Below are 57,511 nucleotides of genomic sequence, written 5' to 3'. Positions count from 1 at the left end.
GGTACTGCTGCTGGGCGCGCTGGGCCTGGACACCCCCCGCCTCACCGCCGACCACGACACCCTCACCGGCTGGTACGCCGGGGCCGGGGCCGACTGGTTCGCGGCGTACGGCCCCGAGGCGGAGGTGTTCCAGGCCTACGCGGCCGCGCTCGAGGCCCGCTTCGGCGGCGTCCAGCGCCGCGCCGGCAACGTCTGGTGCAGCTGGTACGCGTACTACGAGAACGTGACCGAGGCCCAGATCACCAAGGACATCGCGGACCTTTCGGGCCTACCGTTCGACGTCGTGCAGATCGACGACGGCTGGGAGGAGCGGGTCGGCGACTGGACCCCGAACGCGAAGTTCCCCAGCGGCATGGGGTCCCTGGCGGCTCGCATCTCGGACGCGGGTTTCCGTCCCGGCCTGTGGCTGGCTCCGTTCATCGCCCTGCCTTCCTCACGGGTCGCGGTGGAGCACCCGGAGATGCTGCTACGCGACGCCTCCGGCCGCCCGGTCGTGGCCGGCTCCAACTGGGGCGGCCCGTACTACGCTCTCGACCTGGCCCGGGCGGACGCTCGTTCGCACCTGGCTTCGCTGATCGAGACCGTCGTGCACGAGTGGGGCTTCAAGTACCTGAAACTCGACTTCATCAACGCCGCCGCCGCGTATCTCCCGGACCGCCCCCGCGAACAGATCTACCGCGACGCTCTTCGCCTTGTGCGCGACACTGCGGGCGACGACGTGTACCTGCTCGGCTCCGGTGCCATCCTGCTGCCCTCCCTGGGTTTGCTGGACGGCTTGCGCAGCGGCCCCGACGTGGCCCCGATGTGGGACAATTACGCCACCGTCGACCCGTCCGACGCCACCGCCCGCAATGCCGTCGTCAACAGCGTCCACCGCCTGTGGCAGTCCCCGCTCGTGGAGGTCGACCCGGACGTCATCTACTTCCGCAGCAAGCTGAACCTGCTGACCCCCCAGCAACTCCAGTGGCTGCGCGACCTGGCCGACGTGTGCGGCTTCCGAGCCATCTCCGACCCGCCGTCCTGGCTGACTCCCGCCGAACTCGAGGAGCTACGCGTCTACCTGGAGCGCACCCCTCGCGTGGAGCAGCTCTCCCGCTACCGCTTCACACTGGACGGCCGCGAGGTCGACTTCGCCCCGGCGGTGGCAACCGACGGCCAGCTGTACCCCATCTCGTAGCCGGCCGTTGCCCGATGTCCGCGTCCCTGCTGCCGGCGGTCAGACGCCAGCGAATCGTCGAGCTGCTGGTCCAGCACGAGTTCATCACCATCGACGAGATCCGCGGCGCCACGGGCGCCTCACTGGCCACCACCCACCGCGACTTGGACCAGCTGGCGGTGGCGGGCGCTCTGACCCGCATCCGCGGCGGCGCCACCAGACCCCCGACCCCACGCGGCGAGGAACGCCTCCTCGCCGCGTGCCTGACCCGGGTCCGTCAGGCTTTGGACCGCAACGACCTGACCACCGTGGAGACCGCGTTGCACCAGGCCCTGGACGCCTGCACCCGACTACGCCGCGCCTCCTGAACCGGGCCCCTACAAGGTCGTCTCAGCTCGCCGACGGAGGCAGAAGAATCGACGCTCTGGGAACCAACGCGTCGAACTGCGCCCGCGAAGCGCCGGTGTCGGCCTGCACGGCCCCGTCAATCAATTCGCGTACGAACGCGAGCGCCGAGGCCATCGCCGGCTCCCGCACGACGGCGATCCGCCAGGCCTCCGGACCATGCTGGTCGATAAAATCTTCGTCACGGCCCTCAAAATCGTTCAGCAGCGGTTCCAAAGCGTGGTAAATCCAGCTCGAATCCGTCTGGTCATCGACCGACGCTGAAGCCAACCCAGCATCCGCGCAGATCGCGGCATCCTGGATGCATGTACTCCACGGACCATCCAACTCATGGCCGTTGGGGGCGGCTGCGATCAGCAGCGCCCACGCCGGCCCATGATCGGCGCGACCGTCTGACCGATCGCAGAATTTCGTACCGACTCCAATGCAGAAGGTATGGCGGAAAAGTTCCACCGTCCGGGATATCTGCGCACAACAGTGCCAACGACCGGCAGGAAGGCATAGCCGCAGGCATAGTTGCCGGTCACGTCCGCGGGCCCGATCAGCCCCACCCGGCGCCCACGGCACCACCCACGTCGAGCAAGTGATGACTGCTGAATCCCCCTATCCTGTTGAAACCTCAATCCCTTTTCGCGTGCGGACATGTCCCGGATCGCGTTCGGCATCATCAATGTCCGCTTGATTCGTTCAAGGCGAACTTTCGACGCCGAGCCCTTACCTCTCGATGCCCGGCGTTGCCGTAACGGACCTCGCCGCCCGAGTCCAATTTGCTTGTTGTCATGACAAGGGCGTCGCCCAGCCCAGCCGATCTCGAAGTCGACTCAAGAACGGTGCATCCGCGGGCTCGCTTGCCTCCAAACGATCCAGCGCCGCCAGGACCGCCGCCCGCCCGGCGACGGGCAACTGGTCGAGTTCGTCGAGGAGCAGCGATGCCGCTCGCGCCTGAGCCAGCCCGTCGATCAGCGGCGGCTCAAGGTCCAGCAGAACCCGACATGGCGCAAGCAGAACCGACACCAACCGGTCGCTTACATCGCCGTGGACATACTCGGTCGAGCCGAACGGAGGTCCAGCAACCTGCTCCGACAGGAGCCGGAGGGATTCAACAACGTCGGAACCGTCGGCTCTCACTGCCTCCAGCCCGTGTTGGAACTGCCGAATCTCGTTATCGTTCATTTGTCCAATCTCAAACTCAACGCCTTCGAGCGCATTGAGTCGCAGATCCGGATCTATCTGCGAAGCGTTGAGCTCGAACAACGCACGCAGTGCGAGAACCGTGGCGCGCACAAGACGATCTTCCAAGTCCATTCGATCAGCCCTTACCACATCGCGTTTCGACGAAGTTCAGTTCCGTTGTCGCACGGTGATGAGGCTGTCCATACCCCATTCCTTCAGTTTAGCTCGTGCAAAATCAGCAGCAGTCTGGGAAGGAAGCTCATACACCGGCGTCAGGCCATTGTAGATCGCCGTGGCGGCTTGCCGACGAGCCTGGTCGAGCTTCTCGTTGTCCATGGAGCTGCCGACTTGAGTATCCATCATCGCGGTCTTGCGGTCGATGACCTCGTCACCTTCGAGCCCGTCGAACTTGGCAGTGACATAGGTGCCATCGAGCCCCGGCATGGAGAGTTGAGGCGCCTGCGAATGGCCGTCGACACTTGACCTCGCACCCGCCGCACCAGATTGGTACCGGTACGCGCCGGGCGACATGCCGAGTCGGCCTTCCTTGGCATTCCCCTCGTTGACCCACTCGGCCTTGCGCGCAGCACGGCTGCCGCAAGGTGGCTCGATATGATTCTGGTTATGTACGAGGACCGGGTCCTCGCCGGCAATCACGAAGTAGGTGTGGACGTCGGCGACGGTGAGGTCGCGCATGTCGGCTGAGCCGACGGAATTGCGGACGCCCTTGACCTCGAGCATCGCGCCGTCTTCGGTGCGTAGTGCGTCGCCCGTCTTCAGGTTCTGGGCGTCGACCCAGGCGAGCTGCGTGTCATCCCAGAACGGATGGAACCAAGTCGTCTGTAGGACCGCGTCCGAGCCATCCTTCGTCCGGACAGAGACCTCCGTGAGGTCGGTGTCCTGATTGCGGTGCAGGCCCTCGACCGTCTTGCTCTGCGTTGAACCGGTCGCCGGGTCCGCCGTCCGGACCTGTTCACCGACCTGGACATCCTTGATGGGTTTGGTCGAGCCGTCGGCGAGCAGCACCAGCGTGTCCGGTGCAAAGCTGTGCGGCTCCGGACTGGGCACCGGGCAGCTCGCACCGCCTCCGTCGCCGCCGTTGTCGGAGTCGTCGGACTTGCGTTGGCGGTTGCCGCCGGGGTGCTCGCCCTCGCCGCCGGCGGCAGTGTGTTTCGGGGGTGCGGTTGCCTTAGGGCTGCCCCCGCCGCTCGCCATCTTCTTCATGCCGCCCGCGGCTGCGGCCTTGAACGGCTTGGTCATGAACTTCGTGGCGCCGCCGGTGAACTTCGAGACGCCCGCGCTCAGGGCGCCGTCCAGGCCGCCCTCGATCATGGTGTCGGCCAGGCCGGACCAGGAGAATTCGGCATCGCCCCGGGCTACGTCGACCATGTAGCCCGCCCCGGCCTGCATCGCGCCGGCTACCGCGCCGGCGACGATCAGGCAGCCGACGCCGGTTGCGCACAGGGCGCCCACCGCCACCGTCGCGGCGATGCCGACAGCGGCGGTGATGACGAACTTCCACGGGTCCTGTTTGAACGCCTCCACGGTGTTCTTCACCGTGTCCACCACGTGCTGGGCGGCGGCCTTCGCGGTGTCCTTCACGCATTTCGACACGCCGGCGTCCAGGCAGGCCTTCGCCTGGTTGAAGGAATCCACAACCGCGGCGGCCTTCTTCTTGGCCCACTTGACTGTCGAGTTGACGACGACGTTCTTCGCCGCCTTCGCCTTGTCCCACAGGTAGTTGCCGAAGTCCCGGAGCTGGTCGACCTTCTGCTCGACGTAGTGAATGGCGTTCTGGATCGTCTCCATCGGGTGGGTGACGACGTTCACGACCGTGTTCGTCGCGTTCTTGATCCTGCTCCAGAACGAGTTGCCGGACGGGTCGACGTTGGTCAGGGGGTTGTTGCCCGCGTACTGGTAGCGGTTCGCGGCGATCGAGTCCGGGACGCCGCTGTTCGCTTTCGTGTCGCGGGTGTCGAACTGGCCCGTGTCGGCGTTGTACCAGCGGGCCAGCATGTTGACCCGACCCGTACCCGCGTCCGTCCACTCCGACTGGTAGCCCAGACTGCCCACGACACCGGTCGTGGCCAGGACCTTGCCAAGCGGGTCATAGCTTGTCGAGCCGGCCAGGCTCGTCCCCGTCGCCTGGAACTGGCCGACCACGTCGTTGTGCTGATCGGTCCACACGTACTTCGAGTTCGCGCCCGTTCCTGTACCGGTGCCGATCAGGTCGCCGGCGGGGCCGCGGGTGTACGTCGCCGTGCTGTCCTTCGCCAGGGTGTTGCCCAGGCCGCTGTACTGGAAGCCCGTACGCAGGACCCGGCCGGCGGCGTCGTAAGTGTTGGTGCTCGTGCCGCCCGCGCCCTGCTGGGTGATGACCTGGCCGTAGGCGTCGGCGGTGGTGCTGTAGACGCCGGTGGTACCGCTGGTCAGCAGCAACGTCCCGCGCGGGGTGTACGAATACGCAGTACCGTCGGACGAGCTCTGCAGGCGGTTGCGTTGGTCGTAGGTGAACGTCTTCGCGCCGTTGCGGGTGCGGTTGCCCGAGTCGTCGTAGTCGTAGTTCGTGACCGTCGAACCCGCCGTCCACGTCTTCAGGCGGTCGACCAGGTCGTACGTGTACACGTTCGTCGACGACCCGGCGAAACCGGTCGTCGTCTTCTTCGTCTCGTTGCCGTTGTTGTCGTACTCGTACGCGATGTTTCCCAGGATCGTGGCGCCGGATGTCTGCTTCACCTGGTCGTTCGTCAACCGGTGCAGGTCGTCGTACGTGAACGTGCGGGTCTGGTTGTTCGCGCCGTACACGACCGTTGACGGCAGGGACAGGGTGTTGTAGTTGACGGTGAGGTCGATGTTCGTCGTGCTGTTCGAGGCGGTCTTGAAGCGTCCGGCGGTGTCGTAGCCGAACGTCGTCGTGCCGGCCGCGTCGGCTCGCGTGGTCATCAGGCCGTCGTTGTTGTACGTGTACATCGTGTTGTCGGACGGGCCGGTGATGGTCAGCGGTAGGCCGCGGTCGTCGTACGTCACCGTGTCCGTCTCGCCCGGCACGGACAGCGACGTGAGCCGGCCGGCGTCGTCGTAGCCAAACGTCCGCGACGCCGTGGCCGCCTCGGCTCCGGTGCCGCTCTGGCCGGTGAGCCGGCTCAGATCGTCGTAGGCGTAGTCGGTGCGCACGCCGCCCGGCTGCAGCTGGGCCGTCATCCGGCCGGCCGCGTCGTACACCGACGTGAACGTGCGGTCGCCCGCGTTCGGGTGCGCAATCGTCGCCGGCTCGATCTGCGACTCCGGCAGGCCCCACGCGTTGTAGGTGTTCCAGAACTGGTTGGTGCGGCCGTCGGTGAACCGCGTCTGGTGTCCGGCCGGGTCGTAGCCGTACGAGGTGTGGATTGACGTGGTCGTGGTGACCGGCTCGGTGACGTCGGTGACCTGGCCGAGCGCGTCGTAGCCGAGCACTGTCGTCGTGCCGCGAGCATCGGTCGAGGTGGTCAGGTTGCCGTTGTTGTCGTAGCCGGCGCTGACCGTCGTGAGCACGGTACCCGCCGAATTGAGCTCCTGTTTCTTGACGGTGCGGCTAGCGGCGTCATAGAAGGCCAGTGATTTGGTGCTGTCCGGCCGGGTGACCTTGGTCGGCCGGCCGAGCCCGTCGTAGTCGGTGGTCGTGACGTTGAGGGCACCGTCCTTGGTGGACACCACTTCGCCGGCGTTGTTGTACGAGGACTCTGCCGTCACACCGTTGGGTGAGGTCACCTTGCGCAGCCATGGGCCGGAGGCGGCGGAGCTGCCGTAGACGCCGGTGCCGTAGTCGTACGTCGTGGTGTACAGGGCCGTCGGCTGCGGGGCCGGCTGGCGCACCCACTGCGTGCTGGTCAGCTTGCGGCCCAGGTAGTCGTAGGTGGCGCTGGTCTTCGCCCCGGTCGGGTCGGTGACGTCGAGCAGGTTGCCGGTGGTGTCGTAGTGGGCGGTGGAGATCTTGCCCAGCGGGTCTGTGGTCTTCACGACGTTGCCGAGGGTGTCGTACTCGTACGACGTCGTCTTGTTCCGCGCGTCGGTCGTCGACGTGACATTGCCGAGCTTGTCGTACACGGTCGTGGTGCTGGCGTCCGTGATCGTCTGGCCGCCTGTACCCGGCTGCGTGTACGACGGCAGGATCGTCTTCCACGGGCGCCCGGCCGCGTCCATCCGCGTCGTGAACACGTTGCCGCGCGGGTCCTGGACCTCGACCGTCTCCCCGAACGTGTTGTAGCCGCGCATCGTCGTCGGCCGGATCGACACCCCCGGGGAGCCGGACTGCTCAACCAGGACCGACGGTGCGATGACCTTGGTCTGGTTGCCGTCCTCGTCGTAGGTGTACGACGTCGTGTTGCCGTTGGGGTCCTGGACGTCGGTGGTGAGTCCGCGCTGGTCGACCGTGTAGTTGGTGGTGAGCTGGGTGCCGGTCAGTGCCGCCTGATTGGTGCGGCCGTTGCCGCTGTTCCACAAGGCGGTCACGTCGTCGCCGGTCAGTGCCCGCTGGAACACCTGCACGTTGTCGATGGAGCCGTTGAAGTGTTCCGTGCCGATCGGGCCGGACGGCTGGTTGCCGCCGATGTAGGAGGCGTGCTGTGACGTGAACGGCGTCGGATTCGTGCCGTCGGTGCCGCGGACGTTGTTGACGTACAGCGACATCCGTTTCGTGTTCGCGTCGAACACGGCGACGAGGTGGACCCATTGGTTCGCCGCCAGGGCGTTGCCGTTAGTGGCGTAGTTGTAGCTGGTCGGCGAGGTGGTGTCGGCGTTCGCGGACAGGAACGCCCACTTGCCGAGGTCCTGGTGGTACTGCAGGTAGAACGACCCGACGCTGTTGCCGCCCTGGCCGAACACGGTCGGGTGGCCGGTGAGGGAGCTGACCTTCGCCCAGGCCGACACGGAATACGACTGGGTGGTGTTGAGTACCGGGCTGTCGGTGCTGATCGGCTGGCTGTTGGTGAAGGTGGCGTAGCCGCCGCCGAGTGATGTGCCGGTGCCGAGGTCGGCGTGGGCGTTGCGGTGCGATCCGGAGGAGTCCGCAATCATGGTGTAGCCGCTGCCGGCGGTCTCGTCGAGTTTCCACCAGGCGGCGGGCCCGGAGGACCCGTCGATGCCGGTGGAGCGTGACGTGAGCCGGCCCGCCGCGTCGTAGGTGTTGCGGACATCGCGCAGCGTCTGGCCGTCGGTGATGTTCCGCACGTTGATGACGTGGGAGTCGGCGTCGTAGACGTAGTTGGTGGTACGACCGCCGCTCGTCGTCCCCGCCGTGTAGGTGGTCGTCGACTGGACCCGGCCGTCCTCGTCGAACTGCTGACCGATGGACGTGGCCCCGTTGTTCTGGGTCACGTTGGCGATGTTGCCGTTGAGGTCGTACTGGTTCTCCTGCACGACGGTGGTTTTGGTGCCGTCGGTCCGGCTGACCTTCTTGACCTTGCCGTCGTCGTAGTACTCGTACCTTGTTGTCCACCCCATCGCGTCGGTTGTCGAGGCGAGGCCGCCGTTGGGGTAGTAGACGTTGTATGCCTGCTGCACCGCCATGCCGTCCTTGCCGGTCAGGGTGCTGGTCAGCATGCGCCCTTCGGCGTCGAAGACCTGGTCGAGCGTCTGCAGGCGATCGGCGGCCGGGCACAGACTCCCGGGCGCCGGGCTGCTGTCGCAGTTGACCCGCTGGTTCTGCCGTCCGTAGGCGTCATAGCCGTACACCATCACCGCACCCGTAGGGTCGGTGCTCTTCACGATCTGTCCGTACGCGTTGTAGACGCTCACCACCGTCCGCGCGGCGTCGCCGCCGGTGACGTCGCTCGCCGTGCGCGACAGCAGGTTGCCGTCGGCGTCCTGGACATCGGTGGTGCGGGCCTGGTGCTGCGCGCCGGTGATCGCGTCGGTGACGACCGGGTCGGTCGTCTCGACCATCGACTCCTGCTCGTAGCGGTAGGTCGTCACCAGCCCGTTGGTGTAGCCGGGGGCGTTGACCTTCTGCTTGATGACCCGGCCGATGCCGTCGTAGGTGTACTCGGTGACGAGTCCGGCCGCGTCGGTCACCCGGACCGCGTCGCCGTTGGCGTTGTACTCCGTCTTCTGCACGGCCCCGCCGGGTGACGTGACGGTGAACGGCAGACCCGGCGGGGTCGTCCCACCCCCGACCGCGGCCGTGGTCGCCGTCGTGTACGTCATGGTGGTGACGCGGCCGTTCGGGAACCCGGGCGACTGCGGCGACGTGACACTGGTGCGGTTGCCGGCCGCACCATCATAGGTGAACCGGGCGACGTCGTTGGTCAGCTCATCGCTGTACGTGTCCTCGCCGGTGGTGCCCACGTCGATGAGCACGATCTGGTCGTTGCGCCCGTCCGGGGTCAGTACGGCGGTCGTGGCGTCGGGCCAGTACTTGTACATGGTGCTCTGGCACGGCAGCAGCGGGTCGGCATTGCTGCACGTGGTGGTGCGTACGGTGTTGCCGCGGATGTCCTTGGCGGTCTCGGTCTTCTGCCCGAGCGGGTCATAGACGTCGGTCACGAAGCCGCCCACGTCGTAGGCGTACGTGGTGGTGTTGCCCAACGTGTCCGTCGCCGCGATGAGCCGGCTGCCGTTGAGCAGGTCGAACATGCGCTTCGAGACCTTGGCGCCGGGGTCGGTCACGGACACCGTGCTGACCGGCGTCAGCTTCGGCGCGGCACCGGCGTCCGACGTGAGCGCCCCGGTCGCCGACTTGAAGTGCGAGTCGACCTGCGCGGTGCTCAGGCTGTTGACCTCGTAGAAGGCGAACTCCGCGATGTCACCCTTGAAGTAGCTGATGTCGCCGGTCGCGCCCGGCCAGCCGCGCGTCGCCCCGGCACCGATGTAGCTGTACTGCAGACCGAGCCCCACCATCAGACCCGTCTTCTTCCCGACAAGCTTGTTGTCCAGGTACAGGCTCTGCTCGGTCGCGTTGAACACACTGCCGTCGCCGGACAGCACGACATGGTGCCAGTTGCCGTCGTTGACCTTCACCGTCGAGGTGATCGGCGCCACGGTGTCGTCCCAGAACTGGCCCCGCAGGTAGCCGTCACCGCCGACGTACAGGGCGGGTATGTGTTCGTGGTTCGGGGAGTCGGCCGAGGTGACCGGCATGGCCTGGTAGCTGTACAGCACACCGCTCTGGGACCAGTTCGCCGGCGTCTTGAACCACATCTCGACGGCGTTCGGGCCAACCTCCGGGGTGACGTCCGCCCCCGGGTCGTAGCCGAGGTAAGAGGTCGTGCCGTTGAAGATCGCCCCGGAGGTGTCGCTGAACGGGCTGGTACCCGGCTGCGAGGTGTCGTAGGTGACATTGTTGTACGTCGCGTTGTGCACGCCGCGGACCTGACTGTAGGCCCGGCTCGGCAGGCTCAGATCGCCGAGGCGGAAATACTCGCGCGGCCGCGACCCCAGCACGCTGGAGACGTAACCCTGGCTCGAGCCGGACACAACCGGCGCGCCGACCTGCCAGACGCCGCCGGACTCATCGGTGACCGTGGTGACCCGGCCGGTGACCTTGCTGTAGTCGACCACGGCCCGGGTCCGCTGGGCATTGCTGATGCTCTTCGTCATCGCCGGCGCCGGGCTCCGGCCCGTGCTGTTCAGGGCGATCATGGCCTCAGCGGTCAGCGGCTTGTTGTAGTAGGCCGCGTCGGCGATCGAGCCGTTGAAGAACGTCGCGGTGGCCGTGCTGTTCGACTGGCCGGCCCAGCCGCCGCCGAGGAAGCCGGCGCCGAGGTACATGTTCGTCTGGCCGGTGTTGTGCAGCAGCATCGGGGCGTTGGTGATCGTGCCGACCAGGTTGCCGTCCAGGTACATCGTCTGCGTGCCGCCGTTGCCGGAGAGCGCGACGTGGTGCCACTGGTTGTTGGTGACGGTCCCGGTCGTCGTGATCGGGGTGCTCGCCCGGTCGGCCCAGAACTCGCCGCGCAGCTTGCCGTCGGTGCCGATGTACAGCACCGGGTTGTAGTTCGACGGCGTGGTGGCGCCCGGGCTGACCACGTCGCGCTGGTTGGAGAACAGCACGCCGGGCGTGGTGGCCGCGGTCTTGAACCACAATGAGACCGACTGGTATGAACTTTCGATGGCCAGCTTCGCCGGCAGCTTGACCGACGCGCTAGTGCCGTTGAACCCGGCCGACGTTGAATCCGACTCGCTCAGGGCCGCAGCGCCACCGAGGGTGACGTTGCTGTAGATACCGTTGTCGACGCCGTCGTTGGACAGCACGCCGCTTTGCGCCTGGGTGCCCGTCGTCTCGTTCAGGCGCCAGTACGAGTACGGGCCAGAGTTGAGTACGGAGTTCGGCGACGGGTTGACCAGCTTGTCGTACTCGTACTTCGCACAGTCGGTCGTCGTTCCCGGCGGGCAGACCTTGGTGAGCTTGTCCCCCGAGTACGTATAGTTCCAGGTCAGCGTGCTTGACGGTACCGCTGGATCGGTTTGGTCGGTTGTCACTGAGGCCACGTGGGCGGCGCTCGCGCCGGACGGTGTGCTCCACGTCAGGTGCAGGGCGCGCTGCGAGGTCAGGGACGTGATCAGGTCGGCACGGCCGCTGCCGTCATAGTGGACGGTGACCGAGCGGGCCGACGGATCGGTGATCTTCGTCAGGCCGTAGACGCCGGTGGTGAGGCTCCGCGTGAACTCGTAGGTGGTCGAGTCCTTGTCCGTGAGCGAGTAGCCGCCGGTGATCGGTTTGAACACCGAGTATCGGCCGGACGGCGGAGTCCACGAGCCGTCGTTGTTACGACCAAAAGCAACTTCCTGGCCGCTCGGGTACCGTACGGTCGCCGTCTGCAGCACACCGGAGGCATCCTTGCCCTCACGTACCTGCATGTCCGTCACCGACGACCAGCCGAGCCCGAACGAACTCGCCGCCCGGGTGTCGAGGCTGTTGTAGTCGCGATTGATCGCCAGCGCCGGGCCGACCGTGGTGACCTGGGCGTCGACAGCCGACGTGGTGTAATTGCCGACCGAGCCCTCGAAGCCCTTCCCGCCGTTCTGAGCCAGCGAAGACGTGACAAGCGGCTGCGGTACTGCCGTCGAGAACGCGTAGGTGACCGGGTTGGGTGGTCCCCAGACCTGACCGTCGAAGATCCTAGCCTGGTAAAGGTAGGTCTTGCCCCACTTCAGGACGCCCGCGCCGGGCCTCCAGACGTTGTTGGTGCTCAGGCCCGAGTCGGTGACCGGGGCGCCCTGGTCGTCGAGGATCACGAACTTGTACTGCAACCCGTAGCCCGGCCAGTTGTCCGGGTCGGAGCCCTGTGCGGAGAACTCCGGCGTCAGCGTGCTCACCGGGGTGTTGTTCGCCGGATACTGCGCGCTGATGTCCGGCTGGACGTTCGTGCCGTAGTTGACCTCGATGAACGGGTCACATTTGATGTTGCCGAAGACCGCGTCGGGGCACGTGAGATTGGTACCCGAGGCGGTGAACCGCTTCCACGTCGTGGCATCGTTCTCGTTGGCCTTGGCCACGATGCCATACGTGTTGTTATGGATCGCCCAGTCCTTGACCTCGTCGTTGTCGAGCCACGGGGCGATCCAGGTGCCGGAGTTACGCACACCGCCGGTGTTGTTGCAGGCGGTGCCGTTCGCCGTGCTGTCCTTCGCCATCGGCTGCAGGTTGAGTGCCTCCCGGGCGGCCTGGTTGTCGCCCGGCTGGTTGTTCCACGTCAGCGTGCCCTCGGACCAGTCGTTCGTGATCCGGTAGAAGTTCGTCTGCTTCGACGGGCAGGCGGTGCCGTCCTTGATCTGGAACGTCTGGAACAAGTGCAGCCGCGCCGAGTCGAGCTTCAAGTTGCTGTCGGCCGGGCTGAACAGCGTCGGGATGTCGCCGAACCGCAGGAAACCGCGGGCCTTGTTCGCCTGCGTGTCGTCGTACCGCCCCGCGGCGACGGTGTTGTTGGCCCCGTGCGTGGTCGTGGCCTCGGACGACAGCGAGTAGGTATCGCCGCTGTAGCTGTAGATGATCGTTTGCGGATCGATCCGGACCGGGTACTTGCGCTTTGGATCCTTGAGCCAGGCCTGGTCCACCGTCATCCGGATCGCCGGGCGCCGGCGACCGTGACGATCTCATACCGCATCGCGTATGACGTCGCGCCCTCGCCGCTGCGGCCGACGGCGGAGTCCTCCAGATACCCCAGCGGCATCGCCAGTACGAGCGTGCCGTTGCCGTCGGTGAACTCGACGCCGCCGTCCGCGCCGATCCGCGGGGTCAAGCCCTTGAGCCGGAGAGGGTATACGTAGCTGGCCGGCGCATCGGCCGAGCGCAGGGTCAGCGTCTCCTTCGTACCCGTCGCCAGCGCCATGAGCTCGAGGTCGACGCCGGGGAAGACGTTCGGGTAGGTCGCCACCGCCCCGTTGACGGCCGCCCGGCGGGTCGCCGCTCCGGCGAGGGAGTACGCCAGCTCGGTGCCCTTCGTCGGGTTGAGCCGCACCAGATCCTCAGCGGCCGACGCCGCCTGGTCCGCCGCCGACGCCGACAGCTGCCCGTCGGCGTCGAGCTTCCGGGGCAAGCCGGCCGCGAAGCTCAACTGGAACGCGTTCGCGCCGATCTGCGGCCGGCCCTGGGCATCGGCGCGCAGCTCGCTGTCGATCGGCTTCCACGAACCGTCGGCGACCTTGAAGTTGACCGGCTCGGCATACACCCGCTGCGTGTATGTGCCGTCAGCGTTGTGGAACACGTCCGTGCGGTCCGTCGACTTCGCGGCGTCCCGCTTGCTGGTACCGGGGTCGAAGCCCTTCTTCGCCGGGCCGGTGCCGGCATTCTGGACCTTCGGCTGGTTGGCCTGGTACTGCTGCAGCTCGCCCGGCGCGTGCACCGTGGACTCGCTGTCCCGGGCCCGGTTCGCCTGCTGGTAGTGCCCGTCCGGGCCCTTGCCCAGCAGCTGCTGCGGGCCCTTCGGATCCTTGGCCCAGCTCGCCGGCTGGCCCAGCCAGTCCCACAGCCACGACACCGGCAGACCGGCGCCCGGACCCGTCGGCAGCACACCCGCGGGCACACCGACCGCGAGCAGCAGCACCGCCACCAGGACCACCCCGATGCGTCGGGCCAGACGGCCGGATCGCCGTTTGCCCGGCAGCGATACAGGCGACACCGAACAACCGCGCATCGCAGCCTCCCCCATGGGACATCGACAGCGAACGCAGTCTTCCGGTCGATGATCACCTCCGGCAAGACGATCACGGATGGAGCGAATTCCGACCATCAATGGCTTCCGCCGTTGGCCGGAGACCGCTACTGTGCGAGCCGCGTGCCGTGATCACATGGGGAGGACGGCGATGCTGCGTACCCTGAACCGCCGTCGGCTCCTCATCGGTGGCGGTGCCGCCGTTGTCGTGCTCGGCCTGCTCATCACCTGGCTCGCCTGGCCCGACCCGCCGACACCGCCGCGCGAACGGCAGTACAAGGCGACCACCGCCTGTCTGCTCACCGACGACAAGGACCTCACCGGCGACCTGGCCAAGGCCGCCTGGGCCGGCATGCAGGAAGCCTCCGTCGCCAGCCTCATCAAGGTGCAGCACCTGGCCATCACCGGCCCGCAGACCACCGCGAACGGCGTCACCTACTACAACACCCTCGGCGTCCAGCACTGCACCGTCATCGTCGCGGCCGGAGGCGTGCCCGTCGCGGCCATGGCGGAGGGATTGACGAGCTTCCCGGGCATCACGCACGTGGCCGTCGGCGGCGACCCCAAGGGCACGGTGGTCAGCGTCGTCGACGCGACCACGCCCGACTCGATCCGGGCCGGGGTCAAGGGCATCGTCGCCGCGGCCGCCTGACGGCTATTTCGGCGGGGCCGCCGTGTGCAGGAAGTCGGTGACGGCCCTGGTCGCGTCGGCCGCGCCCGGGGCGGCGACGGTGAGCAGGCCCGTGCCGTGCAGTGAACCCTCGACCACGGCCAGGCGGCGGGCCGGGGGCGGGGTGGCGTCGTACATCGCCTGGGCCGCGGCGGCGAACTCGCTGTCGTCCTTGGCCGCGACGTAGAGGACGGGCGCGGTCAGCTTGGGCACGGCCTGGCGGGCGTCCTCGCCGCCGTAGGTGCCGGGGGCGGACAGGCTGATCACGGCGACCGGCGGCTCGGTCAGGGCGGCCGCCGCGACCAGGGTCGCCGTGGCGCCGCGGGAGGCGCCGATGAGCACCACCCGGCCGGAGCCGCCGGTGCGGGCGTAGGCCGTCGCCGCGGCGACGTCGCCGGAGTTGCGGCCGGTCTCGGCGCGCCGGGAGCGGCCCTCGCTGTTGAAGTCGAAGGCCAGCACCCGGTAGCCGGCCGCCGCCTGCTCCTTCGCCCATGCCAGCCACGAACAGCCGGTCGCGCCGGCCTGCGGGGCGAGCACGAGCGTCACCTCGCCCGTGCCGAGGACGTAGCCGGCGAGGAACGCCCCGGTCGGCCCGGGGAACGTCACCTGCTTGTCGTCGAGCGCCGCGTCGCCGCACAGTCCGTGGGTCGGGCTCGGCGCGGCTGCCCGTGTCGTCCTGGCCGGCGCCGGGCTCGGGCCGGCCTCGCCGGTCGTCGACGCGCAGCCGGCCAGCAGCAGCAGCACGCATGAGATCCCCGTCAGCATTCGCATACCGGCACGAGTCTCGAACCGCCCCGGGAGTTGCATCGCAGGACGAGCACGACCCACCGGGTCGCCCGCATTGCCCGATTTCGATACGCTGGTCGCATGTTCCAGCGCCGAACCGTCGTCTACATCCTGGCGGGACTGCTCGGCCTGGTCCTGGCCGGCGCCGGCCTGACCGCGTTCCTCCTCTCCCGCCGTTCCCCGCCGACGCCGACCACCGCGCCGGGCGTCGTCGACGCCTACCTCCACGCGCTCCAGGACGGTGACGTGGACCGCGCCGTCGCCTACTGGCACGACAGCGGCGGCATCACGGACGGCCAGGCTCCCTTGCGGCAGCGGGTCAGGACGTACCTCGACCAGCACCGGGACGACTACCGGCGGGCACTGCGCGGCCGGACGTGGGCGCTGCGGGAGTTCCCGGCCGCGGGCACGGGCATCGGCGTCGACGTGACGATCGGTGCGGCCAAGGAAACCTATGTCGTGACCCACAAGAGCAAGGACTTCGGCACACTGCTCATCTTCGCCGGCCCGGAGGACTACCTCGGGCCGGTCGACGAGGACAACACCCTGCTCCGCGGGGCCTGAGCCGCCGCCCGGCCCGGTCCGTCAGGGGCGCTGGGCGGCGGTCTCATCGCCGAGGGCCAGCAGCTCCGACACCGTCACGAAGCGGTAGCCGCGGGCGCGCAGGCCGGAGAACATCTCGCCGAGGTGGCGCAGCGCGACGAGGCGGCGCTGGTCGCCGACGTCGTGGGCCAGCACGATCGAGCCCGGGCGGACGGAGTCGACGATGTCGCTCACCTGGGCCTGTGGGTTCTTCTCGTACTGCGCCTCGCGCATCTGCTGCGACCACAGCACGAGCCGGTAGCCGAGCTTGTCCGCGGCGAGGATGGTCGAGCCGCCCAGGTGGCCGTACGGCGGGCGGAGCAGGGTCGGGGTGCGGCCGGTGACGTTGTGGATGGTCTCGGCGCTGCGGTTGATCTCCTCGACGGCGTGGTTGAGGTCGAGGGTGGCGAGGTCGGCGTGGGACCAGGTGTGGTTGCCGATCTCGTGGCGGTCGAGGCGGCCACGCACGACGGCGGCGTGCTGGCTGAGGTTGCGCCCGACCATGAAGAACGTCGCCGGCACGTCCCACGCGTCGAGGGCGTCGAGCACCATCGGCGTCCAGTTCGGCGCCGGGCCGTCGTCGAAGGTGAACGCGACGACCGAGGCTTCGGTGCGCACGTGGTAGGTGATGGTCGTGCTCGGCGAGTTCGCGTCGGTCAGCACGTCGGCGGCCGACGCGTAGCCCCCGGCCAGCGGCGGCTGGTCCAGGCCGAAGGCGTGCCGCGCGTATGGTGCGCCGACCGCCCCGACGGCCATCCCGGCCACCGTCAGCCCCGCTCCCCCGAGTATTTGTCGCCGCGACAGCCCCATTCGTCGTTCCCCCCGTCGATGTCGTTGCGGCATCGTGTCACGGCACGGGGGTGCCAATCATCATCCGAGCAGCCGGTCCCGCACCGGGGTTTTCCCCGAGCCACCGCCCCTGAACCGCCGCCGATCGCGACCTTTCGTCGCCGCCGGTGCACACACCGTGACGGCGGCGCGGCGCCGGCTACGGTCCTACGTGGATGTACGGCGCCCACAGGCCCGGGTCGGGGTGGCGGCGGCGGAGCTGGGTGACGGCGTGGTGCAACGCCACGGGCGCGTCGTGCGGGCGTGGGACGCCGTGCCGGGTCAGATACGCGTAGAAGGCGTCGGCGAGTTCGGGCGCGAGATCGTCGCGGACCGGCCACAGCGTCGCGACGATCTGTCGGAAGCCCGCCACCTGCAGCGCGGCCGACATGTGGATCGCCTCGTCCGGAAGCCGCGACGTGCCGGTGGCGGTGGCACACGCCGACAGGAACGCGAGCTGCGCGCCGGGCAGCGTGAGACTCGCCAGTTCCAGCGCGGTCACCGCCCCGTCGGCGACGTGCACGGCACTCGCGGCCGGTCGGGTGTGGTCCTGGACGCCGTGGCAGGCCAGATGGACGGAGCCGTGGTTCCCGAGGGCGTCGAGCAGCGCCTGACGGGTGGCCGGCGCGCCACCTGCGGGCGCGAGCGGTGGCGACAGCAGCGTGGTGGATTCCCAGTGCGACGCGATACGCGCCAATTCCAGTGGTACTGCCGGCAGCGCTGGCAGCATCGGCCGGTCGGCGGTCGCGGGGGTGGTGGCCATGCCGACGCTCAGCAGCCGGCCGTGCCCCGGACCCGGCGTCCGGCGCGGCGCCCGGGCGCGCAGCAGCGCGTCCAGCGTGGGCGTGTAGGACGAGATCACCCGGTCGGGCACGGCGCCCGGGGCGGCGTCCGAAGCCGATGCCGGGTAGCTGCCGGCGGCGTGCAGCGGCAGGGCCGACAGCGGCCCCGTGGGGCACCACCAGACCCGCGGCCACCGGTGCAGGTCGGCGGGTGGCGCGCCGTAGCCGAGCGCGTCGAGCACCGGCCGGGCCACCGCGTGCCACAGCCACGACAACACCGACGGCGTCGACGGCCCCGGCGGGCGGTCGTGGGGTGCGAGGTCCCGCGGCGCTCTGGCCGTCCCGAGCGTGGGGTGCAGGAACGCGGCGGCCATGCGCTCGGCCTCGGCCACCGTCAGGTCCGGCAGCGGCACGACGCGTACCCCGTCGATGGTCACGATCAGCGCGTCACATCGCCGTGGTGCGACGTTGACGACGATGACCGGCCCGCCCCGTGCGGCCTCCCGCAGCCGGGCGAACGGCGCCGGTACGAGGAGGTCCGCGAAGCCTTCGATGGAGCGCGCCCGGTCCAGCAGGTCCTCCCACTCCTCGGCCAGCCGCCGGTAGCGCTGTCCCGCGGCCTCGCGGTCGGCCGCCCCGGCATCGCCCGCCGGCCGGTTGTCGAGATCGGCGAGCAGCGCCCGGACCTCCCGCATCCGGCCGGCGAGGCCCGGTGCGACCTCGTGCAGGGCGGTCAGGTCCGACCGGATGTGCAGGCTCTGCCCCCAGATCAGCGCCCGGCCCCGCTCCAGCAGTTCGACGGCGAGTTCGAGCCGGCCCGCGGTGATCGCCGACGCGGCCGCCTCCCGGGCCACGGCGGCGTGGCGCACGAGATTCTCCTCGCGGACCACGCGGTCCAGCCCGCGCCACGCGAGCACCGGCAGCAGGTCGTTCACGGCGGTGAACGCCTCCGCCGCGGCACTCGGGTGGCCCGTGAGACGTTCCATGCCGCCCGTGACAACGCGGCGCGCATCCGGGTCGTGGGCTTGGCACCGCGAAAGTCGGCGGCGGCTCGCAGTACCCCCGCAGCTTCTGGCAGGTCCGCCTGATCGCCGGCGACCTCGGCCCGCACCATCAGCGCGTGGCCGAGGTTCAGCAACACCGACGCATGGTCCGGGTGGCCGGGCGGGACGGACCGCACCGCTTCCCGGGCCACGCCGACCGCCTCGTCCGCCAGCGCGATGTCGGCCTCCGGCCCGGACACCATCGTCAGGGAGTTGGACAGCGCCGACAGTCTGGCGCCCCGTTCCGGCGCGCCGACGGGCGTGGCGGCGGCGGCCTCGCGCGCGTATGCCAGCGCCTGCCATAGCAGGTCGACGTCGCCGACGAGGTCGAACCGTGCGTGGGTGAAGGCCGCCAGACAGGCCAGCAGCGAGCCGTGCGACGAACCGCGGCCACTCGAACGGCCCAGTGCCCCGCGCACGGTGGTGACGGCGTCGTCCAGGTCGGCCACGGCGCCGGTGTGCTTGTACCTGGCGTAGAGGGCGGTCGCCAGGTTGTGCGCGTTGGCGGTGTCGTCGCTCGTCTCCGCTTCGACCATCCGCCGCCGGCGGTCGATGGCCTCCGAGACGTCGGCGAGGTCGCCGGTGCGGTCGAACCGGTCGGCCAGGGCGGTCGCCAGCCGATCGACGTAGGTGTCGAGGTCGGGGTCGCCGGGTTCGGCGCCGGCGAGCGCGCCGCGCTGATCCCGGACCGCGTCGTCGAGGTCGGCCAGCCGGCCGTCGCGCCGATACCTGACCCGCAGCGCCAGGCCGCGCCGCGACAACGCCATGGCCCGCCGGGGATCGCCGTCGGGGCAGGCCTCGACGACCTCGTCGGCCGCCGAAAGGGCCGCCGCGATGTCCGCGTCCGCGTGCGTCCACCGGGCGAGGTCACGCAGGTCGTCGCCGAGATCCGCCAGGTGCCGCAGCCGCAGCGCCGGATCGTCGATGCCGGCGACCACGTGCCGGCCCGCCTCGACCGCGCCGCGCAGATCGCCGAGGGCGCGGCTCCGATCGTGCCGCTGCCGCAGCGCTTTCCACAGCAGGAAGTGGCGGTAGACCGGAGCCACCGCACCGGGCGGGGTCGCCGCCAGGGACTGCCGGAACGCCTCGATCTGGTCGTCGAGGTCCTGCGGATCGCCGGTGCGGCCGTGCCGGGCGAACAGGCAGCGCCCGAGGTTGGACCACAGGGCGTCCCGGTGTTCATACGCCTCGGGCGCCACGGCCAGCGCGCTCTTGGCGCACCTGACGGCTTCGTCGATGTCTTTGATGGCGGCGTTCGGGCCGGTGAAGCGGGTCCGGAGCGCGATCGACAGGTTGTGCAGGTAGGTGGGATCGTCCGGCGCCGGCGTGGGGTTCGGAGGCCGCGACATACCCGTATTCTGACGGACCGGCGGTCGGGCGGCGGGCTTTAAACGGGCGCACCCGCCGGCGGTGACGCCACCGGCTCGTCGCCGTCGCGCTGGGCCGGGACGGTGGGCTGGGCCGGGACGGTGGGCTGAGCCGGGACGGTGGGCCGGTGGCGGGGGGTCCAGTCCTTGAGGCGCAGCATCGGCTTCTCGACCAGGTGCCAGGAGCCGGCGGCGACCGCGAGGACCGCCGCTACGGACGTCAGCAGGTAGAGGGTCCAGCCGTAGCGGGGCAGGCGGAAGATGGCCAGGGCCTGCTGGATCGGGAACGCGTAGATGTAGACGCCGTAGGAGTAGTCGTTGCGGCGGCCGATGCGGCGCAGCGCCTTGGGCAGTCGGATGCCGGCCCACAGGAGCAGGTAGACGAACGCCACCAGGAACGGGCCGAACAGCGGCCAGCCCAGCCACAGCGACAGCGCCACCAGCAGCAGCGCGGCCACGCCGAGCGCGTCGTTGAGCGGGATGGCCGCGCGGTACAGGTCGGCGGCCATGCCCAGCACGAACGCGAGGCCGAACGCGACCAGGTAGAACAGCAGGTACCAGCCGAGCACCGGCAGGTGGATCGAGTGGACGTCGGCGAGCGGGCCGGGCTCCACCGGGCCCCGCACGGTGTCGGCGACGATGACGGCCAGCAGGACCGCGCCGAGGACGAGCACGGTCCAGCGGGCCCGGCGCAGCAGGGTGGTGATCGCCAGGCCCAGGACGAGCAGGTAGCAGGTCAGCTCCGTCTTCAACGTCCACAGTGAGCCGTTGATGGCGCCCGCGAACGCCGCGTCGTGCGTCACCCGGGCCACGTCGGGCTGGCGCTGGTCGGTCAGGAAGTTGTGGAACACGTAGCCGAGCGGGCCGGAGCCGGTGTCGAGGAAGTCGTTGAGGGTGTCGTGCTCGTACCAGTACAACAGCGGGGCGAGAAGAAACGCGGTCAGGACCAGGCAGACCCAGTATCCGGGGAAGATGCGCAGGGCCCGGTGCCAGATGAAGCGGACAGCGCCGGTCCGCCGGCCGCTGCGGGAGATCAGGAAGCCCGACAGGCCGAAGAATCCGGTGACGGCCACGCCGCCGGTGTCGATGAGCATGCGCACCGGTTCGTGGCCGGGGCCCCAGCCGATGACCCCGGCGTGACCGACCATGACCAGCAGCGCGAAGCACAGCCGCAGGAAGTTGAAGGCGTTGTCGCGCTGCTGCTCGTACGCCTGCTCCAGCGTCACACTGCGCCCGAACCGCGGCAGCGGCATTGTCGTCCTCCCGTTGCGGGCCCAGGCGGTGACCGGGGCCGGCGTGGACGACACGATACATATCGGCGGGTGCCGGGCACCAGACGTCGTCGTCAACCGATGGGGGCCTGGCCGTCCGCGGCCCGCAGTACGCCGCCGGTCCAGGGTGGGAAGCCGGCCGCGAGGACGGAGGCGACGTCGGCGCCGGGCGGGTCGACCCGCAGGCCGGCGGCGAGGGCGCGGCGGGCGGCGGTGACCATGGCGGCCGGGTCGGGGCCGGCGTCGAGCAGGGTCTGCACGAACGAGCCGTGGCCGCCGTTGAGCAGGACGGGGATGCCGCCCTTGGCGCGGACCTGGTGGACGAGGGCGGCGTCGGTGACCTCGACGATCGGGGCGTCGGGGGCGAAGAACACCGCGGCCAGTGGGTTGGCGACGAGCTGCGGGAACTCGCGCCAGGTGGCTTCGGTGCGAGTGGCCGGGTGCTCGGCCAGCGGCTCGGCCGGCTTCGTGGCGACCGTGCGTAACGCGTAGAAGAGGTGGGCCAGGTCCGGGAACTCGGGGGCGCTCAGCAACGCCCGGCAGGCCGCCGTCTCGATCTCGAAGGCCTCGTCGAGGGGCGCGGTGGCGCTGCGTACCGCCACGTCGTGCACGGCGGCGAGGGCGCGCACGGGCGACCCGGCGGTGCGGCGGCGGACTTCTTGGGCCAGGTCCGGCGATCCGGCAGTACCCCCGGGAATGGCATATCCGGGTCGTTCCCAACGTTGCTGGAAATGTCCGGGCGGCTGGGCCAGGACCCAGGATCGGGCCGCGGCTACGACGTCGTCGGCCAGTTCGTCGACCAGGCCGGCCGCGAGGGCCTGGGCCGGGTGGTAGGCGGTGCCGGGGCCGACGATGTGCAGTACCGTCGCCGCGATCCCGAACATGCGCGTCGCCCGGACCGTGCCGCCGCCCGCGGGCAGGATGCCCATCCCGGTCTCGGCCAGGGCCCAGACGACCGCCGGGTCGTGCGGGCCGACCCGGTAGTGGCAGGCGAGGGCCAGCTCGAACCCGCCGCCGAGCGCGGAGCCGTTGAGGGCGGCGGCGACCGGCCGGCCCAGCGTTTCGAGCCGGCGGGCCTGGTCGCGCAGCGGCGTGAGCAGGTCGTAGGTGCCGGCCGCCTCGTCCGGGGTGATCTCGCTCGGCTCGAAGTCGGGGCCGGCGATGAACGAGCGCTTGGCCGAGGTGAGGACCACACCGCGCAGCCGGTCGCGCTGCCGGGTGAGGTCGTCGAGGCACGCTTCGAGACCGTCGTAGTGGCGCCGGTTGAGCATGTTGGCGGTACGGCCGGGGTCGTCGAGGGTCACGGTGACGACCCCGTCGGCATCCCAGGACCAGCGAACCGACCCTGACTGTTGGACATCCGTCATACGGTCAACATAGGCATTGGTATGACGGATGTCCAACAGTAGTCTGGAGGCATGGCCCGGGACGACGACGCGATGCCGGACATCGCCGACGTGACGATGGTCGACGTGCTGCGCGCCGTCGCCGACCCGATCCGCCTGCGCATCGTGCAGACCCTCGCTGACGGCCACCCGCACGGCAAATGCGGCACCCACTGGGACTTCGGCGTGCACAAGTCGACGATGACGCACCACTTCCGCACGCTGCGTGAGGCCGGCCTGACCCGCACTGTCGTCACCGGGCGTACGCACACGATCGAGCTGCGGCGGGAGGAGTTGGACGATCGCTTCCCCGGGCTGATCGACGCCCTCACCGCGGGTGCGGCCGCTCGTGATCCGTCAGAGACGATCGGCGCGGGGGTACAGGCGGTCGGCCGGACCGGCTGACGTTGTCCGCGGTGAGCGGGCGGCGACGACGCTTACCCCCGCCGCTGGAAGCTTTTGTGCGAACTCGGGCCGGCCTGAACGCTGTTTGGCACCCGCTGATCGCTCTGCCGCCGGCGTGACCGGCGCCCCGCCCGGCGCGAGCTGGAACGTGCGGCGCGAGCTGGAACGTGCGGCGCGGAGCGTGCGGCCGCGCCGCTGCGGGGAGATGGTCGTGCCGGTCACCGGGAGCCAGAACGGTTCCGCGCGCGCGACTTCCGCCGGGCCCGGCGGCGCCCGTGTCACTCTAGTTGCGAAATCGCCGGGACCCGGTGCTGCCGATGGCCTGGCGAACCGTCCTATGATGCGTGGTTGTGGACGGCGACGAGAACGCTGCCAGCTCGGTGGACGGTGGGCGACACATGGCGGATCGGGAGCGAGTCGTCGGCGAGCGGGAGACGATGGCCGACGAACGCGACGCGGCGGCCGACGAACGCGATCGCAACTTCGAGGACCGCAGCAGCGCCGCTGACCGGCGCGACCAGCGGACGGAGCATCGCACGGCGGAGCTCACGGCCTGGTCCCGGGAACTGAGCCAGCGCGAGACCCGGGCCGACCGCCGCGACGAGCGAGCCGATACCCGCGCGTCCGCGGCCGACGAACGGGACCGCATCGCCGACGAACGGGAACGCCTCACGGAAGTCCGGGAACGCGCCGCCGACGACCGGGAACGGGCCGCGGATCAACGCGAGATCGACGCCGAGCTGTACCACGGCGACCAGCACAACCGCTGACGACTCCGGCGGCCGCCGGCTGCTGCACGTTTCGCGGCCGGCTTGCTTGCGCGTTTCTCGGCCGGCTTGCACGTTTGACCGCCAGCTGGCTTGCGCGTTCGCGGCCGGCCTTGCGCGGTTCGCGGCTGCTTGCACATTTCGCCGCCGGCTTGCGCGCTTCGCGGCCGGCTTGCGCTTCGCGGCCGGCTGGCACGTTTCGCGGCCGGCTTGCGCTTCGCAGCCGGCTTGCGCGTTCCGTGGAACCTTTGCACGTTCCGTGGAACCTTTGCGCGTTTCGCCGCTGGCTATTGCGCGTTGAGGACCGTGTACATCTGCTCCGGCATGTTCATGACCTGCGTGCCGGTCGGGGCTGTCGCGTCGACCGGGCTGCCGAAGCCCAGCAATGTGACACTGCTTTCCGACGCCGCTTCGGTACCGTACGCCGGCACGCTGATGCGCACGCCGCTCACATAGCCATCCGGGTTGACCGACGCCGAGAACGGCACCGATTTCGCTTTGTCACCCAGCTGCTTCGCCGCGTCGGTGTCGAACAGCAGGCCGTCGGTCGTCGTCGTGCTCAGGTCCAAGGTGCCCGTGTACAGCGCGCCGTCGTCACTCTTCACGTTGGAGGCCTGGTTGAGGATGGCCTTCACGTCGATCGGGTCCTTGGCGTCCAGCAGGCCCAGCGAGCCGGTGATCTTCGCGGGGTCGGCCTTCAGCCAGTACTTCGACAGGTCGGTGCCGCCGGTCGACGGGAGACCGCTGATCTTCAGGTAGAAGGCGCCGCCGGCGGCGATGCTCTGGAACGTCAGTTTGTTCTCGGCGTCCAGATCGATGGTCATCGTCGCCGTGGACGCGGGGGCCTTCGGGTCGGTGTCGCCTTCGATGGTGCCGCCCGCCGACGGGTCCGCGGCCCGGTAGCGAAACGTCGTCGTGGCGGTCTTCTCGGCCGCCGCCGTGAGCTTCTTCGCCGCGTCCTGCACCACGGTCGGCGCGGCGCTCACCGTCGGGACGCTCGCATTGTTGTCCATCGTGTCGGACTCGTCGCCGCAACCGGCGATCGCGGTCGCCGTGATCATGGCCGTTACCAGCAGTTTTACGGTCCGCATACTCCGCACGGTAGGTGATCTACGGCGTTTTCGGCGTGGTTTCCGGAAGGAGCGCGGCCACGAGCGCGGTCAGCGGGGCGTGCAGGTCGTCGGCGGTCGCCTCGGAGAGCGGCTGCAGGCCGACGGCCGAGCGCAGGACGGCGACACCCACACCTAGCGCGACCACCAGCTGCGCGTGCAGCAACTCGCCGCCGCCGGCCGCAGTTTCGTGGTCAGCATTCGCAGTTTTGTGGTCGGCATTCGCGGATTCGTGGTCGGTATTCGCAGTTTCGTGGTCGGCATCCGCGGATTCGTTGCCGCGGGGCGCGGATTCGTCGTTGGTGCGGGGCGCGGATTCGTTGCTGCGGGTCGCGGCCAGGACCTTCCGGCTGAAGTCCTCGAGGGCTTTGCGGCGCAGGCTGTCGACCTGGGCGTCGCCGGACACCCGCAGCAGCATGAGCACCGGGTGCTCCTCGAACTCGGGCCAGGCCGCGGCCGACAGATGCCGGCTGAGCGCGTCCACCAGCGCCGCCCGGTCCCAGGCGGCCGAGCCGTCCCCGCCGAACCGAGGCGACGCGGCGAGGGCGGCCTTGAGCAGGCCCTCCTTCGACCCGAAGTACCGCTTGATCAGCGCGAGGTTGACCCCGACATCCCCGGCGATATCACGCAGCGTGGTCCGCTCGTAACCGAGCCGGGTGAAGCGCTTGCCGGCTGCGTCCAGCAGCGCCTGCCGGGTTGCCTGCGCATCGCGCCGCCGGGGTGTGTTCATCGCCATGTCCTCCCTGACCCCAGCGTGGGCTACGGTCGCAAGTAATCACATGATGACTTACCTCTCCGACGCGATCAAGGAGCTCCGGTGACCACTGCCCTGCTGGTGATGGACGTGCAGCGCGCCGTCGTGCAGCGCTACCCCGACCCCGACTACCTGCCCCGGCTCGGCCGGGCGATCACCGCCGCCCGTGCCGCCGGCCGGCCGGTGATCTACGTGACGGTCGGGTTCCGGCCGGGCGGCCCGAGGTCAGCCCGCGCAACAAGATGTTCGGCGCCATGGCCGGCGTGCCCGTGTCCGCGGCCGAGACGGCGGCCATGCAGATCCAGCCCGAGGTCGCCCCCACGGACGGTGACATCCCGATCACCAAGCGACGGGTGAGCGCGTTCGCCGGCAGCGACCTCGAGATGGTGCTGCGCTCCAGCGGCATCGAGCATCTGGTGCTCACCGGGATCGCGACCAGCGGCGTAGTGCTGTCGACCCTGCGGCAGGCCGCCGACCTGGACTTCCAGCTGACCGTGCTGGCCGACGGGTGCCTCGACAACGACGAGGAGGTGCACCGGGTGCTGGTCGAGAAGATCTTCCCGCGGCAGGCGGAGGTCACGACGGTGGAATCTTTCACGGCTCCACTGGGCTGATTGAGACAGTTTCCGGAAACTCTTTGAAACTTCCGAAACCCACCGTACGTTGATGCGCGTCAATCGATGGACGGTTGGGGGCGCGAATGAAACCTGGGATCCGGGCCGCGATCGCCGGCGGGGCCGCGGCAGTGTGTGCGGCGGCGGCCTTCGCGGCGGCACCCGCGAGGGCCGCAGATGATCCACAATGGACCATGGGTGGCCAGAACATCTCCAACTCCCGGTCCAACCCGAACGAGACGATCCTGAGCACCGCGTCCGTCGGGCGGCTCGGGGTCGCGTGGCAGTACACCACGAGGGGTGACGTGTCGGCGACCCCCGCGGTGACCGGCGGTGCGGTGTATTTCCCGGACTGGGGCGGCTACCTGCACAAAGTCGACGCGGCTACCGGCGCGGTGATCTGGTCGCGGGCCGTCTCGTCGTACGTCGGCGGCACCGGCACCGTCGTGTCCCGCACCAGCCCGGTCGTCGCCGGCGACACTGTCTACATTGGAACCCAGACCGGCGCGCGGGTGCTCGCGATCGACACCGCGACCGGCAACCTGCGCTGGAACGTGGCCGCCGACCCGCACCCGCGGGCCGTGCTCACCGGCGGCGCCGTCTTCTACAACGGCGTGCTCTACCAGGGCGTCTCCTCCGACGAGTTCTCCCTGGCGACCAACACGAGCTATGACTGCTGCACGTTCCGCGGCAGCGTCGTCGCGCTCGACGCGGCCACCGGAGCCCAGCGCTGGAAGTCCTACACCCTGCCCGACCAGGGCCCGGGCGGCGACATCTTCAGCGGCGCCTCCGTGTGGGGCACAACGCCGAGCATCGATCCGGCCAGCAACACCATCTTCGTCGGCACCGGACAGAACTATTCAATACCCCTGAGTGCGACAAACTGCCAAAGCGGCGGGGGTACTCCACAGTCGTGCCTGCCACCGTGGAACGCCAAGGACTCCATCATCGCCATGGACCTGTCCACAGGGGCCATCAAGTGGAACACCGGCCCGCCCCGCTTCGACGAATGGAATTTCGCGTGCCTGCCCGGCAACCCGCCCAACAACTGCCCCAATCCCGGCCCGGACCACGACACCGGTGACGGCACCCACCTCTACACCATCACGAACCCGGACGGCACGACCCGTCGCGCGGTCGGCGCCGGTCAGAAGAGCGGCGAGTTCTGGATGCTCGACGCGGCCACCGGCGCGATCATCTGGTCCGCGGCCGTCGGCCCCGGCTCGACCCAGGGCGGCATCCAGTGGGGCACCGCGACCGACGGCCGGCGCGTCTTCTTCACCGAGAGCGACGCTGACGGGGTGCAGTACCAGCTCCCGAACGGCCAGCAGATCAATTACAGCTCGTACGGCGCGCTGGACGTCAACACCGGCCAGGTGCTGTGGCAGGTGCCGGAGCCACACGCGGGCCGCTCGATCGGCCCGGTGACATTCGCGAATGGTGTCGTCTACGTGGGCGCCATGAACAACTGGATGTACGCCCTCGACGCGAACAACGGCACGGTGCTCTGGCAGTACCAGGGTGCCGGCTCCTCCAACGCGGGCCCGGCGATCGTGGGCGGCCGCCTCTACTAGGGCAACGGCTATTCCCGCGGGGGTACCGCCAGCACCCGCTTCTACGCCTTCGCGCTCCCGGGCGGCTCTCCGTCGGCGTCGGTGTCCTCGTCGCCCTCCCGTTCGCCGTCGGCGTCAGCGTCCGCCTCGCCCTCGTCTTCCCCTTCATCCTCGTCGGCGCCCCCGCCGGCCGGTGCGTGCACGGCCGCGTACAAGCTGATCAGCCAGTGGCCGGGCGGCTTCCAGGGCGAGGTGACCGTGCGGGCCGGCACCGCGGCGGTCAACGGCTGGTCGGTGCGGTGGACATTCGCGAACGGCCAAACCATCACGCAGCTGTGGAACGGCACCCAGAGCACCAGCGGCGCCAACGTGACCGTCCGCAACGTCTCCTACAACGCGACCATCCCCGCGAACGGCACGACGACGTTCGGGTTCCTCGCGAACTGGACGGGGAGCAACACGGTACCCACGCCGATTTCTTGCAGTAGTCCTTAATTGCCGCAGCGCTGAGCCAGCAGCGCCTCGAAGGCGTCGATGGGTGACGCGTGCTGACCGGGAGCACTCCGGGCGGCACGCGTCCGATCGGCGGCCTTCGGCGGCCGGGCCGGATCGACCTCGGTCACGGCCTTGGTCAGGGCGGCGATCGCGGTCAGCAGGGCGGCCAGCTCGAATATGAATTCCGAAAGCGATTCGCGCTGCGCATCCCGGGTCAGGGTCCGCCGGTCGAACCGCATGAGGTACGGGCCGGTCGCCACGTGCTGCGAACGAATCTCGACGGCGGTCTCGTGGCGGGCCCGGAACTGCGCGGTCGGAAACGCCCAGTACGGCAGGCTCAACTCCTCGTTGCCGAACCGTATGTAGCGCATGGTCGCGTTGGTGAACTTGATCAGGCCCATCCCGCTGCGCCACGAGTTGCGCTCCGGCTCTTCGTGGCGGTGCAGCATCGGCAGTGTGTCCAGGAGCTCGCGATCCTCCAGCACGGCATCGACCGCCAGCGCGACCGGATCGCCGAAACCCGCCAGCCGCGCTTGGATGTGGAAGCGACCGGGCCGGAAATCGGGCGCTCGGTTCTGGAACAGCTGGCGGTGATCCGGACGCATGTGTCCGGCGAGCGCGACGATGTCGTCGATGGACGCGACCTCGGTCAGCGCCTGCGTGAAGGCGGCGGCGAGGGAGAGCGTGCTGGCCGACGCAACGAATTCGTAGGCGGCGAGCAGCTGTTCGGACCGCCGTTTCGCCGCGTGCTGCACCAGGCTCAGCCGCAGCGGCCGTTCGATGGTGTGGAGCACGGCCGGGTCGGCCCGATCGATCAGCAGCTCGGCCAGGTCCGGCCAGTTGACCCGGGCGAGCGCGGCCAGCCACGCGTCCAGCCGGGCCGGGGCGACGTCGAGGAGCAGGACGCCCAGGGCTCGGAACAGGCGCGAGTCCCGGTCGAGCCGTTCGGCAGCTGGATCATCCGAATACATTCGTTCGGCCGGTTGCGCCTGGACCTCGATCCTCAGCTTCGGCGGCTCCTCCGGCGACGGTTCGGCCGGCTTCGGTGGTTTCGGTGGTTCGGCGGCGTAGGCCAGCGTCGGAGGAAAGTAATTCGGGAATGGATTCGGTGGTGCGGGCGCGGGGAACAGCTCCGGGAGGGCGTCCTGCAGCCTGGGTAGCGCCTCGGTCAGCAGTTGCCGCGCCGCGTCGGTGCCGAGCAGGTCGAGGATCGCGCCGAGGAGGCGTTCGGGCGGTGCCTGGGCGATCCGGTCCAGCGCGATCGTGCGCAGTGCCGCCTCGGCCGGGACGGCGGTGGTGAGCTCGGCGGCGAGCTCGGCCGCCAGGGTCGGGCGGCGCTCGGCGGCCGCGGCCACCAGCCGAGCGGCGAACGCTGGGGGCGCGATGGTCGATGCGTCCCGGGCCAGGCGGGCCAGGTCGGCGCCGTCGTACCAGCGGATCGTGTCCTGCAGCAGGGCCTCGGCGTCGCGGGGACGGCCGGCGGTGAAGAGCGCGGCGAAGTAGCGGGCTGGGCGGTCCGCGGGGCCGCCGGCGGCGGCGCGCTGCATGAGGATGATGGCGCTGTCGGGGTGGCCGTCGCGGCGCAGGGCCGCGGCCGTTGCGATGATCTGCTCGTCGTCGAGGTGGGTGGCGAGGGCCGTGAGGTAGTCGTCGGCCAGGTCGAGTTTCCGTAACGGCGCGAATGCTTTCGTAGCGCGGGTCGCGTCCGTGCAATTGGCGACGATCTTCTGCAGCAGCCCGTTGGCCTGGTCGAGGTGGCCGGCCCCGGCGAGGTCGGACGCCAGGGCGATGCCCTCGGCGGCCGGGCGTTGCAGGACGGCGTCGGTGGCCGCCAGGTACAGCTTGAACGCCGGCTCATCGTGCCCGGCCCGGCGCAGCGCATCGGCCAGGGCCATGGCTTCCTGGCCGGCCATCGCGGTGCTGATCCGGGCCAGGGCCCGCTCGATCGCGGGCGCGTCGACCGTCCACAGTGCGCCGATGAGCCTGATCATCGCCGGTGGGTCGCCGGCCCGGCGGGTCAGGGCGGCGTCGATGAGCAGCTGGCGGCGGCGGTCGTCGAGCTGGCGGCCGAGGGCGGCGATGCGGCGTTCGTCGTCGACGCGGGTCGCCAGCCGGTCGGCGGTCTCGGTGAGGTCGAGCAGGTCGAGGCAGTCGGCCAGGGCGGCGATCTCGTCGGCCGGGCGGCGGGCGCCGCCGGTCAGCAGGTGGGTGAGGGCGTCGGCTTCACCGGCGCAGTCGAGGGCGTGCGCGATCCCGGCGACCTCCTGGGTGTCGCGGTCCCGGCCGGTGCGTTCCAGCAGCCGGTCGCGGGTCCGTGTGCGGCCGAACTTTCTGAGCTCCTGCATGAGATTCGCGAACGTATTCGGCTCGAGCTCGAGTGCGTCCTCGAAGCCGTCGAGGGGCTCGTCCTCCGGGTCCTCCGGCGGCACGGGCTCGGCGCCCGGCTCGGCGGACGTGGCCGGCTTCATGGGGGTGGCGGCCGGGGCGAGCACGGCGGCGCGGTTGCGGGCCAGGACGATCGCGTGGCCGGCGTCGTCGGCGCGGGCTTTCGGCAGCGGCCGGTTCTTGGCCGCCAGGGCGGCGTTGACGTGGCCGTAGATGCTGGCCATCGTGAGCTCGTCGGAGCCGTCGGGCAGGCCGTGGTCCAGGACGTCGAGGAGTTCGGCGGTGAACGCGGTGTGCGGCTCACCCTCCGGCGCGAGGGCGCGGCGGGTCGCGGACGAGGCCGTCAGGATGTAGCTGCCTTTGGCCCACAGCCGCTCCCCCACCGCCAGGGTGTCGGCGCTCATGGCACCGGGCAGCGCGCGCCCGCTCCAGCAGCAGTCGAGGATCACCACGCGGGACAGGCGGCCGCCACCGCTCTGGATGACCCGGCGGACGTCGGCCATCGCCAGGGCGCCGTGCACCGGGTCGGGGTTGGTGCGCGGGATGGTCAGGAACAGCTCGTCGGTGTCGGGTCCGGGGATGCCGTGCCCGGCGTAGTAGAAGACGAAACCTTCCTTCGCCGCCCGCACACCCCGGCCGATCGCCTCGAGGACGTCATCGGTGGAGGCAGGGTCGGCCAGCACGTGACAGCGCTCCAACGGCAGACCCCACACGCCCGGGTCGGTCAGCAGCCGGCGGAGCCGCTCGAGGTTGCTCGCCACCGCGGGCAGGGCGTCGAGGTGGGCATACGTGGCCGTACCGACCAGAACGGCGCTGGAGCGCTCAGGACTCGGCAGCATCGGGCAGGGCCCGTTCCAGGGCCGCCCGCACGATCGCCAGGTGCTCGGGCGAGTCGTCGTCGGCGGTGATCGTGACCCCGCCGATCTTGAACACGAGCGCTGGGGGCTTTTGGCGGGAGTCGCGCCAATTGCGGTACACCATGATGAAATTGGCGATGGCGACGCCCTGGGTCAGCACCACGTTGATCACGTCGAGGGCGCCCAGGTAGCCGGTCTCCTGGCTGGACCGCGACACCTCGGCCGTCGCGGTGAGCTCCTCGTCCCGCTGCAGCCAGCCGAACAGGGAGTTGAGCTCGTCCGCCGCGTCCGCATCGGCGGTGGTGATGTCGACCCGCATGTCCAGATTGAAACACGTCGGTGCGAGACGACCGGCCCTCTTCCGCCGTCTCCGGCCAGGTGTCGGCCGTCTTCAGCCGGACGTCGGCCGGTTTCACCCGAGTGTCGGCCGTCGCCGGCCGAGTGCGGACCGTCTTCAGTCGCGGGCCGGCCATCTTCAGCCGGGTGTCGGCCGGGTGTGTCGCCGGACTTAGGCGGCGGCGAACTCGTAGAACTCGCGATGTTCCGGTTTGCGCAGGACCACGATCAGGCGCAGGGCGAGGATGCCCAGCAGGACGACGAGCAGGGCGTGGCCGCCGGTGAACCAGGTCGGGAAGAGCCGGTCGAACGCGTCGGCGGCGCGGGCGTGGGCGTCGGCGGACTCGCCGACGGAGTTGGCGGCCACGTTGCCCGGGCTGTAGACGACCGTGAACAGGTCGACCACGACGCCGGCCGGAAGCGCGTACATGACGGCCAGACGGCTGTTCGGATTTGCCCGATGCAGCAGGGGTACCGTCGCCACGCCGACCAGCGCCACGAGCACCGCCACCGCGATGCAGAACACGAACCGCTGCTTCGTCCCGTCGTAGGGCGGGTCCTCGCTGATCGCCCAGCCCCACGCCGCCGCATTGGCCCCGAACCGTAGCCGGGCGAGAATGTTGATCACCGCGTCGGCTACGGTCACGACGGCGACGAAAATTGCCAACCGCATGACATTCGCACTGGGCCGAGGCATGTTCAGGGCTCCTCTGTCGCAACCGGTTCGGCGGCTCATCGTAGGGCATCGCCGGCCTCAGGAGGCATCGTGATCACAACGCCGCGGTTCCGGTCCGACATGGACGGGGACCTGCACCTGGTCCTGCCGCCCGGCGGCGCCGGCGACGGCTGGAACGCGCCTCGTCGGTGCTCTCAGTCGTCGAACTCGAAGCCACGCTCCGCGGCGACGGCCATGATCTCGCGGAGGCGGGCCGGGCTGTTGGCCACCACGGCCAGCAGGGTGCCGAGCTGCTCCAGGGCGGCGACGTCCGTGCCGTAGGCGACGAACATGCCGCCCTCGGGGTCGTACTTGAAGCGGCCGTCGAGGTCAGGGGCCTCGGTGGCGACGAGCAGCTGGGCGATGCCCTCCCAGAAGTAGCCGTTGGCCTCGTGCCCGAACTCCTCGACGACCCCGTCCACGGCGGTCGTGCCGGCGTTCAGCAGCAGCGAATGGTTTCCAGGGCGGGTTTCGACGATTTTCAGTGGGGTCACGCCGCCATTTTAGGATCACGGGTATGGGGCGCCGTTTTCGGTTGGACGCTTTCGCCGCGCTGGTCGTGGTCGGCGGATTCTGGATACCGCTCGCAGTGGGTGCCAGCGGCTTGCGGATGGTGGCCGGACTCTTCCTCGGCGCGGTCGCGGGAGCGGCGATGCTGCTGCGCCATTTCGCGCCCGTGCCGGCCGTGGTGGTCGCGGCGCTGGCCACGGGGGCCGGTGCCGTGCTCGGAGTGACACAGGACCCGATGCTGGCCGCGGCCTGGTGCCTCTACCCGGTGGCGGCCGCGCGCGCCGACCGGGCCCGCGGTTTGGCGGTCGGGGCCGTGTGCGGGCTCGGGGTGCTCAGCGCGACCGTCGCTGTGCCCGAGGAGGACGCGCGGGCGCTCGGGCAGCGGGTACTCGTCGCGGCCATCGTGCTCGGCGGGGCCTGGCTGCTCGGGACCGCGGCGGGGCGGCAGGCCCGGGCGGCCGAGACCGAGGAGCGGGCCCGGGTGCAGGCGGTCGTCGCCCGGGACGTGCATGATGTGGTCGGGCATGCGCTCGCGGTGATCGCCGCCGAGGCCGGGGTGGCCCGGATGGTGTCCGGGTCCGACCCGGACGAGCTGCGGCGGAGCCTGGCCGATGTCGAGACGCACGCTCGGGACGCGCTGGGGGAGGTACAGACGCTGGTGCGGACGCTCAGAGACCTGCCCGTGGCCGTCGCACCCGCGCGGGAACGACTCCTCGCCGTCGTCGCCGCCAGCCGCGCCGCTGGGATCACGGTGCGGGCGACGATCGACGGAGACCTCCCGGAGCCGGGCGGGACGGTGGTGGTACGGGTCGTGCAGGAGTCGCTGAGCAACGCCCTGCGGCACATGCCCGGCGCCGAGTGCACCGTGGACGTCCGGTCCGGCACGGTGGTCGTGCACAGCGTCGGCGTCACGCGACCCGACCCAGCCGTCGATCCCGGGGCTGGAATGGAGCTGAGCGTTGGACTCGAGGCTGGGATGGACCTCGGCGTTGGACTCGGAGTTGGGCTCGAAGGGCTGCGCGAGCGGGTCGAACTGGTCGGCGGGGAGCTGCGGTGGGAGGCGCCCCGAGCCGGGGAGTTCCTGGTCACGGCCCGGGTGCCGGCGTGATAAGCGTCTTCCTCGCCGACGACGATGCAGCGTTTCGGCGGGTGTACCGGCGCCTCTTCGACCGCACCGAAGGTTTCCGAGTCGCGGGCGAGGCCGCCGACGGAGTCGACGCCGTACGCCTGATCCGGGCCCTGCACCCCGCGGTCGCGCTGTTCGACGTGCAGATGCCGGGCGGGGACGGGCTCACCGCCGCCGAGAAAGTCATTCGCGAAACGCATACCCGAGTCATCGTCCTCACCACGTTCGACCTCGACGAGTACGTCTACCGGGCGCTCTCCCTCGGCGCGTCCGGCTTCCTGCTCAAGAACGCCGCCCCGGCCGAGGTCCTGCAGGCGGTCCGGGCCGTTCACGCCGGGCACGCGACCCTCGCGCCGGAGGTCACCGCGCGGCTCGTCCGGCAGTTCGCGCCGCCCGCGCAGCCGCACCCGTTCGCGGCCGGGGTGCTGTCCGCGCGCGAGCTGCAGGTGGTCCGGCTCGTCGCCCGCGGGATGTCGAACCAGCAGATCGCGGACGAGCTACGCCTGAGCCTGGAAACAGTGCGAACGTATCTGCGAAGGCTGTTCGCGAAACTCGGCGTCAACGACCGCACCCACCTCGCGGTCCTCGCCCACACCGCTGGCCTCCTGCACGAACCGCGCTGAACCTCCGCCCGGTCCCACGCCCTCTCCGCCCGGACTGCGGCTCACATATTCGGCGGAACTCCTGCTCGAGCCGGCGCCCGGACTGCGGGTCGGATCGACGCCCGGACTGCGGTTCGGCCGGCGGCCGGAGTGCTGATCGGGTCTCCTTTCGGGGGACGCGGGCGCGAGCCGAGTCAAGCGATGCTGCGCCCGTGATCGAAGTCAACGGATTGCGAAAGTTCGTCGTGGACGGCATCAGTTTCGTCGCGCGGCCGGGGCGGGTGACGGGGCTGCTCGGGCCGAACGGGGCCGGCAAGTCAACGACGCTGCGGGTACTGCTCGGGCTGGCTCGGCCTTCCAGCGGGACGGCGCTGGTTTCCGGTCGGCGGTACTGCGAGCTGCGCCATCCCCTGCGAACGGTCGGCGCGCTGCTGGACGGTGTGGGGCCGCTACCCGAGCAGCGGGCGGTCGACCATCTGCGGTGGCTGGCCCTGTCCAACGGCATCCCCCGGCGCCGGGTGTCCGAGGTCCTCGAGGTCGCCGGGCTGGCCGCGCACGGCCGGCGGCGCACGGGGCGGTTCAGCCTGGGCATGCGGCAGCGGCTCGGGATCGCGGGTGCGCTGCTGGGTGACCCCGGGGTGCTGGTGCTCGACGAGCCCGCGAACGGTTTGGACCCGGACGGTATTCGCTGGGTCCGCGGGCTGGCCCGGGAGTCGGCCGCGGCCGGGCGCACGGTGCTGTTGTCCAGTCACGTCATGGCGGATGTGGCCGCGACCGCCGACGACGTGGTGATCATCCATCATGGACGGATCGTGGCGGACGGTCCACTCTCGACGGTGACGGCCGGGCACGGGTCGCTGGAGTCGGCGTTCTTCGCGCTCACGGGTGATGTGCGGTGAGCGTTCTGCGGGCCGAGGTGTTCAAGCTGCGCACGTCGCGGGCCGCGTGGATCGGGTTCGCGTCGCTGCTCGCGCTGCACGTTCTGGTGTTGTGGCAGGGGCTCGACATGACCCGCGCGGCCGTGGACGCGATCGCGCCGAACGGGACGATCGAGATTTTCGTCGGTGAGCGTCGTCCGGCCGGTCCGGCGCTGATCGAGCTGACGGCGGGCGGCTCACTGCAGATGTGCATCTTCCTGCCGGGCCTGGGTGCGCTGCTCGGCGGCCGTGATGCGCGGCGGCTGGGGGCGGGCCTGCTGGCAGTACCGCAGCGACATCGTTTGTTCGCGTCTATGACGGCGGCGGCCGCGCTGTGGCTGTTGGTGCTCGCCACGGCCGTCGCGTTGTGCTCGATGCTGTTCACCTTTCTGGCCATTCGCGAATGGAATTCCGGGCTGGTGCTGTCCGCGGACACCCTGCGCACCCAAGCACTGTTCGTGATGTACGCGGTTGTCTATTCGCTCATCGGGTACGCGTTCGCGCTCGCCGGCCGCGGCGTGCTGGTCGGACTGCTCGGCGTGGTCGCGTTGACGGCGCTGACGATGACGCAGGTGGCTGTGCCGTCGCTCGACACACTGCTACCGCTGAGCGCCGGAATTCATCTCGTCCTCGAAGGCCGCGTGTCCGGTGCGCTCGTCATCGCGGGCTGGGGCGCGGTGGCACTCGGCGGCGCATGGCTGGTGGTGCGGCGCCGTGATCAGTGACATGCCCGAAGACGTGACCCGAGATGTCGTCAGGGATGTCGTCAGGGATGTGGTCAGCGAGCTGTACCGCTTGACGACACTGCCGGTCGTCTGGCTGATCGTCGGCGGATGGCTGATCGTCGGCGGATGGATGCTGCTGGCCGGATGGCATTCCGGGCTCGTGGTGTACGTCGTGGTCGCGCTGGCCGTCGTGCTCGGTGGGCGAGACGTGCCGGCCATGGCGTTGTGCGCGGTGCCCATACGGTCGCGAATATTCGTGTCGCGGATGGTCGTCGCGCTGATGCTCGGCGCGGCGGGAACGCTCACGGTTCGCGGCGTGTTGCTGTGCCTGTTCGGGCTGGGGCTTGCGCTGCTGACCCGCGGAGTCGTGTGGCCGGCGGTGGTGCTGGCCGGGGTGCCGATCCTGCTCACGCCGGTCCTGCGGGCGGTGGTGCCGCGGATCGTGCCGTACCTGCCGCACGAGGCGACGCTGCCCGTCCTGACTGCGTGGGCGGCGGTGGCCCTGGTCGGCGGATGGACAGTGCTGGCCCGGTGTGACGCCTGAACACGCGGTCGACCGACGCGACGCACGAGCGCGTTCGTGCATCAGCGGGCGACCACAGCGAAGACGGTGACGACAGCGGCTGCGGCGGGGGCGACGGCGGCGACGGTGACGACAGCGGCTACGGCGGGGCGACGGCGAGAGGCGCCGGGGTGACGGCGAGAGGCGCTGGGGCGACGGCGAGAGGCGCTGGGCGCGCCGTGGCCGCTCGGCGCGAAACCTCGAAAGCGCTCAGTCGACCAAGGTCTGCGTGCCCAAAACGATGGCGAGCGCCAGGCGGTCCGCGTCCTCGGTGGCCGGCTCGGCCGTGTAGACCATGATGCGCAGATCGTCGACGACGACCATGAGTGTGTCGCAGTCCAGGGTGATGCGGCCGACCGCCGGATGGTCGATGACCTTGTGCTTGGCCATGTCGCCGACCGCCGGCGGTGGTGTGTCGGTGTCCCAGAGCTCCGTGAAGCGCGGGCACGCCTCGGCCAGGTCGCCGATGAGGCGGCGAAGGGAACGGTCGGCCGGGTAGCGCGAGGCGGTCAGGCGCAGGTCGGCGACGAGCCGGGCCTCGTGCTCGGCCTGCTCCTGCTCGGTGTGCACGACGCGGTTGCCGGTCCGGGTCAGGTTGCGCCAGATGGCGTTGCGTTCGAGGCCGTGCCAGGTCGTCGTCGGGCCCATGAGCGCGTCATAGGGAGCGTTGGCGAGCACGATCGTCCAGCTCGCGTCGTAGACGACGACGGGCGTGTAGGACAGCCGGTCCAGCAGCCGCTGCACGCTCGGGGTGACCCGCGACGACACCACGTCGAGGCCGGGTGCGGCGTGCCCGGCCAGCTGGAACAGCAGGTCCCGCTCCGGGTCGGCCAGGCGCAGGGCCCGGGCCAGGGCCTCGACGACCTGGGCCGACGGTGCGGTCGCCCGGCCCTGCTCGAGCCGCGTCAGGTAGTCGGTCGAGATCCCGGCCAGGGTGGCCACCTCCTCCCGGCGCAGCCCGCTGGCCCGGCGCCGGCGTCCGACCGGCATCCCGACGGCGTCGGGCGCGACCCGGTCCCGCCAGCGGCGCACCATCCGGCCGAACTCCCACGTCTCCACGATCACAGTCTGCGCCCGCACAGCCACCGTTGTCCTGGCCCCGCCAGTCCTACGACAACCGGACTACTGCCTGGCACCGCCAAACCCGGTCACGCTGAGTGCATGACAGTCCTCATCACCGGCCCCACCCGCGGCCTGGGCCGCGCCGCCACCCTGGCCATGGCCGGCCGCACCGACCTGATCCTGGTCGGCCGCGAAGGTCCGGCCCTGACCGAGGTCGCCGACGCGGCCCGGGCCCGCGGCTCCAACGTGCACACGGTCGGCGCCGATCTGGCCCGCCTCGCCGACGTGCGGTCCGCCGCGAAACACATTCGCGAAAGCTCGTTCGGTCCGCTGCGTGCCCTGGTCGCCAACGCCGGTGCGATGTCCACGGACACGCGGCGGGCGTCGGCCGACGGTTACGAGATGACGTTCGCGGTGAACTATCTCGCGCACGCGCAGCTGATCGGCGACCTGCTCGACGTGTTCGCCGCGCCGGCCCGGATCGTGCTGCTCGGCTCCAACACATACAGTGCCAACGTCTGGCGCCGGCTCCTGAACGTGCCGGAGGCGCAGTGGCGCGACCCGGTCGACCTGGCCCGCCCCGCCACCGGCCCGGCGAACCCCGGCCTGCGGGCCGGTGGCGTCGCCTATTCAAACGCCAAACTCGCGCTGTTGTACTACGCGCACGAGCTCCAGCGCCACGCCGCCCCCGGCATCGGGGTCTCGGTGTTCGAGCCCGGCTGGATGCCGGGGACGGCCCTCGGCCGCGGCGCACCCGCGGCGTTCCAGGCGATGGCGCGGGGCCTGGGCCGCCTGCCCGGCGTCTCGAAGCCGGAGCGGTCCGGCCCCGCGCTGGCGTCCGTGGCGCTGGACGACAGGTGGGCACACCTGCGCGACGGCGCGTTCGTGCTGAAGGACAAGGTGATCCAGCCCAAGCCGATCGCGTTCGACCGCGACCGCGAACGCCGCCTGTGGACCGCCACCGCCGAACTCCTCAGCCAGAACACCGCCGCCAGCACCGGTCAGTAGCCACACAGCGCCCGGACGGCGATCCGACCAGAACACCGCCGCGAGCACCGGTCAACAACCACACAGCGCCCGGACGGCGGTCTGGCCAGTCAAGAACCGCAGAACGCCCAAACGGCGGTCCGGCCGGAACACCGCCGCCGCCACCGGTCAGTAGCCGCAGAGCGCCTGAACGGTGGTCTGGCCGGTCGGCACGCCGGTCATCTGGACCTTCCAGCTGCGCGTGCCGAACGGGTAGATCGACTGCAGGAAGTACGGGCCGGAGTCGGTCAGCGAGCCCCCGCCGCCGAGGGAGTAGACGTGCTTGTCGGGCGGGCAGTCCTGCGTGCCGCCGTCCCAGAAGAGGTCGCCGTAGATCGCCGCGCCGCTGATCCGGTCGGCGCAGACGGCGTAGGCCGTGACCTTCCAGTCCAGGGCGAACCCGTCGCGGTCCTCCCGCCCCGTGGCCCGGGCGATGTCCAGCGGGGCGGCCAGCCGGGACAGCTGCAGCCCGACCTGGTGGTCGCCGTCGGAGATGGCGGCGCCGCCGCCGATCGCCAGGGTGGAGCCGGGGCAGTAGGCGATGGCCTGCTTGAATGCCGTCGAGTCCGTGCTGGTGCCGGCGGAGACGATGCTGTAGTTGGCGAGCTGGTGCGTGTCGGCGCAGAACGCGTAGACGGTGAACTGCCAGTCCGGCGCGAACCCGGTGTCCGGCTCCTCGGCCGTGGCGGTGTAGTAGTCGTTGTAGCCGTTGCTCCCGCGGACCGGCTGGAGCCGGGTCAGCCGGACCTGGTCGTCGCCGCCGTCGACGCGGGCTCCGCCGCCGATCACGTGCATGCCCGTCGGACAAGACGCCGACCGGTACTGGAACGCGTTGGAGTTGTGGCGGTCGTCGTAGTCTTCCAGCGTCGTCGAGACGACCGTGACACTGAGGTTCGCGTTGGCGAACGCCCGCGCGGGTGCGACCACCTGCACCACGAGCTGGGCGGCCGCGACGATGAGCACCGCGAACACGGCCCGGCCCCGGAGTTTCATGAGCATGATGACTCCTCGGGTAGATTTTCGGGGCGTTCCGGCGATGACGGCCGCGAACCGGCCGGACTACCGGAGCGATGCGCCGAGCATCGACCGGTAGCCATCCTCCGAACACGTCGAACAACCCACAGGAGCTATCCGGAACCCGACGCCGCGGCCGGCCTCAGTCGTGGCGGTCACGCACGAACGTCCAGTACCCCCGCGTAGTCAGGCAGTTGAACGCCGTTGATCGCGCGCTCGACGAGGTCGGTGAGCGCCTCCATGTCGGGCTCCGGGGCCGGTTCGGCGTCCGGGGCGTCGAGGCTGCTCACATGCATCCGGCCGATCTCCTGGTTGGCCTCGACGAACGGACGCATCCGCCCCTCGAACGCGGCGAATCCGGCCTGCGGGTCCCAACCGGCCGCGGCCAGCTCCCCGGCCAGCAGGTAGGCGCCGACCAGCGCCAGCCCGGTGCCCTGCCCGGACATCGGCGAGGAGCTGAACGCCGCGTCGCCGAACAGACCGACCCGGCCGCTGGACCAGCGATCCATGATGACCTGACCGACCTGGTCGAGGTAGAAGTCGGGGGTACTGTCCAGATGCGCGAGCAGCTGCGGCGCCAACCAGCCGAAGCCCTCCATCCGCTCCCGCAGCAGCCGCTTCTGGGCCGCGATGTCTCGGTAGTCGACGTCGAACGTGGCCGCGGGGAACGAGAACATCGCCATCGCCCGGGTGGCGTCCTGGATGGGCCGCAGCAGGGCGGTGCGTCCGGACTCCTTGTGCTGGCACTCGAGCAGCCAGCGGTCCAGCCCGAACTCGTTCGGCACGCTGTAGAAGGCCAGCACGAGCCCCAGGTGCCGGACGAACTGCTCGTGCGGCCCGAAGACCGTCGCCCGCAGCGCCGAGTGCAGCCCGTCCGCCCCGATCACCAGGTCGAAGCGCCGCCGGTCGCCGCCCGCGAAAGCCACGTCGACCCCGTCGGCGTCCTGCGTGAGCTCGGCGATCCGGTCGCCGAACACATATTCGACGCCGTCGCGGGTGTCGTCGTAGAGCACCCGGGACAGGTCCCCGCGCAGGATCTCGATGTCCGCGATGTACCCGTCGCCGCCGTGATCCTCCGCCCGGAAGGTCTCCAGCACTTTCCCGTCCAGGTCCACCGTGTAGGCGCCGGCGGTTTCGGTGCGGGCCGCGCGCACCGCCGCGTCCAGTCCCATCCGCGCGATGACGTCCTTGGTCACCCCGCGCGCGTCCACCGCCTGCCCGCCGGGGCGCAGCTCGGGGGCCCGCTCCACCACGGTGACCTCGGCCCCGCGCCGGTGCAGCCAGTGGGCCAATGCGGGCCCGGCGATGCTCGCCCCCGCCACCAACACCTTGACGCTACTCACAACGGCCCCCGCTCACCGGTCCAGATCACTTTCGGCATCGTACCGGCGCCCACCGGACCGGCGCGGCGGTTGCCCGGTCCCCTACTCTTGGCGGCATGATCGGCACCGAGGGATCTCCGCCACCCGCGTCCCCGGCCGTGACCGTACGGCGGCGGCGGTGGCTGACCGTGCTGCTGTGGCTGCTCGTCGCGCCGTTCGCGGTGTGGGCGGCGGCGCGGGTGTTGGGGCTGGAGGGTGTCTACCCGAGCATCCAGCTCCTGGCCTTCACCCCGTACGTCGCGGCGGTCTCGCTGGTGCCGCTGGCCCTCGCGGCGCTGACGAAACGGATCTGGCCGGCGATCACGGCGGCGGTGGTGGTGCTCGCCTTCGCCGCGTGCGTCCTGCCGCGCTCCGTCCCCGGCACCGACGCCGGGGATCCGGACGGGCCGACGGTGCGGGTGATGACCGTCAACATGCTCTACGGCCAGGCCGACCCCGGTCAGATCGTGCGCCTCGTCCGCGAGGGCGGCGTCGACCTGCTCGCCGTCCAGGAGTACTCCGCGCACGGGCAGGCCGCCCTGCGCGCGGCCGGGCTCGAGGAGACACTGCCGAACGCCGTCACCTATCCGCGGGAGAATGCCGGCGGCTCGGCCGTCTACAGCCGCTTCCCGCTGGCGGACCAGGGGTACCGGCAGCTCACCAGCTTCGTGCAGGCGCACGCCAGTGTGCGGGTGCCGGGCGGCCCGGACGTGTACGTCGAGTCGGCGCATCCGTGCGCCCCGATCGGCCGCGGATCGGGCGCGTGCTGGCGGGCCGACCTCGCGGCGCAGCCGGCGGCGAGCCCGGGCGGGCCGGTCACCGTCCTCATGGGCGACTTCAACTCGACCCTGGACCACAAGGCGTTTCGCCGCGTGGTGACGAAGGGATACCGCGACGCCGCCGACTCCGCCGGGACCGGGCTCTCCCCGTCGTGGCCCTACGACGACCGGTGGTACTTCCCGGGCGTGACGCTCGACCACATCCTCGCCGACCAGCGCGTCCGCGTGCGCAACGTCAGGATCATCCATATCGCGGGCAGCGACCACCGGGCCGTCTTCGCCGAACTGGTGCTGCCGAAAGCCGGCGCCTGACCGGGCCGGTTCGTCAGGCGACACCGGGGTAGGCGACGGCGAACCACAGGGTGGTGAGCATGACGGACCCGGCCACGCCCCCGGCCGCGGCCCGGCGGGCGGCCCGGCTCGGCAGCGCGCCGGCCCCGGCGATGCCAAGACCCCACGGGATCGACCACCACATGGCGACCTGCCCGACGACGCTCAGCGCGGCCCCGGACCAGGCCCCCAGCAGCACCGGCAGCGCCGCGAAGACGCCACCGGCCAGGACGACCCACGCGCGGTGCGGACGGAACGGTTCGCCGGCGGGCCCGGCTCCCGGTGCGAGCCAGTAGGCCAGGAGGCACACGACCAGCACGGCCAGTGCGGCCGCCGCGACGGCGAAGGCCCGCAGCGAGCCGGCGCCGGCCGCGGAGTAGCTGGCACCACCGGCGCCCGCGAAGTTGAACCAGTCCCGGGAGGCGACCAGGGCGTACCCGGCGATCTGCAGCGCCGCCAGGCCACCGACGACGGCCGCGGGCCGGGCCGCGGCCGGCCACGCCGCGACGAGCAGCCCGGCGACGCCAACGACGGCGACGAGCAGCCGGGCCAGGCCCGGGTGCATCGGCGGCCCGCTGCCGTCGAGCAGCCCGACGAGGGACACGGCCAGCCACACGATCAGCCCGCCGGACACGCGCGCAGGAACGGTCATGCCCTGCTCAACGAGGCGGCCCGGACTTCAGCACGGCGGCCGCCGACGGGCGAAGTCGCCGCCCGGGTTGCATCTCCACCGGGTGGAGGTTGCAGAGTGGTCGGCGTGGATCACGCAACGCTGTACTCGATCGGGGACCTGGCTCGGCGGACCGGGCTGCCGGTGCGCACGATCAGGTTCTACTCCGATGCCGGCGTGCTACCGCCCACGCACCGCAGTTCCGCCAACCATCGCCGGTATGACCTGACCTCGGTCGCCCGGCTCGACCTCATCCGCACGCTGCGGGAGCTCGGCGTCGATCTGGCCAGCATCAACCGGGTGCTGGCCGACGAGATCAGCGTGTCGCAGGCCGCGGCCGCGCACGCGGAGGCGCTCGACGTGCAGATCCGGGTGCTGCGACTGCGCCGGGCGGTCCTGCGGGCGGTGGCGAGACGGAACTCCAGCCCTGAGGAGATGGAGCTCATGCACCGTATCGTGCAACTGTCCGAGGCCGAACGGCATCGGCTCATCAACGACTTCGTCGACAGCACGTTCGGCGGCGTCGACGCCAACCCGGAGCTGGTGGAGCTGCTGCGGGCGGCGGTGCCGGACCTGCCCGACGAACCGGCGGCCGAGCAGGTCGAGGGCTGGGTCGAGCTGGCCGAGCTGGTCCAGGACGCCGACTTCCGGGCCAGTGTCCGGCGGATGGCCGAGTTCCAGGCGGCCGAACGCGCCGACGGCGACCGGACCGGGCTGCATCACGAGCTGACCAACCACGTCATCGACCGGGTCGGGGCGGCGATCGCCGACGGAATCCAGCCCGCCTCGGCGCCGGCCGCGCCGATCGTCGCCGACCTGGTCGCCCGCTACGCCGAGACTTTCCAGACCGCCGACAGCCGCGAGTACCGGGCCAAGCTGCGGACCCGGCTGACCGTCGCCAACGATCCGCGGGTGGAGCGATACTGGCACCTCATCGCCACCATCAACGGCTCGCCCGCGATGCCCTCGCTCGCCCCGATCTTCGCCTGGTTCACCGAGGCCCTCGAGCACCACCCGGAGCCGTGACCGGTCAGCCGGCCCGCGCGGCCTCGGGGGTGACGCCGGTCCACTGCCGGAACGCCCGGTAGAACGAGTTGGTGTCGTCGTAGGCCAGGAGGTAGGCGATCTGGGACGTGGTGAGCGATCGGTCGGCCAGGTAGTGGCGGGCGAGTCGTTCGCGGGTGCCGGTGAGGACGGCCTGGAAGTTGGTGCCCTCGGTCTGCAACTGCCGTTGCAGGGTGCGGGGGCTCATGGCGAGGTGGTCGGCGACGGCGTTGACGGAGCGCTTGCCGGCCGGGAGGCACTCGTGGAGCGCGGCGCGCACGCGGTCGGCGACGGTGGTGGACCGTTCGAGCGCGGAGAGGCGGCGGCGCAGCTCCGGTGCGAAGAAGTTCCACATCGCCTCGTCCTCGGTGAGGAACGGCTGCGTGGCGTCCACGGCTGAGAACGTGACCGTGTCGGCGGTACCCCTGCGAATCGGTGCTCCGAAATAGGCCGTTGTCGTAAACGATTGTGGCGGGGGACGGCGCATCGCGACCCGGGCCGGGAACACTTCGTGCCGGGTGCCGATCCGGGCCACCGCCACCAGGAATGCCAGCTCGGCCGCGACCAGCAGCGGCGGCGGCGCCTGCCCGCCGGGCCAGCGCAGGGTGATCGTCAGACCGCGGCGGTCGTCGGCCACCTCGAAGTGCAGCGGGCCGACGAGGGGCTTGAACGCGGCGATCCGCTCGACCGCGGTGCGCAGGTCGGCGCTGCACATCGCGGCGAAGATCGGCGGGTTGAACGCCTCCACGGACACCGTGCGGCCGATCCGCGCGGCCAGATCGGGGTCGGCCGCGTCGGCGTCGACCGCCGCCCAGAACCGGTAGTACTCCTCGATCGTCATCATGGCCGGGCCGTCGGTGAACAGGCCGGCCGGCAGTCCGGCCCGGCGCAGGACACGGCCGGTGGAGACCCCGAGGTCGTGCAGGAACGCACGGGTGCCCGGGGCGAGGCTGAATCGCGGCGGCGCCATGGCTCCACCGTAGTTGGCGCGAACCGCGAGCAGATCGGCGCCATCCGCTAGTGCCCGGGCCGGGCGTCGTCCGTAGCGTCGGCGGCAGCCACCGCGGCGGACCGAGCTGGACGGAGAGCACCGTGACGAAAACGATCCTCATCACCGGAAGTTCGAGCGGCATCGGCCGGGCGACCGCACGGTACTTCCACGACCACGGCTGGAACGTCGTCGCCACGATGCGCCGGCCCGAGGACGATACGCAGCTCGGCCCGCTGGAGCGCGTCCTCGTGACGCGGCTGGACGTGCGGGACCCGGCCTCGGTGACGGCCGCCGTCGGTGCGGGCCTGGAACGCTTCGGCCGGATCGACGTGCTGCTCAACAACGCCGGCTACGGCGCCTACGGCCCGCTCGAGGCGACCCCGACGGAGAAGATCCGCCGGCAGTTCGACGTCAACGTGCTGGGCCTGCTCGACACCACCAAGGCGATCCTGCCGCACTTCCGGGCCAACGGCCGCGGCACGGTCGTCAACATCTCCTCCATCGGCGGCAAGGTGACCTTCCCGCTCGGCACCCTGTACCACGGCACGAAATTCGCGGTCGAAGGGCTGAGCGAGGCCCTGCACTACGAGCTCGCGGCGATCGGCGTGCAAGTGAAGATCGTCGAGCCGGGCTTCGTCGACACGGACTTCGCGGGCCGCTCGTTCGACTTCACCAACGACGAAAGCCTCGCCGAATACCAGAAGCTCGTCGCCGCGTTCGTGGCCGCGCAGGCGCAGCAGGGCACCGGCGGCGACGATCCGCAGGTCGTCGCCGAAGTCGTCTACCGGGCCGCGACCGACGGCACCGACCAGCTCCGCTACCCCGCCGGCCCGTACGCCGCCGAGCTGCTCGCCACCCGGGCCGCCGTCGACGACGCCACCTTCATCGGCGGCGTCAAACAGCAGTTCGGCCTCTGACCGCCGCTACGGCGAGGCCCCGGCGGGTCGTACTGTCGGCCGGGTGAGACGTCGGATACTGCTGCTCGGCATCGCGATCGGCGCCGTGGTCCTGGTGCCGTGGAGCGTCTACCTCGCCCGGACGCTGCCGGACCGGTTCGTGACCGGCCAGTGGCGCACCGCCTGGGTCGGGCTGGATGTCGCCCTCGTGGTGTGCTTCGCCGGCGGGGCGTACCTCGGGCGGCGCCGGCGCCGGACCGCGGTGCCGCTGCTCGTGGCCAGTGCGACGTTGCTGTTCGCCGATGCCTGGTTCGACGTGTCGCTCGACTGGGGCACGGCCGACGCGGTCCCCAGCATCCTGATGGCGGTGCTGGTCGAGGGGCCGTTCGGCGTGCTGCTGCTGGCGTGGAGCCGGAGGCTGATCAGTGCCGACGTGCCCTCCGACCGGTTGATGCGCCGCCATCTGCGGCTGCGGGGAGACCCATCGGCGCAGGAGGTCGCGCGGGTGCTGGAGCGGACGGGGCCGGCGGATGCGCGTACCGCGGCGGAGGCGGCCGGCATCGACGAAGGGGTCGTCGCGGCCCGGCTGCGCGAGGCCGCCGCGCTCGGCCTGGCCCACCGGCGGCCGGACGGCACCTGGGCACTGTCGCGCCGCCCGGACGCGGCGCTGCACGACGAGCAGCAGCTGCTGGCCTGGGCCGCCGAGCACCGGGCCGAGTTCGGCGCCTGGGGCTACGGCCAGCGCGTCGTGGCGCACCTGAGCGGGGCGGAACTGGCGCGCTTCGCCGCCGAGTATCGCGAGCTCGTGTCGCGATACCGCCTCCTACACGCCGCCCCGGCCGCGGACCGCCGCGAGGTCAGCATCCGCTGCCTGGCGTTCCCGTTGCCTCCGGCACAGCCGGGCGCCGGGGAAACCGTTCCATAATCAAAATCGGAACGCCGACACCAGACGGCTGCAGTCCGCCTGCGCGATGTTCAATGCGGCGGCGGTACTGCTCGTGCGTTGCGCGGACTCAGCAGTCGACGAGGCGGTGGCGGCTACGCCGGTGATGGCGGAGGCTATCTCGCCGGAGCCCACGGCGGTCTCGCCGATGTTGCGGCTCATCTCGGCGGTCGTGGCGGTCTGCTGCTCGATCGCCGAGGCGATCGTCAGCTGCGTCGTGTTGATCTCGGCGACGACCTCGCCGATGTGGGTGATCGCGGCCGTCGCGTCGCCGGTGCCGGCGCGGATCGCGGCGATCTGCCGGGCGATGGTCCCGGTGGCGTCGGCGGTCTGCTTCGCGAGCTCCTTCACCTCACCGGCGACGACGGCGAAGCCCTTGCCGGACTCGCCCGCCCGCGCGGCCTCGATGGTGGCGTTCAGCGCCAGCAGGTTGGTCTGCGCGGCGATCGCGGTGATGAGCTCGGCCACGGACTGGATCTCGTCGGACGAGGTGCTGAGCCGGGCGATCGTGCCGCTGGCGGCGTCGGCGGCGGCGACACCCCGGGCCGCGATCTCGGAGGCGTGGCTGGCGCTGCGGGCGATCTCGGCGATCGACGCGGTCATCTCGTCGGCCGAGGAGGCCATCGTCGACACGATCGTCGAGACCTCCTCCGCGCCGGCGCTGACCACCCCGGCCTGGGTACTGGTCCGCGTCGCACCGCCGGCCAGCCGCGCGCTGACGTCGGTGAGCTCGTCGGCGGCGGCCGAGATCTGCCGCGCTCCGAAGGCCACGTCGACCAGCAGCGACTGCATCCGGTCGGCGAACCGGTTGAACCCGGCCGCGGCCGCGGCGATCTCGTCGCGGGCCGGGTCGGTGATCCGCTGCGTCAGGTCCCCGTCACCGTCGGCGATCTCGGCGAGCCGGCGGTTCAGGGTGCGCAGCGGCCGGATGATGGAGCGGATCAGCACCAGTGCGAGCAGGGCCCCGATCAGTACCGCCGCGATGCCCACGACAATGATGATGGTGACGGCCCGTGTCGATGCCGTCTCGGCCCGCGACGTGGCCGCCGCCGCTTCCTGGTCCACGCCGCCGACGAGGGTGTCGATGCCGGCGGCGATCTGGTTGAACAGGCGGATCTCGTCGACGGCGACCCGCTGGTGGGCGGTGGCGACCGCGGCCGCCCCACCGGCCCGGTAGTCCCGGACGATCTCCTCGTCCAGGGCCGTGAACTGGTCGAACAGGTCGAGGGTGGCGGCCACCAGGCGCTGCTGATCAGCGCTGACACCGCCGTCGCGCAGTGCCGCCAGCTCGGTGCGGAACGCCGCCGCCGACGTCAGGAAGCTGGCCCGGCTCGCGCTCGTGTCCGCGGCCGCGCCGGCGACACCGCGGGCCTCGTCGAACGCGTAGGCCGTCTGCCAGCCGTTGAAGTCGGCCGAGCGGAACTTCACCTGCATCGCAAGCCTGGTGACCTGCTGATAGCGGCTGACGGTGGCGGTCGCCCGGCGCTGGTCGGTGATCGCCGACAGGCCCACCGCGGCGATCGCCGCGAGCAGGCCCAGCAGCAGCGCCATCGCCGCCACCATGCGCAGGCTGATCCGGATGGTACGCAGCGCCGCCAGCATCGAGGTCCCTTCTTCTCCCCGATCAACCCATCGGCCCGCGAAGAAGGGACTTGAGCACGATCGTTGCCGTCGGGCATGCGACACCGGCGCCGGGCAACCCGGTGGCGCCGCCAGAGATCTGTCCGGTGTCCCCGACCTGGAGGTTTGTGCATGGCTGCGCCGCGCTTCGGCGTGCTCGGTCCCCTGGAGGTGGCGATCGCCGACCGCCCCGCCGACATCGGTGGTCCCCGCCCCCGGATGCTGCTCGCCCTGCTGCTGAGCACCGGCGGCCGGGAGGTGCCGTTCCACCGTATCGTCGAGGTGCTGTGGGGCGCCGACCCACCGCCGACCGCGCTCGGGACCGTGCACAGCCACCTGGCGCGGCTACGGCGGGCCCTGGAGCCGGACCGCCCGCCGCGCTCCCCGGCCCGGCTGCTGCTGCGCGTCGGTGGCGGCTACGCGATCCGTCCGGCACCGGGCTCGTTCGATGCCGAACGGTTCACCGCCCTCGCGGTCGCCGGCCGGGAGCACGTCGCGGCCGGGCGGCACGCGCAGGGACTGGCCGCGCTCGAGGCCGGGCTGGCGTGGTGGCGCGGCTCGGCGTACGCGGACTTCCCGGACGTACCATTCGCGATGCAGGCCGCTCGTCCACTTGAGGAGCGGCGCGTCCAGGCGCTCGTCGACCGGGCCGCCGCGCAGGTCGGGCTCGGGCGCCACGACGCGGCCGTCGCCGAGCTGACCGGCCTGGCCCACGAGCACCCGGCGCGGGAGCGGGTCTGGCAGCTGCTCGCCGTCGCCCTGCACCGCTCGGGCCGCCAGGTCGAGGCCCTCGACACGCTGCGCTCGGCCCGCACCGCGCTCACCACCCGCTTCGGCGTCGACCCCGGCCCCGAGCTGGCCGCGCTGGAGACGGCGATGCTGCGCCGCGAGCCTTTGCCGACACCGCCGCACCGGATCGTCAACGAAACGCCATTCGCGAATGACGAAACCCCGCTGCCCGGCCGGCCGGTGACGTTCCAGGACAGGTCCCCGGCCACCGTAGCGCCCGACGAACGCCAGACCGGGACACCATTCGCGAATGACGAAACCACGCTGCTCGGGCGGCTCGCCGCATTCGAGGGCGGCTTCCCGGCCACCGCGGTGTCCGACGACTGCCTGGTCGAGCGCCTCGCGGCGCGCGGGATCATCACGGAGCGGCCGGGCCCGCGCTGGTCGATGTCACAGAGTTTGCGGCGGTACATCTCCACGTCGCAAAATCCCCAGGAGCGCGCCGACGCCACCCGCCGGCACCGCGGCTGGGTCCGCGGCCTCGCCGTCACGGCCGCCACCGACCTGCGCACCGACGCCGCCGACGCGTGCCTGCGCCGCCTGCACGCCGAACGCACGAATATTCGCGCCGCCCTGCGCGGGTCCCTGGAGGACGGCGACGGCACCGCGGCCGTCGACATCGCCGGTGGTGTCGCGTGGTACTGGTTCCATCACGGCGCCACCGCCGAGGGCTCGGCCTGGCTGGCGGCCGCGCTCGCCGCCCCGGGCCAGGACCGCTCCCCCACCGGCCGGGCCGCCCGCGCCCGCGCGCACCTGGGCCTGGCCGCGCTGCGCTCCATCGCCGGCGACGTACCCGGTGCCGTCGCCCGCGCCCGCGCCGCCGTCGCCGCCGCGGAGCAGGCCGGCCACGACTACCTGCGCGCGGACGCCCTGTGCTGCCTGTCGTTCGTGGCCGCGGCCGCCGGCGACGAGCCCTTCGCCGCCGAGGCCGCGGCCCGGGCCCGCCGCACCGCCGAGCGCGGTGCCTGGCCGGACCTGCGGGCCGAGGCCGCGATGGTGGCCGGCCACGCGGCGTACCTGGCGGGCGACCTGCCGACGGCCGCGGCCGTCCTGGCCGACGCGCACCGGCTGGCCCGCGAGTGCGGCTACGGCTGGGTCGCGATCGTCGCCGGCTGGCTCGGTGTCGAGGTGGCCCTGTACCGGTCCCGGCCCGACGAGGCCCGGCCCGCCGCCCTGGCCCTGACCGGCGCCCTCGCCGACGCCCCGGTGCTGAGCTCGTGGCTGGTGACGAACCTGTCCCTGGCCCGCGCGCTGACCCTGACCGGCGACGGCGAGGCGGGCGCTTTGCTGTGGGGCGCGGTGACCGGCATCGGCCGCCGGGTCGGCCTGGCCGCCCAGCACATCGGCCGGGCCAACCCTCACCACAACGACCACGGCGCCCCGAGCCACCGGCACGCGGCCGCCTTCGTCCGCGGCCTCGAACTCGACCGCACGGAGGCCAACGCCCTCACCGCCGCCCTCACCACCTGAGCTGGGCGCGGCCACGGCGGCCTCGCCGGGCCGAGGTCGGACGCCGATCCGGTGCACGGGGTCGTAGCTCCAGCTGGCGACGACGGTGGCACGGCGACCGGGATCCGGGCCGGCCTGCGCGCCTGAGCTGGGCCCGGGCACGACGGTGGGGACTGGGCCGAGCTCGGACGGCACGGGACCCGGGTTCGGGCCGGGGTGCGAGGGGGCTCGCGGCGTTCGACCTCACCTGCGACTGCCGCACCGTCGAGCACGGCACGTGCGTGTTCCTCGAGCCCGATCCGCCTCGCCACTGCGGGGCCTGGCGCCCGAGCGCACCTGTTTCGTGGCGCGGTTCTGGTACAACCGTGCCATGGTCGTCCGCGCCCGTTCGCTCCGCGCCGCCGTGCTCGTCCTGGCCCTCGCCCTGGCCGGCTGCACCACGCCGAGCACCGCCCCGCCGGCGCCGGCGCGCGCGATCGCGGCGAGCCCCGCCGGTGCCGCGGCGAGCCCCGGTACCGCGGCAAGCTCCAGCGCCGCGGCGAGCCCCAGCATCGCGGCCTGCGCGCCGGTGGCCGGCAAGGACTTCCCGCCGCTGCTGAGCGGCTTCGACCCGCGGCTGGCCACGGCCCCGGCGGACAACGGGGCGCTCACGGACCCCAAGTACCTGTCCGTGACCGTCCTGATCCAGGGCACGTGCGCCAAGGTCGCGAGCGGGCAGCGGGTCACCCTCAACTACGTCGGGCTGACGCTCGCCGACGGCAAGGTCTTCGACTCGTCCTGGGAGCGCAACCAGGCGTTCGAGGTCGAGATCGGCAAGGGCGTCCTGATTCAGGGCTTCGAGCGCGGCCTGATCGGTGTCGCGGTCGGCAGCCGGATCCAGCTCGACATGCCGGCGGACCTGGCGTACGGCGACAACCCGCCGTCCGGCGCCCCCAAGGGCGCGCTGCGCTTCATCGTCGACGTCCTCAACGCCCAGGCGTAAGGCCCACGGCGCGTCGGCCCGCCCGGGTCAGCGCCATTCGTTCACCGCGGTGACGGCGACGTCGGCCCGTTAGCGCACGGCGGGCCGGTTGTGCTTCGTTGCCGTAGCGCGGTTTCGTATGAGCTGCGTGATGCCGCACCCCAACGGCGTGCCGCTGTTCGCCGCGCTCGGGGTCGACGGCGTGTGGACCGCCGCTGTTCGCCCTGCGCTTGTGCCGGCTCGCGGCATGATCGGCCTCGGTCCGGTGCTCGTCGCGCGGCCGCGCGTGTCCCGGCGCGGCTGACCGGTTCGCGACAGAGATCCACAACGGCGCTGCAATTCGGGTGCAAGTGCGTGCGGCCTTCAATGGCGTCGCCGGTCCGCACGGGCCGGCCTCACCGGAAGAAGGAGAGCGACATGGTGTTGAAGAAGGCGTTCGGGCGGATCAAGCTCGACCAGCTCGCGAAGGCCGGAGCCGAGCTGCGGGAGGACGAGCTGCGGCAGATCAACGGCGGGATGTCCCCGAGCATGGTCTGCACCAAGACCGGCGGCGGCTGGACCTGCTCCGGCGACGGCATGAACGACTGATCGAGCACTGATCCGTCATGACCGCGCAGATTCTCATCCTCACGGCCGCCCAGGACACCACCGCCGAGCGGGTGGCGGCGCTGCTCACCCCCCGCGGCGCCGACGTGCTGCGGCTCGACCCCGGCGGCGTCCCCGCGTCGGCCCAGGTCGAGCTGGCCGCCGGTGGCACGGCGCCCGTCCGGCGGTGGCTGCGCCTCGACGGCCGGGACGTGGATCTGGACGGTCTGACGTGCGTGTGGCACCGGCGGCCGGCGGCGCCGGTGCCACCGCACACCGTCACCGACCCGGACGTGCGGGCCCACCTGCAGAGCGAGGTCCGCAACTACCTCGACGGCGTGCTCCGGTCGCTGCCGTGCCGGCAAATTCCCGCGCCCCGGGACGTCATCGACCGGGCCGCGCGCAAGGCGTTCCACCTCGACGCCGCGGTCGGGCTCGGGTTCGCCGTGCCGCCGACGCTCATGACCGCGGACCCGGACCGGCTGCTGGACTTCCACGCCGAGCACGACGGCCGTATCATCACCAAGCCGCTGCACCGGGCCGTGCGCGGAACCCCCGACGAGCCGATGGGCCGCTACAGCGACCCGGTGACGAACCGCGACCTCATGCACGCGGCGACGCTGCGGCTGGCCCCGATGATCGTCCAGGCGTACGTGCCCAAGCGCCTCGAGGTGCGCGTCACCGTCGTCGGCGACCAGGTATTCGCGGCCGAAATTCATTCGCAGGCGACGCAGCACACCCGCTACGACTGGCGCCGCTACGACCACGGCGGCACACCGCTCGCCGTCCACCGGCTCCCCGACGTGCTGGCCGAGCGCTGTCTGCGACTCGTGCACGGGCTCGGGCTGCACTTCGGCGCCATTGATCTGATTCTGACCCCGGAAGGCGAGTACGTGTTCCTGGAAATCAACCCCACCGGCCAGTTCGACTGGCTCGAGGCCGCGACCGGCTTGCCGATCACCGCCGCCCTCGCGCAGCTGCTGCACGGGAGCGAACAGTGATTCGCGAAACGATTGCGATCCTTCGTACGGCCAGCAAGGAGAATTTCACTCCGGAGCAGCTGAAGGCGCGGGTCAAGGCGCTCGGGCCGGGCGTGCGGGTGTTGTGTGAGCGGGAGGAGTACCCCCGGAGCTGGCACTTTGATGTGCTTGTGCGCTTGCCGGGCGATGACGGTGTGGTGTCGTTGTCGTGGTGCCCGGACGACGGCGTGCCGTGGCCGTTGCGCGGCGTGCAGCGGGCGCGTGAGGTGCTGCTCGTGCGGGTCAACGGGGTCGAGCTCGACGTCGCCGATGCGGTCGGTTTCCTCGATCTCCTGTGGAACTCGGCGCCGCTGCGGGAGCGGCTCGTCGATTCGTGCCTGGTCCGGGAGGCGATCGATGAGCTGGGGATCGACGTCACCGACAGCGAGTTGCAGGACGCGGCCGACGCGTTCCGGCGGGCACGGGGGTTGCTGACGGCGGAGGCGACGCGGGCCTGGATGGAGCGGGAACGGCTCAGTGACTGGCAGTTCGAGGAGCTGGTCGCGCACCAGGCTCGGGTGGCGCGGCTGCGGCAGGTGGTGACCGCGCCCGGCGCTGGTTTCTCGGCGGCGCAGGTTCCATTCGTCGGAGCGCCATCGGTGGGGACGCGGTCGGCCGAGGGGTCGTCAGTCGAGGCGCCGTCGACCGACGCACGGTCGGCCGACGCACGGTCGGTGGAGGCGGGATCGGTGGAGGCGACGTTCGACGATGGTGGGTTCGACGTTGTGACGATCGTGCGGGTCGAGGCTCGCGATGCCGAGGCGGCTGCTCGGCTGCGGGCGGCGCCGGATCTCGTGGCGGCGGCTGTTGCTGAGTTCGCGGCGGGGAGTGGGGCGGCGCCGGTGTTCGAGACCGTTCCCGCCTACGCTGCGGTGCTCTCGGGCGGTGCGGAGCTGTCCCGCGGTGTCGAGCTGTTCGACGGTGCCGAGCTGTCCGGCAATGCGGAGCTGTTCGACGGTGCCGAGCTGTCCGGCAATGCGGAGCTGTTCGACGGTGCCGAGCTGTCCAGCGGTGCGGAGCTGTTCGACGGTGCGGAGCTGTTCGACGGTGCGGCTGCGGCTGGCGGGGCGGTGTCGGCGGGCGGGGCGGTGGCTGGCGGGGCTGGGGTTGGCGCGGGGCTTTCGGTCGTGCGGGTGCTTTCGCGGCGGGCGGCTGATGCGGACATGGTTTCGCGAATGCGGTTTCGCGAATGGCTTGCGGCGCGGCGGGCGGCGGCGCGGGTTGAGTGGAACTGGGGTCCCGGTGCGTGACGGGATCTTTCTCGCGGAGGCTGTTCGGCGGCATGCGGAGGCTGGACGGGTGCCGCCTGAGGAGCTGCGAACCCTGCCCCGGTGGGTGTTCGTCATGTTGTGGGTCACCGCGACGTTGCTGCTCGGAGGGCTTGCGGTGGCGATGCTGCGGATCCAGAGGTGACGCGGATCAAGGAGCTCCGGCAGGTCGCGGCGGCTGATTGCGGGGCGGCTTGCCTGGCCATGGTGCTGACGCACTTCGGGCGGCCTACCAGCGTGCGGGCCATGACCGCCGAGCTTGGGGTGTCCCGCGACGGGCTCAGCGCCCTCGCGCTCGTCGAGGCCGCCCGCGCGCACGGGCTCCTGGCCACGGCGTTGTCCATCGCACCGACGGACCTGCGGGCAGTACCGATGCCGGCTGTTCTGTATTGGAATTTCAATCATTATGTGCTGCTCGAACGGTGGGGGCGGCGGGCGCACCTGCTCGATCCGGTGTCCGGGCGGCGGCGGCTCACCCCGGAGGAGTTCGCGACCGGGTTCACCGGTGTCGTCATCGCGTTCGAACCTGGGGCGGACTTTCGTCGCGGGGGTGGTGACAGCGACCCGCCGTGGCGCAAACGGTTGTTCGGAGCGGCTATTCGCCGGTGCCGGGGGCTGCTCGGCCAGATCGTGCTCGCGTCGGTGCTGCTGCAGGTACTCGGGCTCGCGGTTCCCGCGTTGTCGGCGGTGCTCATCGATCAGGTGCTGCCCGGCGGCGCCGCCGACCTCCTCGCGCCGCTCGCTCTGGCCGTTGGGGTTGCCGTCGCTGCGCGGGCCGTCATCGGGTTGCTGCGGTCCCTGCTGCTGCTCGCGCTGCGGGCCCGGGCCGACCACGAATTGACCACGAATGTCGTTCGGCATCTTTTTTCGTTGCCGTACCGGTACTTCGCGGACCGGGGCAGCGGTGACCTGGTCCTGCGCACCCAGAGCGTCGCCGCGCTGCGGGAGCTGCTCTCCGGCCACGTCCTGGCGGCGCTGCTCGACGCGCCGCTGATGCTCGGGTACGTCGCTCTGGTCACCTGGCGCGACCCCGTCTTCGGCGGCTGCCTCGCCGGGCTGGCCGCCGTGCAGCTCGGTCTGCTCCTGGCAACCCGACGCCGGGTCGCCGAGCTCGCCGAACGGGAACTGCACGCCGGGGCCAAGGCGCAGGCGCACCTCATCGAGGCCCTCGCCGGGATCGAGACGCTCAAGGCGGCCGGCGCGGAGGGGCGGGCGGTGCGGCGGTGGGAGTACCTGTTCGCGGCCCAGCTCAACGCCGGCACCCGCCACGGCCTCGTCCGCGGGGCGCTCGAGACCGGGCTGGGGGCGTTGCAGTACCTCGCGCCGGCTTTGCTGTTGCTGCTCGGCGCCCAGCGAGTCCTCGCCGGAAATCTTTCGCTGGGCACGATGCTGGCCCTGAGTGCCCTCGCGGCCGCCGCCCTGGCTCCGCTGACGTCCATTGTGGACAATCTACAGCAGCTGCAGCAGTCCGGCGCGCACCTGGCCCGCCTGGACGACATCCTGGCCAGCTCACCCGAGGCGGTGGCCAACGGCTATGCTACGACGGTGGTAGCCGGCTCTGCAGCGACGGTGATAAACGGCTGTGCCGCGGCGCCGCCGCCCGAGCAGTCCGGCGCGCATGTGGCCCGACTGGACGACATTTCGACCTGCTCACCCAAGGCGGTGACCAACGGATCTGCGGCGGCGCGGCCGTCCGAAGGGCCGATCGCTATTCGCGAATTGGGTTTCCGGTTCGATCCGCGGGGGCCGTGGGTCCTGCGCGGGGTGAGCTTCACCGTGGAACCGGGGCAGAAGGTGGCGTTCGTCGGCCGGTCCGGGTCGGGCAAGAGCACCCTGGTCCGGCTCCTGCTCGGGCTCGAAACACCCGTGGAGGGCCGGATCCTGTTCGGTGGCGTGCCCGCCGAGGCCCTTGACCCGCACACGCGGCGCGGCCGGTTCGGGGTCGTCACGCAGGACCCGATCCTGTTCACCGGCACGGTACGGGAGAACATCGCCCTCACCGAACCCGACGCACCGCTGCCCCGGGTCGCGGCCGCGGCGGCGACGGCGGGGATGCACGAGGAGATCGCGGCGATGCCGATGGGGTACTACACCTTCCTCGTCGACGGCGGCGGGCTCTCCGGCGGGCAGCGCCAGCGCCTCGCCCTGGCCCGGGCCCTGCTCCCGGGGCCGAGCGTGTTGCTGCTGGACGAGGCGACGAGCAACCTCGACCCGGCCACGGAGGCCCTGGTCGAGGCGCAGCTGGCGGCGCTGGGCCAGACTCGGATCGTCATCGCCCACCGCCTCTCCACGGTCCGCGACGCCGACGTCATCCACGTCCTGCACGAGGGCCGCATCGCCGAGTCGGGCACCCACGACGAACTCCTCGCCCGCGACGGTCACTACGCGCACCTGGTCAGGCGGTCCGCAGGTTGACAGCCGGTTCGTGGTGATCTTCCGTGCGGCCGAGGTGTAGCCGCACGGTGGCTTCGCCGATCGGCCGTTGTCACCGGGGTCCGGCTCGAGCTCGCACCCCGGCGCCGACGATCCGATCACTACAGCGGCCACGGACGGCCCGCTGCCACCGCCGGGCCACGCTGACTTCCGATCAGCCGGAAAGATTTCTAAAGATCTTTCGGTTTTTGGGTGATGGTCATAGTCGTAGGCCGGTGTGGTCGAGGAAGTTGAAACAGAGTCGGTAGCTGCTGCCGATGCGGTG

At 71.0% G+C, this 57,511-nt stretch carries 49 protein-coding genes (1 of these 49 cut by a window edge); 26 read left to right on the top strand and 23 right to left on the bottom strand.

Going from position 1 to position 57,511, the window contains the following annotated elements; genetic code table 11:
* Both ACIA8L_RS51710 and ACIA8L_RS51705 read left to right on the top strand, forming a co-directional pair.
* On the top strand, positions 1–1,177 hold the 3' portion of the coding sequence (locus tag ACIA8L_RS51710) for an alpha-galactosidase (protein WP_395916956.1). The gene continues 311 nt to the left of window position 1, outside the view; 1,177 of the gene's 1,488 nt are visible here — the last part of the coding sequence; the start codon falls outside the window, past its left edge; it ends in the stop codon at positions 1,175–1,177.
* 14 nt (positions 1,178–1,191) lie between these two features.
* Positions 1,192–1,524, top strand: a complete 333-nt coding sequence (locus tag ACIA8L_RS51705; RefSeq protein WP_395916955.1) for a DeoR family transcriptional regulator — start codon at positions 1,192–1,194, stop codon at positions 1,522–1,524.
* A gap of 22 nt (positions 1,525–1,546) precedes the next feature.
* Here ACIA8L_RS51705 and ACIA8L_RS51700 read toward each other — a convergent pair whose 3' ends face one another.
* From ACIA8L_RS51700 to ACIA8L_RS51685, 4 genes are all read right to left on the bottom strand, one after another.
* Entirely contained in the window at positions 1,547–2,014 is a 468-nt protein-coding gene (locus ACIA8L_RS51700; protein WP_395916953.1) for a hypothetical protein, read from the bottom strand.
* A gap of 324 nt (positions 2,015–2,338) precedes the next feature.
* Positions 2,339–2,866: a hypothetical protein gene (locus ACIA8L_RS51695; RefSeq protein WP_395916951.1), complete on the bottom strand. Its 528-nt coding sequence runs from the start codon at positions 2,864–2,866 to the stop codon at positions 2,339–2,341.
* Positions 2,867–2,902: 36 nt separating this feature from the next.
* Positions 2,903–12,769 carry a LamG-like jellyroll fold domain-containing protein gene (locus ACIA8L_RS51690; RefSeq protein ID WP_395916949.1) on the bottom strand — a complete coding sequence of 3,289 codons (9,867 nt, stop codon included), beginning with the start codon at positions 12,767–12,769 and terminating at the stop codon, positions 2,903–2,905.
* Positions 12,766–13,758 carry a hypothetical protein gene (locus tag ACIA8L_RS51685; RefSeq protein ID WP_395916947.1) on the bottom strand — a complete coding sequence of 331 codons (993 nt, stop codon included), beginning with the start codon at positions 13,756–13,758 and terminating at the stop codon, positions 12,766–12,768. The genes ACIA8L_RS51690 and ACIA8L_RS51685 overlap by 4 nt, the downstream gene beginning before the upstream one ends.
* Before the next feature lie 253 nt (positions 13,759–14,011).
* Here ACIA8L_RS51685 and ACIA8L_RS51680 point away from each other — a divergent pair, with 253 nt between their 5' ends.
* A complete protein-coding gene (locus tag ACIA8L_RS51680; protein ID WP_395916945.1) occupies positions 14,012–14,512 on the top strand; it encodes a hypothetical protein in 501 nt (166 codons plus the stop codon).
* Between the two features lie 3 nt (positions 14,513–14,515).
* Here the strand turns inward: ACIA8L_RS51680 and ACIA8L_RS51675 are convergent, their stop codons facing one another.
* Positions 14,516–15,274, bottom strand: a complete 759-nt coding sequence (locus ACIA8L_RS51675; protein ID WP_395916943.1) for an alpha/beta hydrolase — start codon at positions 15,272–15,274, stop codon at positions 14,516–14,518.
* A 123-nt stretch (positions 15,275–15,397) separates the two neighbouring features.
* On the opposite strand from ACIA8L_RS51675, the gene ACIA8L_RS51670 reads away from it, so the two are divergent.
* A complete protein-coding gene (locus tag ACIA8L_RS51670) occupies positions 15,398–15,880 on the top strand; it encodes a hypothetical protein (protein WP_395916942.1) in 483 nt (160 codons plus the stop codon).
* Between the two features lie 21 nt (positions 15,881–15,901).
* Here ACIA8L_RS51670 and ACIA8L_RS51665 read toward each other — a convergent pair whose 3' ends face one another.
* From ACIA8L_RS51665 to ACIA8L_RS51645, 5 genes are all read right to left on the bottom strand, one after another.
* A complete protein-coding gene (locus ACIA8L_RS51665) occupies positions 15,902–16,654 on the bottom strand; it encodes a polysaccharide deacetylase family protein (RefSeq protein ID WP_395916940.1) in 753 nt (250 codons plus the stop codon).
* Between the two features lie 232 nt (positions 16,655–16,886).
* Entirely contained in the window at positions 16,887–18,494 is a 1,608-nt protein-coding gene (locus tag ACIA8L_RS51660) for a CHAT domain-containing protein (RefSeq protein WP_395916938.1), read from the bottom strand.
* Positions 18,440–19,900, bottom strand: coding sequence for a tetratricopeptide repeat protein (locus ACIA8L_RS51655; protein ID WP_395916936.1), 1,461 nt, complete (start codon positions 19,898–19,900; stop codon positions 18,440–18,442). The genes ACIA8L_RS51660 and ACIA8L_RS51655 overlap by 55 nt, the downstream gene beginning before the upstream one ends.
* A gap of 38 nt (positions 19,901–19,938) precedes the next feature.
* Entirely contained in the window at positions 19,939–21,225 is a 1,287-nt protein-coding gene (locus ACIA8L_RS51650; RefSeq protein ID WP_395916934.1) for an acyltransferase family protein, read from the bottom strand.
* A gap of 38 nt (positions 21,226–21,263) precedes the next feature.
* Positions 21,264–22,556: an enoyl-CoA hydratase/isomerase family protein gene (locus ACIA8L_RS51645; RefSeq protein ID WP_395916933.1), complete on the bottom strand. Its 1,293-nt coding sequence runs from the start codon at positions 22,554–22,556 to the stop codon at positions 21,264–21,266.
* A gap of 51 nt (positions 22,557–22,607) precedes the next feature.
* On the opposite strand from ACIA8L_RS51645, the gene ACIA8L_RS51640 reads away from it, so the two are divergent.
* Complete coding sequence (locus ACIA8L_RS51640) at positions 22,608–22,979, top strand: ArsR/SmtB family transcription factor (RefSeq protein ID WP_395916932.1); 372 nt, start codon at positions 22,608–22,610, stop codon at positions 22,977–22,979.
* A gap of 398 nt (positions 22,980–23,377) precedes the next feature.
* The gene (locus ACIA8L_RS51635) at positions 23,378–23,749 is read left to right on the top strand and encodes a hypothetical protein (RefSeq protein WP_395916930.1); all 372 of its coding nucleotides are present in this window, start codon (positions 23,378–23,380) and stop codon (positions 23,747–23,749) included.
* Positions 23,750–24,033: 284 nt separating this feature from the next.
* On the opposite strand, the gene ACIA8L_RS51630 is transcribed toward ACIA8L_RS51635, so the two are convergent.
* Both ACIA8L_RS51630 and ACIA8L_RS51625 read right to left on the bottom strand, forming a co-directional pair.
* Complete coding sequence (locus ACIA8L_RS51630) at positions 24,034–24,837, bottom strand: hypothetical protein (RefSeq protein WP_395916928.1); 804 nt, start codon at positions 24,835–24,837, stop codon at positions 24,034–24,036.
* Positions 24,838–24,856: 19 nt separating this feature from the next.
* Positions 24,857–25,585, bottom strand: coding sequence for a TetR family transcriptional regulator (locus tag ACIA8L_RS51625; RefSeq protein WP_395916926.1), 729 nt, complete (start codon positions 25,583–25,585; stop codon positions 24,857–24,859).
* 278 nt (positions 25,586–25,863) lie between these two features.
* On the opposite strand from ACIA8L_RS51625, the gene ACIA8L_RS51620 reads away from it, so the two are divergent.
* Together ACIA8L_RS51620 and ACIA8L_RS51615 are read left to right on the top strand one after the other, a co-directional pair.
* Positions 25,864–26,223 (top strand): cysteine hydrolase family protein, encoded by a 360-nt coding sequence (locus tag ACIA8L_RS51620; protein ID WP_395916924.1) that lies wholly within the window; start codon positions 25,864–25,866, stop codon positions 26,221–26,223.
* 194 nt (positions 26,224–26,417) lie between these two features.
* Positions 26,418–27,797, top strand: a complete 1,380-nt coding sequence (locus ACIA8L_RS51615; RefSeq protein ID WP_395916922.1) for a PQQ-binding-like beta-propeller repeat protein — start codon at positions 26,418–26,420, stop codon at positions 27,795–27,797.
* Positions 27,798–27,838: 41 nt separating this feature from the next.
* Here the strand turns inward: ACIA8L_RS51615 and ACIA8L_RS51610 are convergent, their stop codons facing one another.
* On the bottom strand, positions 27,839–28,060 hold the full coding sequence (locus ACIA8L_RS51610) for a hypothetical protein (protein ID WP_395917058.1): 222 nt from the start codon (positions 28,058–28,060) through the stop codon (positions 27,839–27,841).
* Between ACIA8L_RS51610 and ACIA8L_RS51605 the strand changes: the two genes are divergently transcribed.
* On the top strand, positions 28,029–28,271 hold the full coding sequence (locus ACIA8L_RS51605; protein WP_395916920.1) for a cellulose binding domain-containing protein: 243 nt from the start codon (positions 28,029–28,031) through the stop codon (positions 28,269–28,271). The genes ACIA8L_RS51610 and ACIA8L_RS51605 overlap by 32 nt on opposite strands.
* On the opposite strand, the gene ACIA8L_RS51600 is transcribed toward ACIA8L_RS51605, so the two are convergent.
* The 4 genes from ACIA8L_RS51600 to ACIA8L_RS51585 all read right to left on the bottom strand — a co-directional run bounded on the left by ACIA8L_RS51600 (position 28,268) and on the right by ACIA8L_RS51585 (position 33,058).
* Entirely contained in the window at positions 28,268–31,495 is a 3,228-nt protein-coding gene (locus tag ACIA8L_RS51600) for a caspase family protein (RefSeq protein WP_395916918.1), read from the bottom strand. The two genes, ACIA8L_RS51605 and ACIA8L_RS51600, sit on opposite strands and share 4 nt — an antisense overlap.
* Entirely contained in the window at positions 31,479–31,832 is a 354-nt protein-coding gene (locus ACIA8L_RS51595; RefSeq protein ID WP_395916917.1) for a hypothetical protein, read from the bottom strand. The genes ACIA8L_RS51600 and ACIA8L_RS51595 overlap by 17 nt, the downstream gene beginning before the upstream one ends.
* Before the next feature lie 189 nt (positions 31,833–32,021).
* Positions 32,022–32,495 (bottom strand): hypothetical protein, encoded by a 474-nt coding sequence (locus ACIA8L_RS51590; RefSeq protein WP_395916915.1) that lies wholly within the window; start codon positions 32,493–32,495, stop codon positions 32,022–32,024.
* A gap of 224 nt (positions 32,496–32,719) precedes the next feature.
* Positions 32,720–33,058, bottom strand: coding sequence for an Imm51 family immunity protein (locus tag ACIA8L_RS51585; protein WP_395916913.1), 339 nt, complete (start codon positions 33,056–33,058; stop codon positions 32,720–32,722).
* A 23-nt stretch (positions 33,059–33,081) separates the two neighbouring features.
* Between ACIA8L_RS51585 and ACIA8L_RS51580 the strand changes: the two genes are divergently transcribed.
* The 5 genes from ACIA8L_RS51580 to ACIA8L_RS51560 all read left to right on the top strand — a co-directional run bounded on the left by ACIA8L_RS51580 (position 33,082) and on the right by ACIA8L_RS51560 (position 36,988).
* Positions 33,082–34,182 (top strand): sensor histidine kinase, encoded by a 1,101-nt coding sequence (locus ACIA8L_RS51580; RefSeq protein WP_395916911.1) that lies wholly within the window; start codon positions 33,082–33,084, stop codon positions 34,180–34,182.
* A complete protein-coding gene (locus ACIA8L_RS51575) occupies positions 34,179–34,823 on the top strand; it encodes a response regulator (protein WP_395916909.1) in 645 nt (214 codons plus the stop codon). The genes ACIA8L_RS51580 and ACIA8L_RS51575 overlap by 4 nt, the downstream gene beginning before the upstream one ends.
* 191 nt (positions 34,824–35,014) lie before the next feature.
* Positions 35,015–35,701, top strand: a complete 687-nt coding sequence (locus ACIA8L_RS51570; protein WP_395916907.1) for an ABC transporter ATP-binding protein — start codon at positions 35,015–35,017, stop codon at positions 35,699–35,701.
* Positions 35,698–36,444, top strand: coding sequence for a hypothetical protein (locus ACIA8L_RS51565; RefSeq protein ID WP_395916905.1), 747 nt, complete (start codon positions 35,698–35,700; stop codon positions 36,442–36,444). The genes ACIA8L_RS51570 and ACIA8L_RS51565 overlap by 4 nt, the downstream gene beginning before the upstream one ends.
* Complete coding sequence (locus ACIA8L_RS51560) at positions 36,434–36,988, top strand: hypothetical protein (protein ID WP_395916903.1); 555 nt, start codon at positions 36,434–36,436, stop codon at positions 36,986–36,988. The genes ACIA8L_RS51565 and ACIA8L_RS51560 overlap by 11 nt, the downstream gene beginning before the upstream one ends.
* A gap of 228 nt (positions 36,989–37,216) precedes the next feature.
* On the opposite strand, the gene ACIA8L_RS51555 is transcribed toward ACIA8L_RS51560, so the two are convergent.
* A complete protein-coding gene (locus ACIA8L_RS51555; RefSeq protein WP_395916902.1) occupies positions 37,217–38,065 on the bottom strand; it encodes a helix-turn-helix transcriptional regulator in 849 nt (282 codons plus the stop codon).
* Between the two features lie 102 nt (positions 38,066–38,167).
* On the opposite strand from ACIA8L_RS51555, the gene ACIA8L_RS51550 reads away from it, so the two are divergent.
* Positions 38,168–39,076, top strand: a complete 909-nt coding sequence (locus tag ACIA8L_RS51550; RefSeq protein ID WP_395916900.1) for an SDR family NAD(P)-dependent oxidoreductase — start codon at positions 38,168–38,170, stop codon at positions 39,074–39,076.
* Between the two features lie 147 nt (positions 39,077–39,223).
* On the opposite strand, the gene ACIA8L_RS51545 is transcribed toward ACIA8L_RS51550, so the two are convergent.
* On the bottom strand, positions 39,224–40,093 hold the full coding sequence (locus tag ACIA8L_RS51545) for a hypothetical protein (RefSeq protein ID WP_395916898.1): 870 nt from the start codon (positions 40,091–40,093) through the stop codon (positions 39,224–39,226).
* Between the two features lie 170 nt (positions 40,094–40,263).
* A complete protein-coding gene (locus ACIA8L_RS51540; protein WP_395916896.1) occupies positions 40,264–41,451 on the bottom strand; it encodes an FAD-dependent monooxygenase in 1,188 nt (395 codons plus the stop codon).
* A 95-nt stretch (positions 41,452–41,546) separates the two neighbouring features.
* Between ACIA8L_RS51540 and ACIA8L_RS51535 the strand changes: the two genes are divergently transcribed.
* Complete coding sequence (locus ACIA8L_RS51535; RefSeq protein ID WP_395916894.1) at positions 41,547–42,560, top strand: endonuclease/exonuclease/phosphatase family protein; 1,014 nt, start codon at positions 41,547–41,549, stop codon at positions 42,558–42,560.
* A 13-nt stretch (positions 42,561–42,573) separates the two neighbouring features.
* Here ACIA8L_RS51535 and ACIA8L_RS51530 read toward each other — a convergent pair whose 3' ends face one another.
* Positions 42,574–43,230: a hypothetical protein gene (locus ACIA8L_RS51530; protein ID WP_395916893.1), complete on the bottom strand. Its 657-nt coding sequence runs from the start codon at positions 43,228–43,230 to the stop codon at positions 42,574–42,576.
* A gap of 105 nt (positions 43,231–43,335) precedes the next feature.
* Here ACIA8L_RS51530 and ACIA8L_RS51525 point away from each other — a divergent pair, with 105 nt between their 5' ends.
* Positions 43,336–44,274, top strand: coding sequence for a MerR family transcriptional regulator (locus ACIA8L_RS51525; protein WP_395916891.1), 939 nt, complete (start codon positions 43,336–43,338; stop codon positions 44,272–44,274).
* 4 nt (positions 44,275–44,278) lie between these two features.
* On the opposite strand, the gene ACIA8L_RS51520 is transcribed toward ACIA8L_RS51525, so the two are convergent.
* Complete coding sequence (locus ACIA8L_RS51520) at positions 44,279–45,262, bottom strand: AraC family transcriptional regulator ligand-binding domain-containing protein (protein ID WP_395916890.1); 984 nt, start codon at positions 45,260–45,262, stop codon at positions 44,279–44,281.
* 122 nt (positions 45,263–45,384) lie between these two features.
* Here ACIA8L_RS51520 and ACIA8L_RS51515 point away from each other — a divergent pair, with 122 nt between their 5' ends.
* Together ACIA8L_RS51515 and ACIA8L_RS51510 are read left to right on the top strand one after the other, a co-directional pair.
* The gene (locus ACIA8L_RS51515) at positions 45,385–46,200 is read left to right on the top strand and encodes an SDR family oxidoreductase (RefSeq protein WP_395916888.1); all 816 of its coding nucleotides are present in this window, start codon (positions 45,385–45,387) and stop codon (positions 46,198–46,200) included.
* Positions 46,201–46,243: 43 nt separating this feature from the next.
* Positions 46,244–47,104 (top strand): hypothetical protein, encoded by an 861-nt coding sequence (locus ACIA8L_RS51510; RefSeq protein WP_395916887.1) that lies wholly within the window; start codon positions 46,244–46,246, stop codon positions 47,102–47,104.
* On the opposite strand, the gene ACIA8L_RS51505 is transcribed toward ACIA8L_RS51510, so the two are convergent.
* The gene (locus ACIA8L_RS51505) at positions 47,105–48,724 is read right to left on the bottom strand and encodes a methyl-accepting chemotaxis protein (protein WP_395916885.1); all 1,620 of its coding nucleotides are present in this window, start codon (positions 48,722–48,724) and stop codon (positions 47,105–47,107) included.
* A 150-nt stretch (positions 48,725–48,874) separates the two neighbouring features.
* On the opposite strand from ACIA8L_RS51505, the gene ACIA8L_RS51500 reads away from it, so the two are divergent.
* From ACIA8L_RS51500 to ACIA8L_RS51470, 7 genes are all read left to right on the top strand, one after another.
* On the top strand, positions 48,875–51,001 hold the full coding sequence (locus ACIA8L_RS51500) for a BTAD domain-containing putative transcriptional regulator (RefSeq protein WP_395916883.1): 2,127 nt from the start codon (positions 48,875–48,877) through the stop codon (positions 50,999–51,001).
* Positions 51,002–51,350: 349 nt separating this feature from the next.
* On the top strand, positions 51,351–51,962 hold the full coding sequence (locus tag ACIA8L_RS51495) for an FKBP-type peptidyl-prolyl cis-trans isomerase (RefSeq protein WP_395916882.1): 612 nt from the start codon (positions 51,351–51,353) through the stop codon (positions 51,960–51,962).
* 130 nt (positions 51,963–52,092) lie between these two features.
* Positions 52,093–52,245: a hypothetical protein gene (locus ACIA8L_RS51490; protein ID WP_395916880.1), complete on the top strand. Its 153-nt coding sequence runs from the start codon at positions 52,093–52,095 to the stop codon at positions 52,243–52,245.
* 113 nt (positions 52,246–52,358) lie between these two features.
* On the top strand, positions 52,359–52,529 hold the full coding sequence (locus ACIA8L_RS51485; protein WP_395916878.1) for a hypothetical protein: 171 nt from the start codon (positions 52,359–52,361) through the stop codon (positions 52,527–52,529).
* A 17-nt stretch (positions 52,530–52,546) separates the two neighbouring features.
* Positions 52,547–53,527, top strand: coding sequence for an MvdC/MvdD family ATP grasp protein (locus ACIA8L_RS51480; RefSeq protein WP_395916876.1), 981 nt, complete (start codon positions 52,547–52,549; stop codon positions 53,525–53,527).
* Entirely contained in the window at positions 53,524–54,795 is a 1,272-nt protein-coding gene (locus ACIA8L_RS51475; protein ID WP_395916874.1) for a TIGR04500 family putative peptide maturation system protein, read from the top strand. The genes ACIA8L_RS51480 and ACIA8L_RS51475 overlap by 4 nt, the downstream gene beginning before the upstream one ends.
* Before the next feature lie 81 nt (positions 54,796–54,876).
* The gene (locus ACIA8L_RS51470; RefSeq protein WP_395916872.1) at positions 54,877–57,228 is read left to right on the top strand and encodes a peptidase domain-containing ABC transporter; all 2,352 of its coding nucleotides are present in this window, start codon (positions 54,877–54,879) and stop codon (positions 57,226–57,228) included.
* Positions 57,229–57,511 lie beyond the last annotated feature (283 nt).

Source organism: Dactylosporangium sp. NPDC051541, assembly GCF_044454505.1.
Taxonomy (GTDB): domain Bacteria; phylum Actinomycetota; class Actinomycetes; order Mycobacteriales; family Micromonosporaceae; genus Dactylosporangium.
This window is presented reverse-complemented; position numbering and strand designations above follow the sequence as displayed.

Coding starts and splice junctions, on each gene's coding strand:
- ACIA8L_RS51695 (WP_395916951.1), bottom strand. CDS start 2,866: ATGGACTTGGAAGATCGTCTTGTGCGCGCCACGGTTCTCGCACTGCGT.
- ACIA8L_RS51600 (WP_395916918.1), bottom strand. CDS start 31,495: ATGCTGCCGAGTCCTGAGCGCTCCAGCGCCGTTCTGGTCGGTACGGCC.
- ACIA8L_RS51490 (WP_395916880.1), top strand. CDS start 52,093: ATGCCGCACCCCAACGGCGTGCCGCTGTTCGCCGCGCTCGGGGTCGAC.
- ACIA8L_RS51645 (WP_395916933.1), bottom strand. CDS start 22,556: ATGACGGATGTCCAACAGTCAGGGTCGGTTCGCTGGTCCTGGGATGCC.
- ACIA8L_RS51670 (WP_395916942.1), top strand. CDS start 15,398: ATGTTCCAGCGCCGAACCGTCGTCTACATCCTGGCGGGACTGCTCGGC.
- ACIA8L_RS51615 (WP_395916922.1), top strand. CDS start 26,418: ATGGGTGGCCAGAACATCTCCAACTCCCGGTCCAACCCGAACGAGACG.
- ACIA8L_RS51485 (WP_395916878.1), top strand. CDS start 52,359: ATGGTGTTGAAGAAGGCGTTCGGGCGGATCAAGCTCGACCAGCTCGCG.
- ACIA8L_RS51680 (WP_395916945.1), top strand. CDS start 14,012: ATGCTGCGTACCCTGAACCGCCGTCGGCTCCTCATCGGTGGCGGTGCC.
- ACIA8L_RS51595 (WP_395916917.1), bottom strand. CDS start 31,832: ATGCGGGTCGACATCACCACCGCCGATGCGGACGCGGCGGACGAGCTC.
- ACIA8L_RS51520 (WP_395916890.1), bottom strand. CDS start 45,262: ATGGCGCCGCCGCGATTCAGCCTCGCCCCGGGCACCCGTGCGTTCCTG.
- ACIA8L_RS51530 (WP_395916893.1), bottom strand. CDS start 43,230: ATGACCGTTCCTGCGCGCGTGTCCGGCGGGCTGATCGTGTGGCTGGCC.
- ACIA8L_RS51690 (WP_395916949.1), bottom strand. CDS start 12,769: ATGACGGTGGACCAGGCCTGGCTCAAGGATCCAAAGCGCAAGTACCCG.
- ACIA8L_RS51580 (WP_395916911.1), top strand. CDS start 33,082: ATGGGGCGCCGTTTTCGGTTGGACGCTTTCGCCGCGCTGGTCGTGGTC.
- ACIA8L_RS51505 (WP_395916885.1), bottom strand. CDS start 48,724: ATGCTGGCGGCGCTGCGTACCATCCGGATCAGCCTGCGCATGGTGGCG.
- ACIA8L_RS51630 (WP_395916928.1), bottom strand. CDS start 24,837: ATGCGGACCGTAAAACTGCTGGTAACGGCCATGATCACGGCGACCGCG.
- ACIA8L_RS51620 (WP_395916924.1), top strand. CDS start 25,864: ATGGCCGGCGTGCCCGTGTCCGCGGCCGAGACGGCGGCCATGCAGATC.
- ACIA8L_RS51480 (WP_395916876.1), top strand. CDS start 52,547: ATGACCGCGCAGATTCTCATCCTCACGGCCGCCCAGGACACCACCGCC.
- ACIA8L_RS51655 (WP_395916936.1), bottom strand. CDS start 19,900: ATGTCGCGGCCTCCGAACCCCACGCCGGCGCCGGACGATCCCACCTAC.
- ACIA8L_RS51660 (WP_395916938.1), bottom strand. CDS start 18,494: ATGGAACGTCTCACGGGCCACCCGAGTGCCGCGGCGGAGGCGTTCACC.
- ACIA8L_RS51545 (WP_395916898.1), bottom strand. CDS start 40,093: ATGCTCATGAAACTCCGGGGCCGGGCCGTGTTCGCGGTGCTCATCGTC.
- ACIA8L_RS51635 (WP_395916930.1), top strand. CDS start 23,378: ATGGCGGATCGGGAGCGAGTCGTCGGCGAGCGGGAGACGATGGCCGAC.
- ACIA8L_RS51495 (WP_395916882.1), top strand. CDS start 51,351: ATGGTCGTCCGCGCCCGTTCGCTCCGCGCCGCCGTGCTCGTCCTGGCC.
- ACIA8L_RS51625 (WP_395916926.1), bottom strand. CDS start 25,585: ATGAACACACCCCGGCGGCGCGATGCGCAGGCAACCCGGCAGGCGCTG.
- ACIA8L_RS51705 (WP_395916955.1), top strand. CDS start 1,192: ATGTCCGCGTCCCTGCTGCCGGCGGTCAGACGCCAGCGAATCGTCGAG.
- ACIA8L_RS51665 (WP_395916940.1), bottom strand. CDS start 16,654: ATGGCCGTCGGGGCGGTCGGCGCACCATACGCGCGGCACGCCTTCGGC.
- ACIA8L_RS51535 (WP_395916894.1), top strand. CDS start 41,547: ATGATCGGCACCGAGGGATCTCCGCCACCCGCGTCCCCGGCCGTGACC.
- ACIA8L_RS51550 (WP_395916900.1), top strand. CDS start 38,168: ATGACAGTCCTCATCACCGGCCCCACCCGCGGCCTGGGCCGCGCCGCC.
- ACIA8L_RS51500 (WP_395916883.1), top strand. CDS start 48,875: ATGGCTGCGCCGCGCTTCGGCGTGCTCGGTCCCCTGGAGGTGGCGATC.
- ACIA8L_RS51640 (WP_395916932.1), top strand. CDS start 22,608: ATGGCCCGGGACGACGACGCGATGCCGGACATCGCCGACGTGACGATG.